The organism is Undibacterium pigrum (genome assembly GCF_003201815.1).
In the GTDB taxonomy this organism is placed as follows: Bacteria; Pseudomonadota; Gammaproteobacteria; order Burkholderiales; family Burkholderiaceae_D; genus Undibacterium; species Undibacterium pigrum.
In genome coordinates this window covers 1-57,671 of record NZ_QJKB01000014.1, presented here as the reverse complement: position 1 = coordinate 57,671, position 57,671 = coordinate 1, and the positions used below count along the sequence as shown (strand labels likewise).

The window sequence follows — 57,671 nt, the reverse complement described above, 5'->3', positions numbered from 1 at the left end:
GTCCCATTCGACCGGCTTGCTGGAATTTCTGTCATCGCGCCACTGCCAGTCAGCATCATCAATGTATAAGGAACGAGCCAGTTCCAGTGCATCTGTTGTCATGCAACGCACCGGGATACTGGATGCCTCACTGGCTCCCATGCGCACGATAGCCGCCATTCTCTCTGGAGTACGCCATTGCGCGGGCATGTAATCCAGCGCCTCTACATCGGCAGCTATGGCGGCGTCTATCATGGCATCGTCAATCAGCTCTGGTGGTACGGCGTCCAGCTCATATTTGCTTTCCACCACTGCTTCCAGCCATTGCTGGTAAGAGCGCAGTTCCGGGCTTACATTGTCTAGTTCGTCATCTTCTTCATCTTCAGTGCCCGCGTTATCTTCAGTCTGCAGCTCATCGTCTTCCAGATTATCAAGCAAGGCAGCACGCCTATTTCTGGCTACCTCCAGCGCATCCATGCTGGGACCGCAAACCAGGTAGATATTGCTCCAGGCATCGCCATCACCAGAGTCTGAGTCTGCATACATGCCCAGCCAGAGCTGGCTGGCTTCTGGCAATACTGCGCCAGAGTCAGTTAGTTCGCCAAGAGGCTTTTTGAGTGGCAATGCCCAGGCACGCGTGATGCTGCTATTGCGGTAATCGCGATTGGCAAATTCAGGGTCGCAATCGACAGACCCGAATTTTTCTGTCAATGCTTTTTCTATCTGTAACTCTGCTTCCCTGATACGTTCGAGCTGGGCTTGCCACATGAAGTCGTAGAAACCATTGTGCTCTTCACTGATGTAGACGCGTGAGAGGCGATGGCGTACTGTTAGCTGGCGTTCATCTTGTCTCAGCTCATCTTGTTCCTCTTCATCATCCTCATCGTAGTCATCCTCTTCATCAGCATTGTCGTCCGCTTCTTCGCTATCCTCTTGATCAAGCTTGATGATAAATTCATGCAGCAATGCTTCGGTTCTTGCCAGCATGTCTTCGGCAAAGGGGATGATGGCATCCACAGAACTCAAGTCATCCATGGTATCTGCGACTGTCCGGGTAAAGAACAGGCCAGGTGCCTGCGCCTGCTCTTGTCCGTCACTAAGCTCCAGTTGCCATAGGATTTTTCCATTTACATCCAGCAGGCTTACTGCTGCTTCCTCTGGTTTTCCATAACAAACGCGATAGGCAATCTTGCCATCCTTGCCTATGTAGGCTATCCCTGCATCGTCAGTGAGGAAGGCAGAATATGGCGTGTTATCCAAAGCACCAATGACCCAGCCATCACTATTCGTTACAGGTTCAAGCACCTGCGCTGGCAGGCTGGCAAAAGTGCCATCGGCAGACAAGATGCCCCAGCCGCTACTTGCGCGTACTACGGCATAGCCAAACTGGTTAAAATGATCACCCCAGCTCAAGGCAGGTGTTTCCAGGCGCTTGCCATCCTTGCGCAGATAGCTGCTGCCGTCGTATTCATTTGCGACGATGCCGCTTGCCATATATTTGGCCAGGTGACGGCCACCGTCTACGACGACTTCGCCTTTTTCATTCAGGTAGCCATTGCCGTCATACCATGAGTCTTCGCGGGAAAAATAGGCCAGGCCTTCTTCATTAAATTCTTTGATGCGCGAATACACTGGCTTTAATATCCACTCGCCCTGGGTGTTGATGAGGCCATACAGACGGTCATCTTCTGTAGCGGGTGCCACGCCATTATCGCTAAAGCTAAAGTTCTCGCGAAAACGCGGCGCGATGGCCCAGGAACAATCACGCTGTATATAACCGATCAACTTCCTGTCCTTGCTATCGATGGCGGCTGCCAGACCACAGGCACTGAAATTGGAGACATGGAAGAATGTCTTGTCTGACACCCTTGCGCCGCTGGTATCAATCACTGCCCAGCGATGCTTGCCCAGCTTGACAGCGGCCAGGCCGTGTCGAAAAGCAGTGACATCCTCATACTGCGGTGCGATGAAAACTTGCCCCTGCAAATTCAGGTACCCCCATTTGCCTTGCTGGCAAAACCTGGCCAGGCCATCGTCAGAAAACGCCCGGGCCTCATCCAGTTCAGGCGCAACTACCCATTCGCAAAGCGCATTGATATATCCCCATTTGCCATGTTGATGGCGGGCGACACTGATCCAGCCGCCCTGCCCGTCAGGCATAAAACCGGCAATACTTGTTATTTCAGGGTAGGCAGATACGGCTTGCTGATTATCTATTACAAGCAGCGCATTGTCGGCTGTGGCTGTCCCCAGCGGGATGGAGAATAAGAGAGGTGGATTAGCTTGCATGAGGGTGTTTTCATTCCAAATCATTAACACCCGGCAGCATAAACTTTATTCAAAGAAAAACCAGCCCATACCAAAGCATGTGGCAAGTACAGATTTCATCCTTCAGAGGGAAATCTGTACAGTGTTCATTTTGATTTTTTACAAATGTTACGATGAATTTACATACTCTCAAGCCTGCGAAAAAGCAGCTTTAAATCTTGATGCGCATGGAGTCACCACTCAAAAAGAACAAGGAAATACCATCTTCATTTTGATTGACGCGCACAACGGATTGCTCCAGGCTTGCAGCATACAGCTTGCTGCCATCGGGGCGGAAGATGCCAAACCACATGCGCTGGTTAGTGTTGCGCGAATTAGCTGCCAGAAGCAGATAATCACGGCCACCTATCTGTACTTCACTGGCCTGCAACTCGCCCATGTAAAATGCCGACGGTATGCGCTCCAGCATGATGCGCAGGCCATCATGATAGACCTGGATCAGCACACCATTGTCTATACCAGATCGCACGAAATTGAATTCAAACGAACCCATCCTGGTAGGTGTATTGCGGCGCACGTGGACGTGGTCAGCAAAACCGGCAAAATAATTGCCGCGGTCGCTGCGGGTCTTCTTCAATGCTGGCTGGGTGATTTCTGTTTGCACATGTTTCTCCTTAAATTCGGGGTAATAAGCATTCACTCAAATTCATACTCAGGCATGTCCAGAAAATGTCCTGGCCTGCCATTCAATACAGTTCACTACAGATCACTGCAGTGCTGGCCTGATCAATAGTCGCCTGCCAGATCCCGAGGTATCCACCATGGAGATACCATCGGCATGTTCGGTAAATTGCCAGTGACCATGTGGCAGGCCCAGTCGATAAACCGGGCTGCCATCGGCGGCGAATATCGCCAGCCACATGGGCCGGTGTAAAAAACCATTGGCCAGGGTCAGTACATAGGTTTCATCACCTACCTTGAGCCTGGCGGCTTCCAGGCGGCGGTAACTTTGCTGGCCGGTAAAAGCAGGCGCTATGGATTCGCGCACCAAAAACTGGCCATTGCGGCTGATCTGTACTTCATCGACAGAGCTGGCGGCCATCATGCCGCTTTCTGGCTGGACACTCCTGAACAGGTACTGTGGTGGTTTGCGATAACTGATCACAAAGTCTTGCAAGCGTGCAGGCACGCTGCCATCCACTTGTATATGGTGGCTGAACTGCGCCAGATGCTGATTGGCATCCGGCAAGCGCCAGACGTATTGCTGCCGCACCACCGTCACTTCAACCTGGTTACTGCGATATTCAGTTAAAGTCACTTCTGCGTCATTCAGGCTGGCTTGCGAAGGCTGCACAGGCATGGTGCTGTTACACGCAGTCAAACCCAGGGCAAAACCGAGGGCCAAACACATGAGCAGGCCAATATGCAGGACATGCTTGCAATATGCGCTAAGTGATGTGAGCAGACTGACCATGGATGTTTCAATTGCAATAGTAAATATGAGCCTGAAGTATCGCGACTGAGCAGTTTGCCTACAATGAAATTTAAGAAAGTATTAAAATGCTGTACTTCAGGTGCAGATAACTGCCATCTGGCAAATCTTAAGGCATGGCAAAACGATAAAAATGCCTTTTGACAAGCTGGCATGCACCAGCAAATTTCTGAGCAGGGCTGGCGAGCGACATGCTAAGCTTCGTCCCGACTAAAACTTCATCATTCTTGCGTTTTATGGATTTATTACTGGCCGTCAAAATCATCATCATGGGTATCGTCGAAGGTTTGACGGAATTTTTGCCCATCTCTTCCACTGGTCACCTGATACTCACAGGCAGTTTGCTGAATTTCACTGGCGAAAAAATGAAGGTCTTTGAGATCGTCATCCAGGCCGGTGCAATTTTTGCTGTGTGCTGGGAATACCGCGCCAAGATCGCCAGCGTCGTGAGCGGCCTGGGCAGCGATCCCAAGGCCCGCAAGTTTGCGCTGAACCTGATCGTCGCTTTCTTGCCAGCAGCCGTACTGGGCTTGCTGTTTTCCAAAAAGATCAAGGCTGTGCTGTTTGCCCCGGTGCCGGTGGCCCTGGCCTTTATCATAGGCGGTATCATCATTTTGTTTGTTGAACGCAAGCATGCAGGAGCTGACAGCCACGACAGCAGCCATGCCCGCGTACAGACTGTCGATGACATGAGCCTGCTGGATGCACTGAAGATAGGCCTGGCCCAGGCTTTTGCCCTGATCCCTGGCACCAGCCGTTCTGGCGCAACGATTATTGGTGGCATGCTGTTTGGCCTGTCGCGCAAGGCAGCGACTGAATTCTCATTCTTCCTGGCGATACCGACCTTGCTGGGTGCCACCGTGTATTCTCTGTACAAGGCACGTGAAGATTTGTCGATGGCTGACTTGCCCATGTTCAGCCTGGGCACGGTTGCGGCCTTTATCTCGGCTTTCTTTTGCGTGCGCTGGTTGCTGCGCTATATCAGCTCACATAATTTCAATGTGTTTGCCTGGTACCGTATTGCCTTCGGCGTCATGATCCTGATTACTGCCTACACTGGCGTGATTACCTGGGCAGACTGAAGGTGATGACGGAGGTGACTACGGCAGTGACAGCGGGCTATACCGATACCGGGACCAGCAGCAATACAGTAGACCAGGCCCTGCATTTATTGCAGACTATCTTCGGCTACCCGGCTTTCCGTTCCCAGCAGGGGCAAATCGTTGAGCATGTCGTCAATGGCGGCGATGCCCTGGTGCTGATGCCAACTGGCGGTGGTAAGTCCCTGTGCTACCAGATACCGGCCCTGCTGCGCAATGGCGTAGGTATCGTCGTATCACCACTGATCGCCCTCATGCAAGATCAGGTCGATGCCCTGGCCGAGGTGGGTGTGCGTGCTGCCTTCCTGAATTCTACCCAGAGCTTTGATGAAATCCTGGCAGTGGAAAAGAAGATGCGCGAGGGCGATATCGATCTGGTGTATATCGCACCAGAACGCCTGCTGACCCAGCGCTGCCTAGAGCTGCTGCAAGTCGTCAACATTGCCTTGTTTGCGATAGATGAGGCGCATTGCGTCTCGCAATGGGGCCATGATTTCCGTCCTGAATACATCAAGCTGTCGGCCCTGCATGAGCGTTTTCCTAACGTACCGCGCATTGCCCTGACAGCCACGGCTGACCAGCAAACCCGAGATGAAATCATCCACAGGCTACAGCTGGAAAACGCGATGCAGTTCGTGTCGTCTTTTGACCGCCCGAATATCCGCTACCAGATCGTCGAAAAGGCCAATGGCCGCAAGCAATTGCTGGACTTCATTACTGCCCAGCACAGTGGCGATGCGGGCATCGTGTATTGCCTGTCGCGTAAAAAAGTAGAAGAAACAGCCGAGTTCCTGAATGAAAACGGCATCACTTCCCTGCCCTACCATGCAGGTATGGACCTGGCAGACCGCAGCCGTAACCAGGCGCGCTTCCTGCGTGAAGATGGCATCGTCATGTGCGCCACCATCGCCTTTGGTATGGGCATAGACAAACCCGATGTACGCTTTGTCGCCCATCTGGATTTACCAAAAAGCATAGAAGGCTATTACCAGGAAACTGGCCGTGCAGGCCGCGATGGTGCCAGCGCGAATGCCTGGATGGCTTATGGCTTGCAGGATGTGGTGCAACAGCGCCGCATGATCGATGAGTCAGAAGCCAATGAGACTTACAAGCGGGTGCAAAGCGTCAAGCTCGACGCCATGCTCACGCTATGCGAAACCCTGAATTGCCGCCGCGTCCACATCCTCGATTATTTTGGCCAGAAGGCTGAACCCTGCGGCAATTGCGATACCTGCATGAGCCCACCGGTTTCTTTTGACGGCAGTGTAGCGGCACAAAAGATACTGTCCACAGTCTATCGTGTCGACCAGCGTTTTGCGGCTGGCCACGTCATTGATATCTTGCGTGGCATAGATACTGAACGTGTACAGCAATGGCGGCATGACAAACTGTCTACCTATGGCATAGGTTCAGACAAAAGCGAAGCCGAATGGCGCGCCCTGTTGCGCCAGTTGATCGCCCTCGGCCTGGTCGCTGTCGATTATGAAAACTATAGTTCACTGAAACTGACTGAAGCCTCCCGTGCAGTATTGCGTGGCGAAATCAAGGTACAACTACGCCAGTACAAAAAAGCCGAAAAAGCCGTCAAGCACAAACGTCAGTCAGCAAAAGACTTTGCTGAATCCGATCTCGACAACAAAGCCCAGAGCGTTTTCGACAAGCTGCGCTGGTGGCGTGTCGAAACGGCGCGCACCCACAATGTGCCAGCCTACGTCATCTTCCCCGACGCCACTCTGCGCGAAATCGCCCGCCAGCAGCCTGCTACGCTGACATCTTTACGCGCCATCTCTGGCGTGGGTGACAAGAAACTGGAAAGCTATGGCAAGGAAATTATCAGTCTGATTGAGGAATTGCAGGCTTAAAAGCTGGTTTTGCTCCTGCCCCCTGCTTCTGAATTTCAGTCAAATTGAGGCTGATTGTCTTTACAGGCAGCCCCTCTCGTGCCTGTCCGCCATTTATTTCCTGAATCCTGGCTGTTTGTTGTGGCTGGATTTTATTTTGATGGGTTTTATTTTGATGAGTCTTATTTTGGTTACTCAACCAAATATTCATTGCATTTGAATGAAACATCATCTACATTCTCATTATTGGTTATTCAACCAATAAAATCCCATCAATTCTATAGAGGCACTCCGCAGCTATCATGAATTCTCAAATCGTACTCACAAAAGACGAGCTTGCCGCTACACCGTCAGCCAGCAACATAGTTGGCAATCGTGGCCGGACTATCACGCTGCTGGTGTTTCTTACCTTGCTCAATATCCTGAACTTTGCGGACCGCTTCCTGATACAGGGCTTTGCGGTCGACATGATCCGTGACCTGCATTTGAGTAATCTGGAATTCACTTTGCTGACAGGCTTTGTCTTCACCACCTTTTACACAGTCATGGGCTTGTTTATGGGTGCGCTGGCCGACAGAGTCCACAGGCCGCGCCTGATCGCTTTCGGTATTTTTAGCTGGAGTGCGCTGACCGCAGCCACTGGTTTTGCCAATAATTTCATGCAACTGGGGCTGGTACGCATGTTCACCGGCGTGGGTGAGGCGGTCCTGACGCCTGCTGCATTGGGCATACTGGGGGACAGGTTCAAGCAGCATCAGCGGGCCTTCGCTGCAGGCTTTTACTATCTGGGTGCACCTATAGGCATAGGTGCGGCTTTCATCATCGCTGGCACCTTGGGGACGGTGGTAGGCTGGCGTAACTGTTTTTTCATTTTGGGTGCAATCGGCGTGGTATTGACTGGTTTTCTGTTTTTGCTGCGCGAGCCACGTAATGAACAACAAATACAGCACGCTGCCAGCAAACGCCCTGTTACGGCAGTGTTTGCAGAAATTCGTCTGGCCTTGCGGGCATCGCCCGCCTTATGCCTGCTCATACTCGGTGGTGTGCTGGTGATTTTTGCCCAGGGTGCATTTGTGCTGGACCAGGTATGGCTGGTGCAGGAAAAACATCTTGGTCGCCAGCATGCACAGCAACTGGCAGGCATCATGTTCATCGCCGGAGGTGTGCTGGGTTCATTGTTGGGTGGTTATCTGGCTGATCTGCTGCAGGCTCATCGCGCGGGAGGTCGCTTATGGTTTCTGGCGCTGATTTATTTGCTGGGTGTACCAGTGGGCTATATCTACCGCCTGCTGGATACCACGGGCATGGCATTTTACATCTGCATGTTCATAGGCAGGATGATGATTACCATAGGCTATGGTCCCCTATTCGCCTGTCTGCAAGACCTGGTGCCAGTACAGTTAAGCTCGACCATGACAGCCTTCATGATCTTGTGCATGACCCTGTTTGGTACTTCGCTGGGCAACCTTGCCGTAGGTGTATTGGCAGATGTGTTCAGGACCGCTGGCTACGACACACCCATCACGCTGGCCGTGATGGTGGGCATGGCCCCGTGGTTACTGGCGATACCCTGTTTTGTGATGGCGGCACGGATGATGGAAACAAGTGTGGCCAAGAGCTTTGCTGGTGACGTCGCCGTTTGAGTGGCTAATTGAGCTCAGCCAGTATGGCATCAATCTTCATCTTGGCGTCACGAATGACAGCCAGTTTGGCCTGCGTCTCACTGGCAGCCTTGAACGAGCCGCTGAATTGCTGGGCGATTTCCAGGCCTTCAGCACCATACTTTTGTACTTCACCACTGGCTGACCAGTGTCCATCAGGTCTTGGGAAGGCAATTACAAAAATGTCATAATTCTTGTAATGCATGGTCGGCGTTCGCTCTATTGTTTTTGCTTGCAGTCTGCTATTCATACAACCTCCTGATCAGGCATGTCTGCACATAGCAAAAATGAAGGGGGATTATGTCTTGTGCAAGTGCCTGGCGATGAAGACCGGTGAAGGATTTCACCAGTCTGTAATGATGTGATTGGGTGACGATGTTTTGTCTGGTTTATGTCTGATACGCAAACTTTACCCAGTATTTTAGTACTCAATTAGTACTCAATTAGTACTCAAAAACCGCCAGCACTCTGACACCCCTGTGTGCTGCACCGCGCAGGCGTAATGCAGCTTTGTCGCTTAAACGGTATTCCAGCCAGATACGGTCGTTACCGGTAGGGGAATAACGAAAACCGAATTTCGACAGGGTATCGGCTTTTTCCTGTTTACCAGGTACTGCGGCTGCCTGGTTGTAGTACTCTTTTGTCACACGTGCATACATGCCCTGACCATTTGAATTTTGAGAGTTTCCGGCCCGGCCAGCGAGCAGGGGGTCGGCTGGTGCTGGCGCAGGTACGGCTGCAGGTGCACTATCGGCTTGTGCATTTTCAGCTACCGTCGTACTGAGATGCGTCACCGACTCTTTTGGCGTACTCAAGGTCTGTTCTGTTTTATCTTCACCGGCCAGTTGCCTGACTTCATAGGCACAGGCATATTGTGTGAACATGAGCAGGCCGCAAATGATCAAGCCTAATTGATGGAAGTGATGCGCGTTCATGATTATCTCTTCAAGAAAAATGAAGTCATCAAGACCATGGCCAGTATTCCATACAAAATGAATTGTGGCGTATTCATGATCATCCCCTTATTTTGCCGCTGGTGAACCAACTATTAATTTTCAACCAGGTTCAAATGCCCTGGCAACTTGGAATATGAACGGCCTTGCGGCAACTCTATCCTGATATGTGCATATTCCCATTCCACTTCATTCGCTTCTGCTGCAGCCTTGGCGGTACGCAATGCAACCAGAAACCATTGTTGTGCCGGTGCTTTATTGATGCCTATGACTATCATGATCTTACCCATGCAAAGATTGATTTATAAATTTGTATTTTTATTTATTCTTTTATTTCATCTTCTCGTACTGTCTGACACTGCCTGACACTGCTATATTCAAACTCTATCCCAGTGCCTTTTCCAGGGCCACCTTGTTCATGCCTGAGCGCCCCTTGATATTCTTCTTCCTTGCCTCCTGATACAGCTGCGCATAAGTACGGCCCGCTGCACCGCTATGCGACCTCAGCCCGCCCCGCCTCCCTGCAGGCATGTCCTGCAGGGAGGTTTTGCTTGCTGTCTTGCTTTCACCGTGCTGTGCTCTTTCTTTGTTAACGGTACGGGCAGCAATTTCTGCAGCCAGATCGGGCTTACGGCCACTTTTTACCAAGCCATCCTTGATATGCTTGAATTGGCGCTCGCGTTTTACGCTCCAATGTGCTTGTGGCATCGTCAACTCCTTGTTTATCTTCTTGTTAAACATGGCTTTGTTCGTCCTGCATCCATGACTGCATAGTAGTCGCCCGCCGTAAAGAACAAAATCGGACGATGACGATAGTTGCGTAAGACTACGCTGACGAGCTTGCTGTAGTGCAGCCCATCAATGTTTGCATGCTGGCATCAGGTAAAATGGCTCTCACGGGCGCGTTTCTTATTTACAGGCCCGTTTACCCATAAATCCGGAGCAAAGCATGTCCCGTACTGAACGCCTGTTACAACTGATGCAAATCCTGCGCAGGCATCGTTTTCCTGTCAGCGGAGCGGCATTGTCGCAAGAACTGGGGATCAGTCTGCGCAGCCTGTACCGGGATATCGCCACCCTGCAAGGCCAGGGTGCAAAAATTGCTGGCGAAGCTGGCATAGGCTATGTCTTGCAGCCCGGTTTTACCCTGCCACCTTTGATGTTCAGTGAAGAAGAGATCGCCGCAATAGCCCTGGGATCACGCTGGGTGGCAGAACAGGCAGATCACAAGCTGGCCATGGCAGCCCGCGATGCACTGGCAAAAATCGCCGCCGTTTTGCCCGCAGAAGCGCGACTGGAACTGGAAGGCAGCGGTTTGCTGATAGGCCCCGGCAACAGTAATGCTAGCAATGGCAACAGCGCCAGTGATGAACAATTGCGCCAGATACGCCAGGCCATACGCAAGCAGAATAAACTGGTGCTGGAATATCAGGATGAAACCGGTGCAGCCAGCCTGCGCACCATCTGGCCTTGCGCCCTGGGCTTCTTTGACAAGCTGCGCGTCATCGTCGCCTGGTGTGAATTACGCAAGGACTTCCGCCATTTCCGTACTGACCGCATACAAAGTCTTGAGGTGACAGATGCGACATATCCCGGGTCAAGGCAGGCTTTATTGAAGGAATGGCGTGTACAGCAGGGGATCAGGGCTGAGGCTTAGATTGCTGGCTTTCTATTCCAGGTCTGCAATCCTTGATGGAAGTACCATTTTCCTGACGACATACCCATGCAAAGCCAGCATTTTTAAAACTTGCACACTACTCAGCTTCAGCATCCCTTGTATTTCCGTTTGCTGCAAATTGCCTTGAGCCGGTTTTTTGCTTCCTGGTCACCTTGTCCTGCTGCTGCGGAATACCAGACACTCGCTTCATCCAGATTCACGGCATGTTTAGCCAGGCCAAATTCATACACATTAGCAAGCAAACGTCGCCCGGTCATGTCACCACGATTTGCACTTAGCTCAAACCAGTAGACAGCTTTTTCTTCATTTTTTTCCAGGCCACCGCTACCGTCCATATGCATCAATCCCATTTTGGCGGCAGCATAAGGATGCCCTTTTTCTGCAGCTTGCTTGATCAATCTGATGGCCTCGCTCATGTCTTGCCCAACGCCCAGGCCATTCTCGTACATGTAGGCCATCCTGACTTCAGCATGTCCCTGATCTTTGTCCGCAGCTTTCCTGTACCACTGCAAGGCCTGGGCCGGGTCTTTTTCTCCAGAGGCACCAAACAAAAAGTATTCGCCCATCTCTATCTGTGCCTGCACGCTTCCCAGGTTGGCTGCCTTTAAGCGCCAGAAATGTGCCAATTGCTCATCCTTATTGACCTTATAACCCGCAGAAAATATCTCCGTTAGCAACTCAGCTGCTTCTACGCTTCCTGCTGCACCAGCATTTGCGAGGTAGCGAATCGCAAGATCGACATTTTCCTGGGTTTTATGACGACCATAAAACAGGTCCTTGCCAACTTCCAGCAATTCTTCAGGTTTTCTCCCAGAATTACGTAATTCAGTGCTGGCATAATTTTCTTGCTTGGCTCTGGTTTCTTGTCTATCACTTTCCTGCATTAAAGCGACAAAAATCAGTGTCAGCACCAGCACAATCAACAAAACTACTGTTTCAAGTTTCCGGATAAAAAACACTGGTTTTTCAGGCAAAGGCTCGTAAGACGGCTGTTCATTTTCAAGCGACTGCTCATAAACCCTATACCATTCAATGACATTTGCCTTGCTCGTTACCAGCCAGATCCAGTGGGGATAAGCTTGCTCCAGATGTCGCAAGCTTCCAAAGTGCGCTAGAAAAAACTCTTTGCCCGGATACCCCCATCGACGGGCCTTGATCAGCAATGCTTTTTTTGATGCATACTGCTGTTGGTCCAGTTTATTGAATTCGGCAAGTTCGGATAGAGCCAGTTCAAGTTTATCACCAGCCTCTCCAAGCGCCATTAAACGCCGGATGTCATGTTGCCAGTTGAAGTAATTAACAGCAGCGTCAAACAAATCACCATTACCTGGTTGCCATCCTTCCAGCAGATAACATGCTACTTGCTGTTCAAAAAAGTGTCTTGCCTGCATGCCAGACAGACGCTTGTCTTCCAGGGCATTAAGCAAACTTAATTCTGCAATATCATCGTCACCGGGATTTTTTCGCAAGGTATCGAGCATGACAGTAAAAACAGCTTGTGCAAGTTGCCCGGGTGATTCATGTCCTGCGATTGGTGCCAGGTCTGGCTCAATTCTGTCGCTTGCAAATCGCGATAAGTCTCCCGACTCATCATTGCGTGCTGCTAACGTGTCAGCATCCATGGCTTGATGTTGGGCGCCATCAGCATACTCATTTTTCAGGGAAGGAGATGGTTCCTCAGCTAGCTGCGCAGAAAAAGTTTCAACAGATGTGACGGTGCCTTGTCGTTGAGGCTGAATGGCTTTATTTTCGAGCCAAACCATCGCCTCTTCATATGCATCACGCAGGGACTGAAAGCCTTCAAGATCGCTTTCCTGATTGATAAGTTTCAATTGGCGTGCATAGACACGCTTGACTGCACGCTCATCTGCATCAGCTGGCAAATCATATCGAACAAAAAAATCTGGCAACTCACCCATGAAAATTCATTTTTCCTTGGTCACGACAGAAATCGTACTGACGCTTGCAGGCGCTGGCTTGCATTCTGCAAAATCCTGTTTCTTGCACAAGCGCATCAAACTTTTTTCAGCATCCTTGTCACCATGGTCACGCGCCTTGCCATACCATTTCGCAGCTTCAGCCAGATTGATCTTATAGCTTCCCAATCCCTGTTCATGAACCAGGCCAAAATAACGTTCACCGACACGGTCGCCGTGTTTGGCGCTTAATGAAAACCAGTTGGCTGATTTGACTGCATCCCGCGCAAAGCCATATTCTCCGCGCAAATGAAACTGCCCCATCAGGGATTCGGAATGGGCAAAGCCTTTTTCGGCTGAAGCATGGACGAGACGCGCTGCAACTGCCTTGTCTGCCTTTATTCCGTAACCTCGGTCTATCATATAGGCCAGCTTGAACTGCCCCCTTGCATCCCCCTGGTCTGCGGCTTTCTTGTAATGTTGCAGGGCTTCCTTGTAATTGGGCTTGCCGTCCAGGCCATCCATCAGGAGATCACCGACGATGACGCTGGCTTGCGTATGACCGAGTTCAGCAGCCCTCAGGAACCAGGCATACTGTCTTTGCTTGTCTGCAGGCACAAATTTTCCATCACGGTACACCCAGCCCAGACGGTAAGCAGCTTCACTGCTATCATCCCCTGCCGCACTTTCCAGAGCGCGCACAGCCTGCTTTAAATTTTCTTTCATGTTCCAGTTCATGGACAGCAATCTCTCTGCCTTCATGACCCTCTGTTGCGGCGTCAAACTGCGGTCAGTTTTTTCCAGGACAAACGACATCCCGTCGGTAGGCTTGAGCGTCCCTGGATCATAGCTTGGTGTTGACCTGTCCTTGTTGGAAAACATGCCCATCAGCACAACAAAGGCAATAACTATCCAATAGCCAGGATGCGCATTGCTTTCTTCTTTTTGCGGAAATGCCCGCTGATCACCAATGGGATTGCGGGTCTGGATTTCTTCTGCATCTGCAGACCACTGGGCGAGATTTTCCTTGCTGGTTACCAGCAGCAACCAGGAAAGATAGGTATCCTGCATATGTCTCAGCAAACCCAGGTTCGTTTTCAGGTATTGCTGACTGGGAGATTTTTCTTTTCTGATTTTTTTAATCAAAACCCAAAGTTTTTCGCGGGCTTTTTTATCTTTGCGATAAAACTCTGCAGCGTCACCCAGGGCACGATCAATAACGTGGCCAGGTCTGCCCAATTGCAACAGGCGCAGACGATCTTTTTCCCAGCCAAAACTTTGTACCGCCACATCAAACAACTCGCCATTTCCTGGCTGCCAGCCCTGCAACAGGTATTCTGCCAGCAGGCCTTCAAAGAGCAGGCGTGTTTCCATATGAAACAGGCGCGTATCGTCGAGCAAGGCTGCCAGGTTTTTCCCGGCGAAATCCTCATCATCACCAACTTCACTATGCAGACGCATTGCATCCAGCATTTCATCGAAGATTTTCTTTGCAACTTGCGCCGGATTGATCGCTGTTTCTGTGCTTCGAACGACTGCTTCTTGCTGTGTAGTGGCACTTGAAGCAGGATCCTCTCCTTGCACAGGCATGGCCGCATCAACTTCGTCCTGCAGAAAAATCTCATCTGCCACTGCCACGTCCGGTGGTGCCTGAGTTTTTTCAGTTTCTGTGGCTGGCTCAGCTACGCCATCATCATGCTCTTCCTGCGGCATTTCCTCTATCTGGAATTGCCACTGAAACTGTTCCCTGTACTTCAACCAGTTAAGCGCGGCCTCATAGGCATCCCGCAAATCCTGAAAGCCCTGGAGATCATTTTCCTGATCTATCTGCTTCAGTTTCCGTGCATAAGCACGTTTGACATCACGCTCATCAGCGTCTGCACTTAACTGATTTTCAATGAAAAATAGGGGTAGATTACGCATGGAAATATAGTGTAGGTGTAGCAAGTGTCTGATCTGTAGGGTTCGTACCGGTAGTGCTGCTTGTATTGCCCGTGCGAGTTGTGCTGGTTTTATTCTTTATCGCTCCGGCGGCAGACATTGCGCCACCAGAGCCAAATTAAACCGGAGGAACTTATGTATCGCTACAATCCGGATAAGTACCCGACTGGCACAGACTTTTCAATTTCTTGCGGGCTTCTGCATCGCCTTGTCTTGCTGCCCGACCATACCAGTTTGCTGCAGCATTGAGGTCTTTGTTGTAACCACCCAGACCTTTTTCATGGATGAGCCCATACATGCGCTGGCCCAGTACATCATTCTGGCGGGCGCTTAACATGAACCAGTAGGCCGCCTTTTCAGTGCTGACCTGGGTGCCATACAAACCACTCATGCGTATCATGCCCAGCTCGCTTTGTGCCAGGGGCTGCCCTTTTTCTGCGGCAGAGGCAATCAGCTCCAGTGCGCGTTGCTTGTCTTTTTTCACACCTGTGCCGTCTGCATACAGATGGGCCAGCTTGATCTGTGCCAGGCTTTGCCCGGATGCGGCTGCCTTGCTGTACCAGCGTATTGCAGCACCCAGGTCCTTGTTGACGCCGCGCCCTTCAAAATAATAATCAGCCACCAGGACGGCTGCTTCCAGATGTCCCTGTTCCGCTGCCTTGATATACCAATTGAGTGCCTTGGTTTCGTCTGGCCCGGACTGCCTGCCTTCGCGATAAAACCAGCCCAGTTGATAGGAAGCTTTGGCATAACCTTCTTCTGACAATTGCACCAGTTCATACAGCGGCTTTTGCAGCTTTTCTTCTTTATTACTGACACGGCTCAATTCACGGATGGCAGCATCAAACCTGGCTGCAGTCGTTTTTGGCACAGGCTGCTGGACTACTGCCTCGGGTGGTATCACTGTTTTGGCATCATGCACGATCAATTGCACGATAACCAGGACAACTACACATAAAAAGGCTGGCAGATAGTAGCGGCCAAAAGGCCAGTGCCTGGCGCGCAAGGCGGTGAAGAAGCCTGTTTTTCCAGCAGTTCCGTCATCCTCACCAGGTACAGAAAATGTACCGCCACTGCCTGGCTCCACCTTGTTGCGTGCCTCAATTTCAGCGGCTTCTTTGAGTGCCTTTGCCCGGGCTATCTCTTGTAGCGCATCGTATTGCGCTTTCCAGATGAGGAAATTATCCTTGCTGGTCACCATCCATATCCAGACCGGATACAACTCGTCGAGCACCAGCAGTTTTTTAAAATTGGCTTCCAGGTAGCTATTGCCCGGATTTTTTTCCTGCCTTAGTTTTTTCAGCAGCTCCCATTGTGCTTTATGCACCCTGGCTGGTCTTTCGAGGAAAGCCTGCATCTCCTTGCAGGCACGTTCCAGCACATGGCCAGGACGGCCCAGGCTCAACAGGCGGCGTCTGTCCCTGGCCCAGTTAAAGATGTCAAAGGCTGCATTGAACAGCTCACCGTTACCATGTCGCCAGCCTCTGGAAAGGTGAGCCGCCACCAGGGTTTCAAAGGCGTAACGCGCATCACTGCTACCCAGGCGCGGGTCGTTCATGGCTAGTTGCAAATGTTTTTCTGCATAGCCTTCTTCGTCAGCACACTTGCGCATTGCCATGAGCATTTCGGCAAACACACGCTCTGCCTTGCTGGCAGCCAGCTGGCCGTCATTGTCCGGCAAGGTCTGCGTTGCGGCCTCTGACGCGCTTGCTGACGCTGTCGCATCTGGCGCTGATGCTGACTTCCCTGCATCTATATCTGGAGCCTGCTTTGGTGGTGCCAGCGGGCGCACTGGCTCTGGCCAGCGTATGGCCTCAAAGGCAGCCATATCTTCTGCAGCTGCTTGCCCTGCCGATGGCATTGCCGACTCAGCAACTACCTCTTGTTGCGGGGCCGGGGTCTTGTCTTCGCTACTTGCTTCAGCAGCCTGCTGTGCTGCTGCGTAAGCCTGGCTCAGCCTGCCGCTGTCTCTATACCTGATCCATTCTTGCGCTTCTTCATAGGCTTCACGCAAAGCCTGAAAGCCAGGAAGATCTATTTCCTGGTCTATCTTTTTCAGTTGTTTTGCATAAGCGCGCTTGACGGAGCGTTCATCAGCATCGGGAGGTAGACCGTACTGTTGAAAAAACGGCGGAATATATACCATGATTCAATTCACAAACATCTGCTGCCCGCTTTAATTCGGCTGCGGGTCAAAATCCGAATGCAGGTGGCTATCGCTCTCTATGGAATTGAGCATGTCGGAAAACTTGTTTTTGGCCGGATTGATCAGGCGCGGGTTTTGCGTTTCCAGCACACCTTCAAACTCGGCTATCTGCACACTCAGCCAGGAGCGCACTTCACCACGCACCTGCTGGTAAATACGGTCAGCCCTGGCAAGCAGGGTACGCATTTCCAGCGTGTCGCGCGGATGCATCTTGATTTTTTCCAGCTCGGCAAAACGCTGCCTGATCTCTTCTTCGCTGAGCATGCCAGGGTTGCCTTCAATGATAAGCACATGGCTTTCAGTGCTATTGTTGACATTGGCTCTTACCTCAAGCAGGCCATTGACATCATAGGTAAAGCGCACATCGACAGCCTTCTCTTCGTTGCCGTCCGGCTGCAGGGGAACATCAAGCTGGCCAAGCAGGATATTGTCCTTGACCAGGCGTGACTCACCCTGAAAAACGCGTAACTGCACGCTGGTCTGGCGCGCATCCACAGCACGATAATGGCCAACGCGGCTGACCGGCACTGCCGTATTGCGCTCAATGACAGGCGAGAAATGGCCATCAGAAGACTTGCCGTCGGCCAGGCGCATACATACTTCAACACCCAGGGAGTAAGGCGCCACGTCGGTCATGACCACTTCTTCCAGGGCGGCATCCTTCATCTTCAGGCCAGCCTGCACGGCAGCGCCGAGAGCCACGACTTCATCCGGATTGATTTCACTGGTAGGGAAACGGCCAAACATCAGCGTCACCAGACGCTTGATGACGGGCATGCGGGTGGCACCGCCCGCCAGCACGATGCTGTCGAGTTCGTTGGCGCGGATATTGGTATCACGCAGGGCACGCTCCACCGGTTCGCGCATACGCTTGAGCAAGGGGGCGCAGAGTTTGTCCAGGGCTTCTTCGTCAATGTCCATGCTGAGGTCATTGCCATCGAGCTGGATTTGTACTTTGGCTTGCTGGCCCGCGGACAAGTTGCGCTTGGCCGTCTCAGCCGAGGCACCCAGCCTTTGCATGAACATGGGATTATTGCGCAGGCTGGTGGCAAGCTTGTTACGCTGGAAGAACAGGTCAACGATGGCGCTGGTCACATCTTCACCACCGAGATAATTGTCACCGGCAGAAGCGCGAACTTCCATCACGCCTTCAAACAATTCAAGGATGGAAACGTCAAAAGTACCACCACCCAGATCAAACACCAGGAAGCGGCTTTCACTATTTAACTGGTGCATGCCATAAGCCAGCGCCGCCGCGCTGGGTTCATTGAGCAAGCGCTCGACTTTGAGACCGGCGAGCAGGCCCGCAGTACGCGTGGCCTTGCGCTGGGCATCAGAAAAATAAGCGGGTACCGTGATCACGGCTTCAGTGACTGCTTCCCCCAGAAAAGCTTCGGCATCGGCCTTCAATGATTTTAAAACCAGCGCTGACAGTTCTTCAGCGCGGAAATCTTTTTGCCCGAGTCTGACTTTCTTGTCGCTGCCCATATAGCGCTTGAATACCGCTGCTGTACGTTCAGGATGGGTCTGCAGGCGTTCTTTGGCAGCCTTGCCGACCAGAACACTGCCGTCTTCATCAATACTGACGCAGGACGGGGTAAGCATATCCCCCAGGCCATTTGGCACCAGCTGGGACTTGCCATCCTTCCAGACTGCAACCAGACTATTTGTTGTTCCCAAATCAATACCGATGATCATGCTGACACTACTCCCACGCTTATTCCAAGCTCAAAACAAATAAAATGTCATAACATAAACCAAAACAGGTGTTTTTTGCGCTTTGCAGCAAAAATAATTTGCTTTTGCTGCAAACCTATTGACCTCATACCCTTGAGTGCAGGGTGAAATCATCAGAAATGGCGTGGACAGACAAGGATCGAGACTGAGCTCTACAACTGTATTGCCGTAAAAGCGAATTGCAGCGAGGAATGCATATTTGCCGCCGCCGCTGATTTCGGTTTTATAATTGGCATGAGATAAGCTCAGTCCACACACCGATATTAAGAACAAAAAGATGAAAGCAAAGACGGACACCACAACAGACACAATCAAGTCCGCCAGCAAAGAACAGCGCCGTTTGCAGATGGCTGATATTGCCAGGCTGGCGGGTGTTTCGACCTCAACGGTGTCACGCGCCCTGAGTGGCAGCACGCTGGTCAATGATGAAACCCGTCAACGCATTGCCGAACTGGCACGCTCGCTCAAATATTCCATCAATATCGACGCCCGTAATTTGCGCCTCAAGCAGACACGCACGATTGCCGTGGTAGTGCCCTTTGATTCTGAAACCCGCCAGCATTTGTCTGACCCTTTTTTCCTCGGCATCTTGGGCAGTCTCGCCGATGCATTGACAGACCGTGGTTTTGACATGTTGTTGTCACGCATCGATGCAGAACATCTCGATAATGCCGCGCAGATTTTTGATACTGGCCGGGTGCTGGGTGTGATCCTGATAGGCCAGTGGCGACATCATGACCAGTTGAACCAGTTAGCGGCGCGCCATGTGCCCATCGTGGTATGGGGGGCGCAATTGCCGCAGCAATTGTATGTGACCGTCGGTAGCGATAATGTCACTGGCGGGCAAAAAGCCACTGAGCACCTGCTGCAAAGCGGGCGCAAGCGCATTGCCTTTTTTGGAGACACGCAATTGCCTGAAGTGGCGCAACGCTACGAGGGGTATTGCAAGGCGCTGGCGCAGCATGGCATTGCCCTTGATGAAAAACTGGTCGTGCCTGCTTCATTCATAGAAGAAGGTGGCAAACTGGCAGTGGCAGAACTGTGCAACCGCAAAATCAGCTTCGATGCCCTGTTTGCCTGCAGTGATTTGCTGGCCATGACCAGCATTAACAGCCTGCGCGAGAAAAATTACCGTGTACCGGATGACGTGGCCGTGGTTGGCTATGACGACATAGAACTGGCGCGCTATTTTCACCCGCCCTTGACGACGGTGCGTCAGCCCATGGCACAGGCAGGCCTGGCGCTGGTCGATGCCTTGTTATCCCTGACAGAAGATGGCAATAGCGAGGCAAGATTATTACCTACAGAACTGATGGTCAGGGCGAGCAGTGTTTGACTGCAACGCCAGACACGTCCTGCGGGATAGGACAAGCATGGATTATTTGCATTGCAGACAATCTATGCAACCGATTGCAATATATTTAAAAAATTTGAAGTATTCCTACAGAAAACTCAAAGACCCCTCCTGATTTTCATTGTGCATCGCAGCATTTAGAATGCCCGCCCAGTCTGCCTGTTGCTTGCAAAATACATGCGGTGACTGCCATTTTCTTTCCGCCTAAGAAGATAAAAATACGATAGATTGCTAACCAGATTTCATAGGACGCAATCCTTTGCGTCAGAATCCACCCTCCTCATCTTCGTGCACGCCTGAAATTTACCCAAAAAGAAATATTGCACCACTTTATTGCACCGCATCTTTGCAATCGATTGCAATAAAATCCGGTTTACCAGATAATTATCTTCACCTGCACTACAAAAGATCTTCAACAGCGTTTGCCTTGGCAAACCAGGGATCGCAAAAAAAAGCGCCATAGAGTACGACTGCTGATTGCAATGCCAACAGCCTGAACGTCCAAAGAGCGCGGCGAAAATTGTTGGAGGTCTTTTGTGACTGACACGGCATCACCGCTACCGGCGTGATGCCTGTGCTCAGGCAACAAGGTAAGAGACATGCATGCACAGACCTGTTCTGTGCGGCTTTATAAAAATGATGACAGCGGAGACAGCAATGAAATCATCACACATCAAAATGACGCGCATGGCCAGCGTCATTTCCCTGGCCTTACTGCACATGAACGGTGCATGGGCACAAGACAACACAGCAGCACAGGATAAAGATAAAAACTCACTGAACCTGAATTCAGTCATCGTGACGGGTACGCCCACAGGCACTTCCAAGATGAAAGCCAGCGTATCCATCAGTACTATCGATGCTGACCAGATCGCCCAGTCCGCGCCGACCAATGCGGCAGAAATCTTGCGCTCCATCCCTGGTGTGCGGGCAGAATCCTCAGGTGGTGAAGGCAATGCCAACCTGACTGTGCGCGGCGTACCTATTTCTGCCGGTGGTGCGCGTTATGTACAGTTCCAGGAAGATGGCTTGCCGCTGCTGCAATTTGGTGACATCGCCTTCGTCACACCTGACATGTATTTGCGCGCCGATGGCAGCCTGTCACATCTGGAAGTAGTACGCGGTGGTACGGCATCAACCATGGCCACCAATTCACCAGGCGGCATCATCAACTTCATCAGCAAGACTGGCAAGGAAAAAGGCGGCAGCATAGGCATCACCAAAGGTGTGGATTTTAGCCAGACCCGCTTTGATTTTGACTATGGCGCTGCCCTGTCTGACAAGACCCGCGCCTTTATCGCAGGTTATTACCGTAGTGGCGACAGTTCACGCCCTGCTGGCATGACAGCAGAAGAAGGCGGCCAACTGCGTGCCAATATCACGCATGAACTGGATAATGGCTACCTGCGCCTGAGTTTCAAGCATCTGGATGACAAGACACCGATGAATATGCCAGTGCCAGTCAGGACGGTGAATGGAAATATCTCTGAACTGCCCGGCATAGACCCGCGCACCGCCAGTTTTTATTCCCCCTACTGGACACGCGATATTGTTCTCGATAAAAACAATAACAAGATCGCGACGAATGTGAACGATGGCCTGCATGTCGTCAACAATGCCTTTGGTGCAGAAGCATCCCTGAAACTGGGTGGTGGCTGGACCCTGGATGAAAAATTCCGCAAATCGAATAACACAGGCCGCTTTATTTCCATCTTCCCGGCGGATGCAGGCGTGACCGGGGCAGCAGCGACAAACATGACTTATGCTACCGGCCCCAATGCAGGCAAGGCATATACAGGCGCAGCATTTACGGCAACCGTGTTCAATACTTCAATTGATGACCTGGGCAGTACCGTCAATGACATGAAATTGTCCAAAGTATTTGAGACATCCGGTGGCAAATTCGCCACCACGGTGGGCTGGTATTCATCCCTGCAAAACCTGGGCGTGACCTGGAACTTCAACCAATACCTGATGCAAGCCAGCGGTGACCAGCCTGCGTTGCTGAATTCGAACGGCACGATTGCAGGCACACCCGGTTTGCTGGCACAAGGTACAGATGTATTTGGCGGCTGCTGCAACCGCAATATCGATGCGCAATACAAGACCAATGCGATGTATGCCAATCTTGGCTGGGAAAGCGGCAACTGGAACCTTGATGGCAGTCTGCGCTATGACAAGCAAGATGCCAGTGGCACCTCCAACCAGGCAGTTAATCAAAGCTATCGTGCAGCCAATACCAAATTCATCAACTACGGCGTGAACCATACGTCTTACTCTTTCGGTGCCAATTATCGTGTCACCAAAGATGTCGCCGTATTTGCCCGCGTCAGCGAAGGCATCGCCTTCAATGCAGACCGTATCATGTTTGGCAATCCTCTCGATGGCAGCACACCGATCAGTACCAATATCGTCAAGCAGACCGAGGCGGGTGTGAAATGGAAAGCAGGCAGCTTCAGCAGCTTTGTGACCCTGTTCCAGGCCAAGACAGAGGAATCGAATTTTGAAGCAACGACACAAAAATTCACAGCAAATAACTACGATGCCAAGGGCGTGGAAATCGAAGCCAGCTATCGCTACGACGCCTTCCGCGTTACTGGCGGCCTGACCTACATCAATGCCAGCATCACGGCAGCAAATGACAAGTCAGTGGTCGGTAAAACCCCACGCCGCCAGGCCAGCTACACCTACCAGATCGCCCCCACCTATACCATGGGTGAAGCCGTCTTCGGTGCCAGCCTGATAGGCACGGGCAAGTCTTACGGTGACGACGCCAACACCCTGATCCTGCCCGCCTTCCACGTCCTGAACGCCTTCGTCAACTACAACATCAACGACAAAGTCCAGGTCTCACTGAGCGTCAACAACCTGACGAACAACATAGGCTACACCGAAGTAGAAGGCGACGGACACGCAGCAAGATCCATCAATGGCAGAAGCATCAAGGCAGCATTGAAATACAGTTTTTAACAGTCACGCTGGAGCGCAGCGAACATCCGCCTCCCAGTGCGTAGGAAGCGTGGAGGGGGCGTAGCGAGCGGCGTTAGTTTGACGATTTTTTGACACGTGAAGCGCAGTCGTACTTGAGTACGATGAGCATCGCAGGCCCAAAATCACGCCGCGCAGTAGCCCCATCCACGCTTCCGGAACCAGTCCCTGGTAGCACTTTAGGCTCCTCTACACCCCCAACATGTGGGGGAGCCATTTTTAATGACCCGTTTTTCTAAGGCACTACCTGCACCATGTCTGCCGCAACGAACACAGCACCTTTCCTCACAGCCCTGCTCAGCAAGCTGGCACCGGGCACGCACGCGCGCATAGGGGCCAGGCTGGCAAAGCACCTTCCCGATTTATACCAAACACTGCAGACACTGTACGGCAATCAATTCAGCAATGAACAAGCGTATGCCACATGGCTGACAGAACTCTTGCAAGTCGCAGGCGAAGCCGTCGCAGCACGCCCCCTGCCCCTGCAAGTTCTGGATGATGCCAGAAGCACCGACAAAAACTGGTTCACCAAAGAAAACATGCTTGGCTATTGCTGCTATGCCGACCGCTTTGCCGGTGACTTGCGCGGCGTGCAAAAGCGTATCCCGCATTTGCAGGAACTGGGCGTAACTTACCTGCACCTGTTGCCCTTTTTAAAAGCCCGCACTGGCGAAAATGATGGCGGTTTTGCCGTAGCCGATTTTGATGCGATAGAACCGCGTCTTGGCAATATGGCAGACCTGGAAGAACTCAGCACTGCCCTGCGTGCAGCGGGTATCAGCCTGTGTTCTGACTTTATCCTCAACCACGTGGCAGATGATCACCCCTGGGCTGTTGCGGCAAAACAAGGTGACCCGCACTACCGCGATTATTTTTATCACTATCCTGATCGCACAATTCCAGATAATTTTGAACAGCATCTTGGCCAGGTTTTCCCGCAAGTTGCCCCTGGCAATTTCAGCTTTGTTCCTGAATTGCAGGCATGGGTATGGACCACCTTCTACCCTTATCAATGGGATCTGAATTACAGCAATCCAAAGGTCTTTGCCGACATGGCTGCAGCCTTGTTGCGCCTCGCTAACCGTGGGGTAGAAGCTTTTCGTCTCGATTCCACCGCCTTCTTGTGGAAGCGCGCTGGCACAAAATCCATGAACCAGCCAGAGGCCCACCAGATTTTGCAAGCCTTGCGCAGTCTGGTAGAAATTGCTGCTCCTGGTGTTTTACTGAAGGCGGAAGCCATTGTTGAAACGGCAGAATTACCCGCCTACCTTGGCAACAACGACGGAGCAAATTCAAAGCAGGAATGCCACCTCGCCTATCACAGCAGCCTGATGGCAGCCTCATGGGTTGCCCTGGCAGAACAGGACACCAGCCTGATGCGCCATGTATTTGCAGGCACTCCAGCGCAGCCAGAGCAAAGCAGTTGGCTGACTTATGTGCGCTGCCATGACGACATAGGCTGGAATGTGCTGCGGCCAGAAGCAGGCCTGAAGACAGAAGATGTACAGCAAAGGCTGGCCAGGGTATCCCGCTTCTATAGTGGCGAGGGCAGCTATGCGCGCGGCGCCAGTTTCCAGGCCAATGACCCGGCAGCAGTGCATGGCACGGTAGGCATGGCGGCGGCGTTAACCGGTTTTTCCAGCGCACACACAGCAACAGAAAAACATCTGGCCAGGCAACGTCTGCTACTCTTGTATGGCCTGAGTTTTTGTTTTGGCGGCATGCCGCTGATCTATATGGGCGATGAGCTGGCGCAGATAAATGATGAAGCATACAGGCAGGTACCCGCACAGGCAGCAGACAGCCGCTGGTTGCACAGGCCAGTCTGGGATGATGAACTCTATGCCCAGCGCCATTCTGGTTCGCATGATGCGGGGACGGTATTCAATGCGCTTTGTCACTTGTTGCCGCAGCGTAGGCAATTGCCGCAACTTGCTGCGCAGGAAGCACGACAACTGTTGAAAGCAAACAATCCTGCCGTGCTGGCTTTTTTGCGCGGTAGCGTGGATGATCCTTTGCTGTTTTTAGGGAATTTTTCAGAGCACAGTATCAGCCTGGATATGGTGGAACTGCTGGCGGACCATGATATTCCTGGGCGAGGCTGGGTTGATCAGTTGAGCAAGCTTGATGTTGATCTTACTGTGACATTACAAGCATATTCTCAATTGTGGTTGGTAAGGAAACAGGGAAATATGACTCAAGACTAACTTCCGCCCTTTCAAGGGGAAGGAGAAAACTGGATATTGCTCAAATACTCGCATTTCGCAATTTTCACAATTCAAGCCCGCTAACAGAAAAGAAACCCATGTCACTGCAAAGCAAACCCATCATCATCTTTGGCGAAACCCTGATTGATGATTTCCCGGACCAGCCTGTCGTTGGCGGCGCGCCTTTCAACGTGGCGCGCAGCCTGGGTTATTTTGATTGTGCGCCGCTGATGATTTCGCGCGTGGGCAATGATGCGACTGCGCAATTGATACGCGCCGACATGCAGCGTTTCAAACTCCCGGCAACTGCTTTGCAGACTGACCAGCACTATCCTACGGGGCGCGTCAAGGTGACTCAGGACGATAGTGCAGACATGGCCAGGCACAAGTTCGAGATTTTGCCTGATCAGGCATATGACCATATTGATGGACAGACTGCCGTAACAGCCATGCTGCAGGCCAGCCCTGAGCATGACCAGGGCATCTTTTACTTTGGCACGCTGGCGCAGAGAAACCCTGTCTCGCGTGAGGCTTTGTATGGCTTGCTGGCACAAACCCGGGCACTCAAATACCTGGATTTGAACTTGCGTGCCATGCAATACAGTCTGGCTACCATAGAACAATCATTACAGTTTGCCGACATACTCAAGGTCAATGAAGAAGAATTGCAGATACTGGCAGAAATTTATCTGGACAAGCCAAAGGCAGAAAACGAAGCGGCACTGGATGATAGAGATATCCAGACCCATGCAACAGCATTGATAGCACTATTCAAGCTGCAAGCCATTATCACCACACTGGGTGAACGCGGTTATGCCTATCTGGATGAGGCTGGGCAGTACCTGCGCAGTGCAAGCGAAGCTGTCAAAGTTGAAGTCGTTGATACCGTAGGCGGCGGTGATGCCTTCTCTGCCATCTTCATACTTGGCATGCAGCGCGGATGGCCTTTGCACCTCAGCCTGCAGCGTGCCCATCTGTTTGCGGCAGGCATTTGCAGTGTACGCGGTGCGGTTGCCAGCGATGCTGACTTTTATGAACAATGGCAACAATGCTGGAATGCAGAAACCCTGCCAGCCATTGCAAGCAGCGGGGCAAACCCATGAATGCAGCCACAACCAACTCACAGCCAGTGACCGGCAAACCCCGCCTGTCATTCTGGCAAATCATCAACATGAACTTTGGCTTTTTTGGCATACAGTTCAGTTTTGGTTTACAGCAAAGCAGCATGAGCCCCATCTATGCCTACCTGGGTGCTGATGAAGCCAGCCTGCCCTATTTGTGGCTGGCCGGACCGGTGACAGGCCTGCTGGTGCAACCGCTGATTGGTGCCATGAGTGACCGCACCATCAGCCGCTGGGGCAGACGTACGCCTTATTTCCTGATTGGTGCAGTGCTGTGCAGCCTGGGTTTATTAATCATGCCGTTCAGCTCTACACTGTGGATGGCTGCTGGTTTGTTGTGGATACTGGATGCTGCCAACAATGTCACCATGGAACCTTACCGTGCCTTTGTCAGCGATAAACTCGATGCCAGCCAGCATTCGGTCGGCTTCCTCACGCAAAGCGCTTTCACCGGCCTGGGGCAAACCCTGGCCTACCTGACGCCATCGATACTGGTAGTGGCAGGCATGAACAGCAATAGCGTCAACAGCCATCACATTCCCTACATCGTCATCGCGGCTTTTATCATAGGCGCAGTATTTTCGATTGCCTCCATCTTGTGGACCTTGAAGACTACCCCGGAAATACCATTGACAACAGAGCAGTTGGCACAGATCAAGCAACAAGCCACAGGCTGGCGTGCCACCCTGGCCGAGATAGGTCTGGCCATAAAAGAAATGCCACCCACCATGCGCCAGTTGGCACTGGTCAAACTATTCCAGTGGTATGCCATGTTTTGCTACTGGCAATACATCATGCTGTCGCTGGGACGCAGCATATTTGGCACCAGTGACCCAAGCTCTGCCGGTTTCCGCGAAGCGGGATTATTGAATGGGCAGATAGGTGCTTTCTACAACTTCATCGCCTTCATTGCCGCCTTTGCGCTGGTGCCTTTCACCCGTCGCTTTGGCCCAAAAATCAGCCATGCCACTTGCCTGACACTGGCGGGCTTGTGCATGATGAGCATACCGGCCATACATACGCCAGCGCTATTATTCATCCCCATGCTGGGTGTGGGCCTGGCCTGGGCCAGTATCATGGGCAATCCTTATATCATGCTGGCTGGCAGCATACCGGCTGAGCGCACGGGGGTGTATATGGGCATATTCAATATGTTCATCGTCATCCCCATGATCATACAAATCTTCACCCTGCCGCTGTATTACCAGGCCTGGCTGGGTGGCAATCCTGAAAACGTGATCAGGCTGGCGGGTGGCTTGCTGATTTGTGCGGCAATGGCGGTGGGTATCGTCAAATTACCAAAGAAACCGCCACCCGCCATCAAAACTTAAACCAGGCCAGGATTACCAGTCACTCCAATCAAACGTGGTGTATTCAGTTTGCGTGGTGTGATTTTTTTATGGGTACGCAGCCATTGCCCGACTACATCCCAGACTGGCTCACCTTTGGCACCTTCTGCCACCGGGGCCCAGCCAGCCACTTTATAGACTTTGCCATCTGCCAGTGGCTGACCATTCAGCCGCATATCCTGTATGCGCTTACCCATGGCTGCTGCCGGTTCTATGGCATAAGTCAGGCCACCAACGCGCACCATGTCGCCGCCTTGCTGATAGTAAGGGTCTGGATTGAACAGGTTATCGGCCACGTCTTCCAGCACGGTCTTGATGGCGGCGCCTGTCATTTCTGTGACGGTGGTATAGGAGTAGGTGGTGGCGGTCTGGTCCATCACATGTTCCATGGTGATGGCGCTATTGGGCAGCAGGGAAGTACCCCAGCGGAAGCCGGGTGAGAAGGCGATTTCGGCTCCTTTTACTTCCAGCAGCGCGTCGACAATCAACTGATCAAAGCTGCCATTGAAATTGCCACGACGGTACAGCGTGCCCTCTGTCATCGCCAGTTTTTCCGACAATTTGGCGGTGTAAGGTGCACGGATTTTTTGTATCAGCGCCTGCATGTCGGCATCTGCAGGCAGGAAGTTGGCAAACACTGGCAGCAGCTTGTACTGGAAGCCCTGTATGCGCCCTTCCTTCACATCGAAATCCAGCACACCAAGGAACTTGCTATTGCTGCCCGCATTGGTCACCAGGGTCTTGCCACCACCGTTTTCAACGATGACGGGCGCAGGCATACCGTCATGAGTATGCCCGCCCATGATGGCATCAATACCACGCACGCGCGATGCCATCTTGAGATCAACATCCATGCCGTTGTGCGACAGGACGACAACCACTTTCGCCCCCTTGGCACGCGCCGCATCGACGGTCTTTTGCATATTTTCTTCCTGTATGCCAAAGCTCCATTCCGGCACCAGATAGCGTGGGTTGGCGATGGGGGTATACGGGAAGGCCTGACCAATGATGGCGACAGCTACACCATTCATTTCTTTCATGGTAAAGGCTTCAAACACGGGATCACCAAAATCGGTAGTCTGGATATTTTGCGCGACAAAATCGACCTTGCCCTTGAAGTCATTCTCGACGATATGCTTGACGCGCTTGTCACCCAGGGTCATTTCCCAGTGCGCTGTCATGACATTCACACCCATCTGCAAACAAGCATCAACCATGTCCTGCCCCTTGGTCCACAGTGCTGTCGCAGACCCCTGCCAGGTATCACCGCCATCAAGCAGGAGCGCACCAGGACGGTTACCGCGTATGCGTTTGACCAGCGTCGTCAGATGCGCAAAGCCACCGACCTTGCCATAAGTCGCTGCCGCCTGTTCAAAGTTCAGGCAGCTAAAAGCATGGGCTTCTGGCGTATTGGGCTTGATACCGAATTGCTTCAACAAATGTTCACCCACCAGATGCGGGCTCTTGCCAAACGCCGCGCCTATGCCGAGATTGACACTGGGCTCGCGAAAATACAGCGGTAGCAACTGTGCATGACAATCAGTGAAATGCATGAGATGGACATTGCCAAAGCGTGGCAGGTCATAGAGCTTGTCTGCAGCAGGATTCGCCATAGCCGCCTGCGCATCTATCTGCATGCCACCAGCAGCAGCGATAGCCATTACTTGTAAAAAATCACGACGATTCAGACCCATGATGATTTGCTTTCTGTTTTTGATTGTGTAGCGGCCGTAGGTTTTGAAGTTGGTGTTGGGTCGCTGTTGGTTTTGACGTTGCTGTTGGTTTTGATTTTGACGTTAATCCGCTTGGGACGAAGCCGTTTGTGTGATGCAGAAAATGGAAAAAGAAGTGTCCGTTGTTTGAGCGTAGCGAGTTTCGGACACTTCCCATTTTTTGCTTCACACAAACGGGCACTCCCGCAGGGAGCGAGTCTGCGGTCGCCTTTCTTTGATTCCTTTCTTTGGCGAAGCAAAGAAAGGAATTCGGCCGCCGGGCCGAGACCCGGCCTGGTTACACGAAGGGCAATCCATTTCAAACGACACGGTATGCAACGAACGCCACTGGGCTCCTGCCTTCGCAGGAGCGACGTAATTAAGCTTACATTAACAAGGAGAGATTCTGGCTCCGACGATAGCCGTAACAAAACAATAAAGCCAAGCCCCTACTTATTCACCGGCGATTCCCCATCCAGCAACAAAGCCATCACATCCTTCAACTGCGCCTCAGTCAACACCCCGTTATGCCCAAACCTTGGCATTTTGGAACAGGCGTTATAGGCTTGCGCGTTATACAGTTTGCCCCAGGTATATTTCAAAATCTCAGGACTGGTGCCGCGCAGCTTGCCGTATTGGTAGAGCGAAGGACCGATATTGCCGAAAGAGATTTCTGTCTTGCTCATCTGGTGGCAGGCATAGCAATTGCCGCCATTGACTGAACCGACAGCATCAGAAGATTGCATGCCACGGCCATTCTGGGCAATTTTTTCACCGTTTTTCCAGTCGCCCATATACTGCGCATCGGCTGGATATTTCACCGTGGCGAGTTGTGACTGTTCGAGTTTTTTTGCTTGTTTGGCTGTCAAGCCCTGCGGGTTGGCGCTGCATTGCGCCTGGGCTTCGTCCTGCTGCACCATGCGCTCCATGGTGGCCGGGCCTTTGGCCTTGAAGTCGGCTTTCATCATGTCCAGTGCGGCTTTGGCATAGTCTGGCTCAGCAGCAGAGACTACAGCCGTGCTACAGATCGCTGCCAGCAAGATACTGATATGGCGTGTGCGTAAATTTCTCATGTGCGTCCCCTCAGCGTTTCAATGCAGGTGCATTCATGACCGCGCCGTCGGCAGATTTTGCCAGGAACATGGTCAGTGCAGTGATGGTGTCTGATGCATAATCAGGCACGGGGAAACGTTGCTGGCGGAAGCAGTCATTAAGCCTGTGCTGCATGGTCCTGACTTCACCTTGTGAGACGCGATAAGCAGGCCAGGTAGAATATGCAGCCTGGGCATTGGCCTTGTTGTTCAGGTTAGGCAAGTCTTGCAGGCGTATGCGCTGCCCTTCGGCGGAGTGGCAGGAGGCGCAGGCAAAGTCATGCGAACCGGCGCGATAATAAAATATCTTTTTGCCGATTTCATAGGCCTGTTTTTCTGCCGGATGCTTGGTGCTGATGGCCAGCTTTACGCCACGTGATTCTGCCGTCAGAAAAGATACCAGGGCTTCGATATCAGAAGGGTTGCCTGCAGAACCGAAAGGTGTCTTTGCAGCTTGCTCACGCGTCAAGCCTTGCAGGCTCATGCGGCAGTACATGAGGCGCTGCTCCAGGTCCATGACCTTGTTCACGTCTTTGAAATAGCGCGGCAGTTCTGCATAGGCACCTTTGGTCACGCCCGGGCCTTTACCCAGATCACATTGTTCCAGCGAAGCCTGATTTGGCCCCTGCTTTTTTTGCCAGAGTTCCTGGCCGCGCATTTCCCATAATTCTGCCGGATTACCATCGGCCAGCATTTCGCGGTATTTGGCGATTTCATCGGTCGCCGATGGTGTTGCTGTCTGGGCCTGGGCAGATGGCAATACCGCAGATGCCAGCAATGCGCACAAGGGCAGGCAGGCCAGTGATTTGAAAGCAAGACGTGACATGGGTTTTCCTTATCAGGCTATGGCTGCTTCATCGCTACGCTGGTCACCTTTGCTGTCTGTCCAGGTCACCGACACTTTATCTCCCTTGACACCGCCCTTGAATTTGAAGGACAGGAAAGGATCTTTAGATACAGAAGGACCAAACTGCGCATCCAGCACCAGTTTGTCTTTCCATTTTGCCTGCAAGTTCTTGATGAAATGTGCAGGCACAACCTTGCCCTCCAGGTCTTTGCGCTGACCTGTTTCCATATCGTGACGCATCAATACTTTTACCTCAACGACGTCGCCTGCCACCGTCGCCCGAATACGCATAGGATCGCCCATGATGTCTTCCTTTTTTGCTAATTTTAAATAGATACCAGATTACTTGATTAAGACCAAAAAGCTCACCACAGAGGCACGGAGACACAGAGAAAAGCATGAGGAAAAAGATATAAATTTCAACTTAATAATCAGGAACTTGCATGCTATTAGCACTTCATTCAGCTTGAAATTAAGTATTACGTTCTTGAGAGGCAAAGTGTTGGGCTGGTGAATCGTAGCCTAGCGAGGCTCGGCCCAACCTACACTCCACGACATTAACTCCAAGTCTCTCTTGAACTTCTCTGTGTCCCCTCTGTGTCTCTGTGCCTCTGTGTTGAGAGGTCTTTAAAAATTAACCGCCGCAACCGCCTAATGTAACCTTGATCTCTTTCGAAGCCACCAGCCATTTGCCATCGGCTTTCACCAGCGCATGCACGTTCGAAGTTTCGCCTACCTTGACGCGGGTGCTGACTGAGGCTTCTGTGCCTTCGGGGATATTGAAAGCCGCTGACATGGCATTCGGGTTTTTTTCTATCAGGATGGCGATGTAATCTGTATTGGCGGCTTTGCTGCTGACACTGACGGGGACGACTGCGCCGTTTTCTGCAATGTCTGGCGCGCTGATGACGATGTCGGCGCTGACTGCCGGGCTGCCTGCGCCCAGCGCGGCAAATACATCTGGCAAACTCTTGGCTTCAAAAGCCTTGGCTTGCCATTCAGCAGCAAATACATCAGATGGTTTGAGCAAACCGGCAGCAAAGGCCAGGCCAAATACCGTGGATATGCGCAAAAAATCACGGCGTTGCTGACCGTCATCATGCTTCTTGATTGCCTGCTTCATTACTGTCTCCTGAAATGGTGCATTAATCTGATGCTGCTTTGCAGCTTTAGCGGTGCTGTAACTTTGCTGGTATGGCTATTTCTGTATTTACATCGTTTGATAAGCTTAACGCGAAATCGTTCTATCGTTATGACAATTCTGAAAAATTCCTTGCCCTTTCATCAGCGTCACTCATTTCACTGACGCATGATCCAGTCCAGCATGGTCTTGACTTCGCTATCCTTGACATGGCCTTGCGGTGGCATGGGGATAGCACCCCAGGCACCACTGCCACCCAGCTTGATTTTTTTGCTGAGACTGGCTTCGGCATTGGCGTCGCCCTTGTATTTTTCAGCGATCTGGGCAAAGCCCGGGCCTACCACTTTATCCTTGATGCCGTGACAGGCGGTGCAGGCGTATTGCTTGGCCAGCTTCAAACCTTCATCAGCGGCGGGCTGTCTGACCTTGACTACGGTGGCCTTGTTCAAGTCCACCCCACGCACGGCACCCACCATGCGGTTTTGTTCAGCCGGGTTGCCATTGGCGCTGCGGGCAAAGCCTGGCAGTTCTGAGGTGATCTGGACTTCTTTCAGGCAGTCTTTCATGCAGGCGGCATTCTTTACGTCTGGCTTGCCTTTGGTTTGCCACAGGCCATGTTTTTCTGTCATGCCCAGGCGATTGGGCATGCGCTTTTGTACTTCGGCGATGTTATCGTCCGACATGACAAAATCATCGGCAACGATGCCGCCCATATTCAATATGTAGGCCGTGACGGCATACACTTCATCCGTGGTCAGGGTCTTGGGTGCGTTCCAGGGCATGGCGCGGTTGATGTAGTCCCACAGGGTAGAGACTGTCGCTACTTTCATGAGGGTGGTACGCTGTGGCTGGCTATTGCCTGACAATGCAGCCACGCGGCCATTCTTGATGTCGTCCTTGGTGGTGCCGCCCACGATGGGGGTAAATACCTCATTCGACTCACCAAAAGTGCCATGGCATGAGGCGCATTTGCCGTCCCAGATTTGCTGACCCTGGTCTACACTGCCACGCCCTTTTGGCAAACCCCTGAAGTCTGGGCGCACATCGATATCCCATGCTGCCACTTCCTTAGGCGTGGCAGCGCGACCTATGCCTGGATGATTATCGGCACTGGCGGCCAGGCTGGTAGTGACCAGCACCAGCGCGCCGAAAGTTTTCGTCAGCATTTTCATACTAGGCAACCTGGACATTGCTGACCTCGCCGTCTTCATTGATGCTCCAGGACTGGATGGCATTATTGTGATAAATCGAGCGGGTGCCACGCACTTCGCGCAGTTGATTGATTTTGGGCTGTACATAGCCAGTGTCATCCATGGCGCGCGATTGCAAGATCGCTGGCCCGCCATCCCAGTTCCAGTCTATGTTGAAGCGGGTCAGGCATTTGCCCAGGACCGGGCCTTCCAGCCTGGCTGTGCGCCAGTTGCGACCACCGTCGGCAGAAACATCGACACGCTTGACCTTGCCACGGCCCGACCATGCCAGGCCGGTGATATTGTGAAAACCTTTTTCCAGCAACATTTGCCCGCCTGAGGGTGTGGTGATGACGGACTTGCATTCCTGCACCGAGGTATATTGTCTGTGCAAGCCATCTGGCTGCAGATCGATGTAATGAATGGCTTCATCCTTGGCTGCCCAGGGCTGGTCACCGACTTCGATACGGCGCAACCATTTGACCCAGGACACGCCCTGCACTCCCGGCACGACCAGGCGCAGGGGGTAGCCATTTTCTGGCCGCAGCATTTCGCCGTTCATGCCATAAGCAACGATGACATCATCCATGGCGCGGGCAATGTCTATCGTGCGTGTCATGGCAGAACCGTCGCCGCCTTCAGCCAGCACAAATTTGGCTTTCTTGCGGTCTATGCCGCAATCGTCAAGCAAGACGGACAGGGGTACACCAGTGAATTCGCAACAGCTCAGCATGCCATGAGTGTATTGCACCGTCGGTACGGCAACGTTGCCCCATTCAGTCGCGCTATTGGCGCCGCATTCTATGAAATGCATGCGCGATACCGACGGCAAGCGCATGAGGTCATCCATGGTATAGACCTTGGCTTCGCGCACCAGGCCATTGATCATGAAGCGGTGTTGTTGCGGGTCTATGTCTATCCAGCCCTGATGGTGACGCTCAAAATGCAGGCCACTGGGAGTGATGATGCCAAAGAAGCCCTGCAAGGGCGCAAATGAGACAGAAGCCTGGGGCACGCGCGTCAGACCAGGGGACTGGCGGCGTTGCAGATTGGCTTCAAATTTTGAAGGCTGGCCATAGCCCTGCATGACAACCGGGTTACCCAGGGTCTTGGCATGATCCTGCACATTCAGTATCAGCGGATCGCCATCGCCTTCTGGCGCAGTGCCCGGCCTGGCCATTGCCACACCTGATACCAATGCGGCGCTTGCGGCAGCAAAGCTCTTGCGGAGGAAACCTCGCCGCTCATCATTCAAGCCTTGCTCGGTAATCGCCTGGCGCAAGGGCGCATCCAGAAAATTCTCGGGAGCGCGACGCAAAAGACCGGACTTTTTAATCTGCATAGACATGAGACTGAAACTTTCCAATGAGATACTAGGTTCTTCCTGTGCCAGCGTGCTATTACCGCCTGAAGCTGCAGTTTATGCCCTGAACACAATTTTACTGATCTGTCTTTGATCAGGCGCAAATAATACTATTTGCGCATATAATCAAATAAGGAAACAGAAAAAGCAAATACTTTCTTTTGTGCAATGCAAAAAAAACTGCTGCAACAATCTCTTCATGATAGATTCTGGCATTTATGCAAACATGCTATTTCATCAAGATGCATCATAAGAATATTCTCTTCAGATCACCAATGTCGATTGCGATCTTCATCCTGATACTGTCAGGCTGGATAGTCTCTGCCCTGTATTTTGGGAAGCCATTGTTTGCTTCACAAAGATCATTGTCCCTGCCGCAACTGGGTGCAGCAACTGGTGAACTGTTCGTCACCCATGAATGGTGGCGCCTGCTGGTCTCGCAATTCTTGCATGTGCATTTCCTGCACATGTTGTTCAATGCCATGTGCATACTGATACTGGCCAGCTCGCTGGAAAATGCGCGGGGCAGTCTGCTACTTTTGTCCGTCTATCTACCTGGTGGTCTCGCGGGCCAGGCTGCCAGCGTCTGGGCCTACCCTGCCCTGGTGACTGATGGCGCATCGCAAGCCCTGATGGCTTTATGCGCGGCGACCTTTATCTTGCTGCCACGTAGCAAGCTGACATGGTTTGCTGGCATGATCGTCGCCATACAGGTGGCGCTGGACGTGCATGCCATTGCGGGGATCAAGGCCGGGCATTTATATGGTTTTGTTGCGGGCTTACTCATCAGTCTCGCCATCATCCTAATATCTGGAAAGAAAGCGCCTCAGGTCGGATAAGTCCCTCATGAAAACCCTCCTCACTATTGAGATTGTCATGTCCGCACTACAAACCAAACCTGCCCAGCATAAAATCTATGAAAGTAGATAGCTTGGGTGTAGGTTGCCTGTCGCGCGGGTAGAGTAAATGCATGGGCCGCGGTGCGGGTACATAGTCTTCCATCAGTGGCACCAGCCTGCCAGCGGCAACCTCGCTGGCAAGCAGCAATTCAGATTGCATGACGATGCCAAAGCCAGCCACGGCAGCACTCTTCAAGGCCTGACCGTTATTTGAACGCAAACGGCTGACCGGAATTTCTGTAGCCTCCTCAGTTTCTTTTGTCAGGCGCCAGCGCACATGCCTGTTCCAGTGTAAAAAATCCAGGCATTCGTGTGCAGTCAAATCTGCCGGTGTGCGGGGTATTCCCCTGCGCTTCAGGTAAGCAGGGGCAGCGCAGATCATCATGCTATAGGGCCGCAACGGGCGGGCAACCAGGGTAGAGTCTTCCAGCTGGCCTATGCGTATGGCGGCATCGAAACCATCTTCGACCACATCGACCAGCCTGTCGTTCATATGCAGGTCGGCGCGCATTTCAGGGTAAGTTGCCAGATAATCGACCATGGCCGGGGCCAGCATTTCACTGCCAAAGGTCACCGGTGAAGTGATCTTCAGCACGCCTCGGGCACCGCCTCGCATTCTGGCAGCACCGGATTCTGCCTCACTGATCTGGCTCAGGATGGCCTTGCATTGCTCGGCATATTGCACACCCAGCTCAGTAAGGCTTTGCCGCCGCGTAGTGCGTGTCAGCAGGCGTGCGCCCAGCAGTTTTTCAAGAAACTGTATGTGCTTGCCTACCATGACAGGCGATATCTCGCACTGTGCTGCAGCAGCAGTAAAACTGCCCGCATCCACCACGGCGACAAACACCTCCATGCTGCGTAATTTATCCATGCACCTACCTCCATTACTAACCAATACTTAGCAATATATGTATTTTCTGGATATTTATCTATATTGGAAATTGGATGATACTTAATTCCAGGGCATATGTATGCCCTTAAAATAACCTAACAAAGCCACAGGACTTACGCAAAATTGTCCCAGCAAGGCTCTCGCTTTGGGGAACCTCCCGTAAAGGGAGGTTCGTTACGTCGGCAGACAATATATTGTCTGAAACCCCGACTGCACCGTAGCGACGAAGACAGTACTTTAGTACCGAATTTGCTACATGCTGGAGCTACAACGCAGCTGGGGCGGTTTTGCGTAAGTCCAACCGGAGGGAAAATGAAACTTATCATCATCGGTGCCAACGGCACAGTAGGCAGCGCCATCAGCAATGAACTGGGTGCACGCCATGAGCTTATCCGCGTCGGCAAAGCCAGCGGTGATATCCAGCTTGATATCAGCGACAGCGCGCAAATACGCGCCCTGTTTGCACGCACTGGCAAGGTCGACGGAGTAGTCGTTGCCGCAGGCAGTGTGCACTTTGCCCCACTCAATGAAATAGAAGAGCAGCATTTTCATATCGGCCTCAATAGCAAACTCATGGGGCAAGTCAATGTCGCGCAAATTGCCCAGGCCTATCTGCATGATGGTGGCTCGATTACCCTGACCAGCGGCATAGTTGGCGAGGTGCCGATACGCTCAGGTGTCAGCGCCGCCATGGTCAACGGTGCGCTGGAAGGTTTTGTGCGTGGCGCAGCAATCGAGCTGCCACGCGGCTTGCGTATCAATGTCGTCAGCCCTGGCTTGCTGGAAGCATCGGTTGCGGCTCTGGGCAGTTTTTTCCCTGGATTTGAAGCTGTTTCCGCCAAGCGCGTGGGTCTGGCCTATGCAAAGAGTGTGGAAGGTGCACAGACCGGGCAGGTCTATACCGTGCGTTGATGCGCAAGCAAATAATTATCAAAAAATTACACAAAGTACGCGCAAGCAGTTAGCATGACAAACCAGCATGGGATACGTGCTAATTGAGTGCATGCTAACTGAGGAGTACCCACCGTGAGCAACGAAGCCTTTGACGCACCTGTCTTTATTGAAGATGGCCCCTATATTGACCTGCTGCCCAGGGAATATCCATTTTTATACAATGACCATGGTCATGGCAGGCAATTGCGCAAGGTATTCGGCACTGAGATCAGCATAGCCAAAGACAATCCTGACCTGGACAGGGGTGTCAAATACAAGGGCATCAGTCACCAGCCCAAGACCATCCCCAACGATGGCCACCCTTATCAGATTACCGAGTTTGATTTCAAGTCAGATGAAGTTCATTACGAGGCCATCGCAGCGACCAGGGAAAGCGTACAAGCCTTTGGCATGACTTTGCTGAAAAGCGGTGAGTGCCTGCGCTTTGAATATGAGGGCATGATCATGGCCCAGTACACCTATGGTAAATGGGCGGGCCACCAGTCGCCCTACATAGGCCAGCGCAGGCGGCGCGAGTTACTGACACACAATCCCACTGACCTGGAATTCCATGACTTCCCCCATGTGTTTTTCTCTCAGGACGACCGCCCCCTGGTCATCAGCGTGGCACGCTGGCGACCCTATGTGCAGGAAATATCGCTGGCTGATTTGTGGATCGCACCTGGCGACGCCATCGTCGTGCCGCCCAAGACCAGGCCTGCTGCGCCCTCAAAGGAATTGCCTGAACATCTTGCCAGACGCATCATCATCGACCTGCATGGCAACCGCAATTCTGCCCTGGCTTGCTGGGGTAGCGACAAGCCCGCACTGACCACCACCACCGTCCTGGGCAATTCGCAAACCATGCAAACCCGTGCCCCCAATTACCATGAAGAATTAAGGCCAAGCACGCATCCCGCTCTGCGGCTTTGATGGAAGGCTAATACCGCAAGCCTGAGATGATTTACTGCCACCACAGTTTCGCCTCCAATTTACAATTGTTAGCAATACCTGAAGACTTTGCTCTGACAGGCAAAGTCTTCAACATCATTGCCCAGCAAACCCATATGCCAGAGGGCAATAACTGACTACTTCAGAAAAACAGGCTGGCGCTGACAAAAAAATGTGGGGCAAGCGCACGTCAGCGCAATGCCTCGCAAGCAGTCTTATCGTTTCGACTATTGCGCAAGATGCTTTCTGACACTAGGCTAAAGAAAAGATGGTCCGGGAGTGCGCAGATGAAGCTCATTGCACTTGTATTCTTGATACTGGGATTGCACAGTATCCCTGCCCTTGCCGCAGAGTTCAATTCGGGCTGCGGCAGCATACAGCTGGCTTACTATGAACTGGGCGCCCTGTATTACCATCATGCCGATGGTAGTTATGCAGGCATAGACAAGGACGTAGTCGAAGAAGTATCGAAGCGCAGTGGTTGCAAATTTGAGACTGTGCTGGAATCGCGGGTACGCATCTGGGCGCAATTGAAGAACAACACCCTGGACATGTCAGTCTCTGGCATACCTACACCTGAGCGGGAGAAGTTTGCTGAATTCATCCCCTACTTTTCTACCAGAAATTATGTCTTGCTACATCGCGACATGCCAGCGCACGGCCTGAGCATGGCAGGTTTTCTGGCAGACGCCAATTTAAAAGTCGGTATCATCAAGAGCTTTAAACATGGCCCTCAATTTGACGAATGGGTAGACAAATTATGGGGACAAAAACGGGTACATGAGGCATCCGACTTTGACAGCCTCTTACGCCTGTTCCTGGCAAAACGCGTAGACGCGATCATGGTCCTGCCCACGGTATGGGAACCCCTGCTAAAAAAAGAAGACATCAACAAGCAAATCCAGCTGCTGGACTGGGCACCGCAAGACAGCATCGTACATGGACTCATCATTTCCAGAGAACGCATCAGCAAAACCCGCCGTGACCTGATGAAGAAAGCCATCTACAGCATGGCCGACGATGGCACGCTGGAGCAAATTTTTTCCCGGCATGTAGGCAACAAGCTGGCGCGTGAGATGCGCTATGAAGGGCCGAGATACTGAAGCTTAATCATCCAGGCCTTTACCATCGAGTATCTGCGGAATCGCTTTTTCTACCCTTGACTCCCTGGTTTTGGATTGTTTAGCCGAGGAAAAATGCAGCAGATAAGCTCGTTGCCGCCCAGGTGTCAGGGCATCAAAAGCTTTTTTCAGTTTAGGCATGCTGTCCAGTTTGGCCTGGAATTCTTCAGGCATGTTGAATTCTGTAGTCTTTTTAAACTCCACTTTCAAACCCGCTTTTTCGACTGCAATCGCTTCCTTGACATAGGCTTTGATGGTGGTTCTCAGCTTGCTGATTTCACTCACGCTGGTGAAACGCAACTGCCGCGTGGCCTGGGTATTTTCTGTCTGCTGGATCATGACACCCTTACTGTCTTTCAACAAAGAGCCTTTGAAGAACAAGAGTGCGGCGTATTCTTTAAATACATGGATGAGGACGACATTCTTATCCTCATGGGTATAGCATGGATTACCCCATTTCAGCTCTTCAGTCAGCGGGCATTCAAGAACGATGCTGCGCAACAGCTCGATTTCTTCTTTCCATGTTTTGGCTTTGCTGACATAGGCATCGACTTTGGGATTCATATTTTTATTCTCCACAAAATAAAATGTGCTGCATTGCTTATAAATACATGCTAGTGCAAATGCGTTTATTAACTAGCACTGGTGCTGGAAATACTTTATTGGATCAACGATAAAGAGTGATGAAACACACCTTCCAGCCAATCAAAACCTTAGCCTTCCAGTCCTTAAAAACATCAAGGTGAATGTTCAAGCATCTACAAGCTTACCCGTACGAACATCAAAATACATGCGCATGCCATCTGCTCTTTCCAGTCCAAATTTCCCCTGTTCATTAATACCTGTGGTATTACCCCAATAATAATGCGACGCGGATTCTTGCAAGATGCTTTTGTCTGGAACAATGTCTTTCAAAGTCAACTTGCGCAGTAGCTTGCCATGCTTCCAAAAGGTCAACATGATCATATCTTCCCGATAGTCCCTGGGAATCAGATTCAAGCCCTCATAAACGGTTACACAATATTCCCCATCGTTACTGATGAAAGCAAGACGAAACCAGCCAGTGACTTTCCATAACAGCTTTTTATTTTTATCCATCGCTTGAGTACCAAGCTGTGGATCAGATCTCAACAGGTATTGCTTGTTTTCGCTAACGAATGTAGTTCTTTTAGGGGCTTGCAGGGGAGCATCGGCAAAGGCGTCATTCAATAGCAAAGAAGTTAAAAAGAGACTGCATGCACAGAAAGACGCACAAGCAAAAATTTTGTTTAGCATCAATCACCCACCCTATACTTTTTTAATATTCAGTGCCAGATATTCCAACAAAGGTGCGACATGAATCAACATCAATGGAAATGTTTGCGTCTTATCGTGCAGCAAGGGCTTGATGAATTCCAGGTCGTCATACAGACTACCTATGTTGGGTGCTTGAGCATCCTCCAGTATTTTATACAGGGAGTCATCTGGCATGGCCCAGTAGTAGTCTTCAGTCAATTCCACTTCTTTCAATTGCAAATCATCTTCCACATGCGACAGTATGGAATTAATGATGCTGCGCAATTCTGCGATATTAATGCTGTGCTTTACTTTGACTGTCATGCTGTTTCCGAAATAGTCCTGATCAATCGCTTACCACTTCGGCATAATCCTCTCACCCGGCAAAACTTCATAAGGATGCGCCCAACCCGGCAAGGCGCGCAGGCGCTCCAGCCAGTTAGCGATGTGAGGGTAGCGGCTCTCTATCTTATAGCCACTTTCTTCTTCAGGATAAAACAGATAGGCACTCAGGGAAAAATCGGCAATTGTCGGTGCATCACCCACCATGTATTCACGGTCTGCCAGATGCTTGTTGACGATATTAAAGGCATTGTCGATACGGCCCAGCAGCCAGGCTTGCACAGCCGGATCAGGTGCCGCAGGGCCAAAGGATTTATTGAAGCGGTAGCTGGCGAAATAACTGGTGAACTTGTGGTTGTCAAACAAGAGCCAGCGCAAGACTTCCAGTTTTTCATCTTCATTCTTGCCACCAAAAGCCCCGTGCTTGTTGGCCAGGTAGCTAAGGATGACGCCTGACTGCGTCAGCACGCGTTCACCATCTTCGAGTATGGGCACCTCTCCCATTTGATTGGCTTGTTCACGCCAATCATCGTTACGTGTCATGCCCTGGAACATATCAACAAAGGCATTCTCAAAAGGCTGGTTCAAGGCGCGCAGCAAGAAAGCGACCTTGAAGGAATTACCGGACTGGCAGAGGCTATGCAGTTTGTACATGATGCGTGTCCTTAAACGGGGAGAAGAAGATACGTCAAGAGAACAGGCATCTTACCAAGATTTAGCCATTGTGCATAATCACTACCCTTACCCTCCCATGGCCTTTAAAAACACTTCAGTTTGCGTATCCGCCGGATAAAATAATTCCACGCATAGCTCGTGCAGGGTGATGTCACGCGGGCTACCAAAGGTGGTCAGGGTGGTGAAGAGTGACAGCTCTTGCCCGTACAACTCCATCACGCACGGTATTAGCAGGGATGGTTCTGTGGTTTGCGTGAGCGGCGTTTGCTGCTTGAGTGCGATCACATTGGGATAGGCATGCACTTCTTCTACCAGCGCGACGATGTCTTCATCGCGGCCGCTGAGCATCAGCCTTTGCAAGACCTGTAAAAGATAGCTGCCCCATTCAGAGAAATTTTTGGTGTAGGCCGCAAAACCTTGTGGATGCAGGCTGGCCCTGAAGATATTGATCTCTGGCGTCAATAATTCTGGTGGCAGCAAACCCATGAGTTTCTCAGCCGCGCGGTTATGTAAAACCACATTCCAGTGTCTGTCCAGTGCCACACCGGGATAGGGGTCGTGGGTGTCCAGCAGCCGCTGCACTGCCGCTTTGGCCTGGGCCATGCGTGCCGTATCCAGCCCCTGCTCACTATATCGTGGTGCATAACCCGCTGCCAGCAACCAGGTATTGCGGGCGCGCAAAGGCACATCAAGCTGGCTGGCGATGTTCATCAGCAATTCGGCACTGGGTTTGGAGCGGCCGGTTTCTACAAAGCTCAGGTGGCGTGGCGAGATGTCGATATCCAGTGCCAGTTCCATCTGGCTTAATTTGCGCTGGGTGCGCCATTCACGTATCAATGTACCGACTGAGGTGTCGGCTGCGGCCTTGTCTGTAACAGAGATGAGATGACTCAATTGCGACTCCCGAAAATGTCTGGATGTTGAAGCTGGATTATCACTGCATTGCTGTATCACGGCCATTACCTGCCAGGTAATCGACTTGCTGCAAATGTAGAGCGAAACTGCAATCCCCTCAACTGTTTTTGGAGATACATCATGTCAACTGCATCTGATACATCTGCTGCCGTCAAACTGCATGCCCCTGCCCTGTCCCTGAGAACCATCCTGGCACTCGATGCCCTGACCGGCCTTGCCATGGGCTTATTGCTGGTCGCTGCTGCTGGCCTGTTGTCTGGCTTGCTGGGCTTGCCCAGGGATTTTTTATTCATGGCGGGTGCCAGCCTGTTTCCCGTCGCAGCACTGGTAGGCTTTACCAGCCGTGCTGGCAGTGACAAAAAGCCGCCTGCCTTTCTGGTATGGGTCGTCATACTGGGCAATCTGGGCTGGGTCATCGCCAGTATATTGACGATGGAAGTCTGGTTTGAACCCACCGTATTGGGCTTTGTTTTTGTCAGTGTGCAGGCGGTGGTAGTGCTGGCCTTTTCTGTGCTGGAATATCGTGGCTTGCGTGGTTGAGTGAGCGCGCAAATTAGTCGGGAGGGCAAGCCGGGCTTGCCTTTTCTTGCGTCAAGCAAAATTATCGCAATTGCAATACACTGAGGCACTGGTGTATTCCTTTTACGTTTTGCCCTTAAGCCCGACATGAAATTAGCCGCTCTCAAAAAACTCTGTGCCAGTTATGCTGGTGCCCGTGAAAGATTACACGATGCGCCCAGCAATATACTGGTGTACAGCGTCGGCGAAAAAACCTTTGCCTACTTCAAGACCAGCGAACCTGAACGCTGGCGCTTTAGCATACGGGTAATGCCTGGGCGTTTTCTTGAGCTGACTGATACGCAGGGTGTTAAACCGGCGCGGTATATGGGGCGGTTTCATTGGGTGACCATAGTCTCCGTCGAGCAATTTCCTGAGGAATATTTGCGGGAATTGCTGGAGTATTCTTATCAGAAGGCTTTGTCTGGATTGACCAAGAAGAAGCGGGAGGAGGTTTTGATGGGTGGGGGTGATTGAGTTTTCAGATTTTCTGATATCAGCAGAACTAGGATTTTTAGTTTCTAATTATCACCTATCATCTGACAATTCGTATCCGTATTATCCGTATCTGTATTAACGTCATTCCACCGGGCTGGCGCTCCAGTGGCGTTCGTCACATGCTGTTAGCTATATTAATTTCAGATTCGTCGTGCTTTGCGCATTTGTTTTTGAAATACGTTTACACGTCATTTACGATTGCAGGTCGGGGGTAGCCCGACAGCTACAATCTTTTCTTGTCTCGCCAAGAAAAGAATGCAAAAGAAGGCGACCCAGGCGTAGCCGCCCCCTGAAGGGGGTGCCCGTTTGTGCATTACAAAAAATGGGAAGGCCCGAAACTCGCCTGCGGCTCAGACAGCGGTCCTTCTTTTTCCATTTTCTGTAATGCACAAACGGCGTCTACACATGGGAACTGCAGAAAGTCAAAAGCAACGTCAACGCGGCCAGTAATCATATTACAAACTCAAGTCATGCATGACTGTAGCTGGTATCTCAAGCAGTTTCCAGGTCCCTGTCTGCAACCTTACTCACCGGCATAATCACACAACGCAAAAACAGCTTTGCGGCATCTTCATGCACCAGCAAATCCTGCAAGTCTGCGGGTATCTGTTCAACAAAGGCAAAGCCTGATCTGGTGTGCATGCCTGCTTCGCGTTCTGTCCACAGTAGCTGGATGCGACAATCTCCCAGGGTCACATCATGCTGGGCTTCGTCTGGCAGGAAGCTGAGCTGATACTGGCCTGCTGGCATTTCTGCTTCCAGCTCAGTCAGCACTTGCATGCCGCCTGTGCTGAGGTTGACCAGCAGGGCTGGCAAGGCGTCTGCGTGTTCGGGGGAATTGAATACCCAGACTGGGCGTATCTCGTGAGTGCCGAGAGGGACCAGGAAGAATTGCACGCGCTGGTGGCGACGGTTTTCAGACGGGTTCATGGAATCTATGCTCAAGTCAGGTGGAAGGAATTTCTCGTCTTTTTACAACAGACAGAAATTTATTCCAGATTTATGTCATGAACATGACTGGAATATCCATCCCCCCAACGTGATTACGCAGCCTTTGCCTCAAAGATCATGGACTGGTGTGCCGCCACCCCGGCCATCGCACCATCAGCGACTGCCATGGCTACATTACCTGCCATGCGTGCAGCGTCGCCGCACGCAAATACACCGGGCACGCTGGTGGCCTTGATCTCGTTGGTGCGGATGACGGTTCCCATGGGGCCTTCTGTCATTTCGCAACCCAGTTGTTCAGCAAAGGGGCTATTGATGCGCACCGTACTCAGGGTGAACAAACCATCCATTTCCAGCTGCCTGCCGTCTTGCAATCCTACCGTGGCGACACCGCTGATCCTGCGTACAGAAGCGGCTTCTATACGGACGCCGCGCTGGTGCAAAGCTGCCAATTGCTCTGCATCTGGCTCATAGCAATTATTGGTAAACAAAGTGACCTGGCCCCAGTCTGGCAGCATCATGGCGTGGTGATGGGATAGCGGCCCGGAAGCCAGTACGCCTATGCGGCCATTGTCGATTTCATAGCCATGGCAATACGGGCAGTGGAAAATGCTGCGACCCCAGCGCTCTGCCAGGCCTTCTATCGCAGGCAATTGATCACTTACGCCGGTTGCCAGTATCAGCCTGCGTGCATGGTAGCTAGCCTGTCCCTCAACAGCAACAGCAAAACCTTCACCCTGCGGCAAGGCTGATATGGCCTGCCCTTCCACCCAACTGACGGTTTTGTAGGCCATCAACTGTGCCTTGCCTTCGCTGGCGATGGCACTGGCTTTTTTCCCATCCTGCCCAAGAAAACCATGTGAATATTCGACAAAACGGTTACGGCGCTGGCCGCCATCTATGACCAGCACCTGCCTTCTGGCACGTGCCAGTTGCATAGCAGCGGAGAGCCCTGCATAACTGCCGCCGATGATGATGGCATCAAGCATCATGCCCCTGGTAATTGTGCTCATGCTTACTCTCCTTCTTCTTGCTGTGTGCATTAAATTTGTGGCTGAATTCTTTTGCCAGATCACCCAGCGTCACATCACCCAGACGGGCGATAAGCAAGGCTTCGGCCTCATCAAAGGCAGTAGCGAGGGCTTCATTGACGACTTGCTCGACCAGGCATTCCGGGTTGTCATTGCGGTTGCCCATGGCAAAGACAGTGGGTGCGCCGAGTGCATCATAGATGTCGCGCAAAGTCACAGTTTGCAAATCGCAAGAGATCACCCAGCCACCACCATGGCCTTTGTCTGAACTGACATAGCCACGGCTGCGCAAGCCAGCCAGCACGCGCCTGACCAGTACAGGATTAGTCGTAAGGTATTGCGCCAGCTCTTCAGAAGTCATGGCCCGCTGCCCATGCGCCATATGCAAAAGCACATGGAGGATGGAGGAAAGTTTGCTATCTCGTCTCATGTAACTAATGATAGTACATAATCAGAAAATTTGCAGGAATTTAAAAAATAAAAAAAACAGGGATAGTCTTTTGGACTATCCCTGCTCTACACTATTTTTGTTTAGCGCCCGCAAGCGCGAGGTATTACGCTTATTTATCGACTTCCCTGGTCAACATTTCCCATGAAGGTTGGGAAGTGCCATCCGTCGTTGCTGTTACCTTGCCAGCAGCAAACTTCAGGTAAGTTGACGCAGCCTTGCTGAATTCGATGGACTTCATCTTGCATATGGCTTTTTTGGTGGCGGCATCAGAGCAATAAGAAGCAGTATTGTCCTTGATGGTAGAGGCGAAATACTTGATCTTGAACATGTCGTCCGTTGTTTGAAAACTGTCGACCTTAACGTCAAATTTAACGTCACAACCACACGATGTTTTCAGACTGGCAGTCGCAGCCTTGATAGCCGGATCTACTTCATTCGTCATGAAGTCACGTTCAGCCTTGCCTGCAAACGCAGTCAAAGGCAAGAGCAATAAAATAGCGGCGAGTCTGGAAATTTTCATAGGTGTGTCCTGATATTGAGAAAGACTGTTGAAGAGCTTTGCATTCTAAATTTCAAGGAGAGCACGTGCTGAATTGTTTGTAACAAATTCCATGAAAATAATTTTCTCAACAGCAGGCATAAGCGCAGTTTGTCACCAGTGCTTACACTTTTGATAAAAGCTATTTCTTTCCCAATTAGCTGGCAACATCGCTGTTACCTCATTATTTCTGCCGCTGCCGCCACCATAGCAAGCACCAGCGCCCCAGCACCACCAGACTGAGTCCAAACAAACTACTCCAGCAAATAATCGCCAGCACACCACCTATTTGCGGTGTGCGACCCAGGATGACCCAAAAGAATAAGGAAAAACCTGCGCCGGCTGAAGCAAGTATCGTCACGATGGCTTGAGGTTTTTCTTTCAAGGCCAGCAAACCTACAGGTAAAAAGAAAACCGTAAAAACTGCCAGCAGCATCATGATGCTTCCTGTCATTTCTTCTTTGCGCAGGTCGTCGAAAGCACTCTGCACGATGTCATAGGCATACAGGGATTCATCCTTGCTTGTTAGCGGTGTATTTTCTGCCGCCTTGCTGGCAGCAACTTCCTTGTTGCTGGATGCTTTATCAGACTTGAAAGAGCATGTGGATAGTGGCAGGAAAAAACACAGCAACAAGAGGAAGGAGGCAATTTTCCGTATCAGGGACGAGGGCATGGCAGAGACTTTCAGCTAAAAGGAACCATCCTTACGAACGGCATTGGAGCACTTGCCTGACAGATTCCTGCTTGCACCAGGGATCAAGATTGTTGTGTAGTGAAGCCTGGAGCAAGCAAACGCATCAGCATGATGCCTCAGTCATCTGCAACAATTGAATCAAGATGTAATCATGATCCGGTCAGATATGATCACGGCCTGATCATGGGCGAATATAGGCATACCCCTGTTGCTGCCGCTTGATGAGTTGCGATACGCCTGCCTCTACATACTCAAGATTATCGAGCATGTCTGCCTTGGTGATTTTTTGTGCACGCATGGTGTTTTCACAGATCACGACATGGGCACCCAGCTTGATGACTTCATCAATGCGGCTGGCTGCAGGCGATTCGAACTTGAACATGTCTATGCCCGGTCCATAGGCGACGATTTCGACCTCGATATTGTCCTTGCCCATGTCCTTGATGACGTTTCTGACATTGTTCAGGGCCAGGTCCCATTTCTTGCTGTCGCCATCGCTGACCTGGAAAACCACCCTGGATTTTTGCACCGTCTGTGCTTTGGTTTGCTGTTGCGCCATGACACTGGCGGGCGCCAGGCTACCAAGCAGCAGGGTCATCATCAATGCGCGGCTAAGCTGTCTCATGTTCACTCCTGTTATTTTTGCCATTCTGATGCGGCAAAGATACCAGATTTATGCGATGGCTATCATGAAATTTACGTGTCTGCTTATGGCACAAAAGATAAAAAAATCTGACGGAGATTGTTAAAAATGATTGCCTGAAGGTACTTAACTGGATTACAGTTGACCATTCCGTCAACATGGACTTTTACACAAAAGTCCATGTTTAGCATGTGTACGACCAGGGTCAACAGTTTCCAGGATGATGAATATGAAAAAAATTCTCTCGATTTCTGCATGTGTCCTGACAGCTGCGCTGACACAAGTTCATGCCCAGGCGCAGAACAATTACAGCCTGTATGTCAGTGAAGGCACTTCTGGCGGCCTTGATGCTGCCCAGGTAATAGAAAAATATACCGGTCTGTCTGAAGTAATGGGCAAGGCACTGGGCAAGAAGGTGACTGTGGTAGTGGCGCGCGAATTTTCCCAGCTGGAAGAAGGCATGAAGGCTGGCAAGATGGACTTTGTCATCGCCCGCCCCAGCGACTACCCTGCACGTGGTGTAAGGGACTACAAATATCAGTTAGTGTCTACTTCCAAACCAGATGGTCAGTGCCTGCTCATCGTTCCCAAGGCATCGCCGCTGAACAGCATCAACGATGTCAAGGGTAAGCGTATCGCCCTGCCTGAAAAAATTTCCTATATGTCGAAGTTTTGTTCAGCCGAGCTGACGCACAAAGGCTTTAATCTGGCGACAGAAAAAATTCAGTATGCCAAAGAGCAAGGTGCAGTCCTGTTTTACCTGGATAACCAACTGGCAGATGTGGGTGGCATTGCCTCTTATTCTGGTGTCGCCAAGAATCTGGAGAAAACCGGGCACAGGGTCATACACAGCAGCCAGCTCCAGCCTTATCAGCCTTTGATTGCGCATGCAAAAATCACCCCGGCACAGATACAGTCCTTGAAAAAAGAATTGGCGCTATTGACTGAGAATGAAGCTGGCAAGCAGGTACTCAAGCAACTGGGCATCAAGGAATTTGATACGGCCAGTAATGACCAGCGCCTGCGCGACTTGCTGAAGTGGCTGGGGTAAATAATTTTTGCGGGAAAAGATGTTTCAAGCCATGTCACTACCTTGAGTGAGATGGATTGAAACACCGGTGCAGTCCATATTAATCCAAAGGAGTGGCGACCTTCTCTTCGCGGGCAGTTTCAGCGGCAGGCGCAATAACAGTCGTAATAGCAGTCGTAACGACAGGCGCTGCCAATGGCATTGCTGACCTGACTTGCTGCTGCCGCGGCTCAGCTCTTTCCACCACGATATTCCAGCGTTTGAGGTAGTTGGTGACCGAGCGTATATGCATCTGCACGCCCAGGTGTTTATTGATGAGTTCAGCCACAGCCGGGCGGTTCCACTCATGAAAGTCCAGTTGCAATTGACGCGGGTTCTTCTCCTTTATCATTTCCTGCAACTGCGTTTCCTGTTCGCTGGTCAGGGCGCGGCCCTCACCTGAGCGACGTCCTCGCTTATGCGGCAATATGGCATCTGCACCCTGATTAAGATAGCGCGTAATAATCAGACATACTGCAGTATAGCTAAGACCCAGTTCGCGGGCGATCTGGACCTTTTTGGCACCGCGCTCATGCGCGCGTACCACCTGGCGGCGTCGCTCATACTGCTCCATGGCACTCAGGCTTCTGGCATCTTCTTTACTACTGATAGGCTGTGAACACATTTGCATGACCATACTCATTATGACGTCCTTAGGTTGATGAATTCAACTCTGCTAAGTCTGAGAATATAGGCCATTTAAGGCTGCTCGTGCCCTATACTAAAGTATAATCCTGGCAAGAAAATTTCAATCAGGGCACTGTTTTTCGTCAACTTCCATCGCCCCAGGCTAGCCCCGACATCCCGCAAAAATCGCAGGCTTGCCGGTACGGCCTGCTTATGCAAAGCAGGCAGTTCTGGTGGCATCAGCATGCTCACCAGCAAGATAAAACTGCTCAAAACAATCAAGATACGCATTTTGCGCCCCTCTGCTTTATACCGCCCGGCCCGCCGGGAAAATTATCCCTGTCTGCTTAAGCTTGCGCCAGCGCCAGCAGATGGCAAGTACTGTCGCCACGGTGATGGCCGAGCAAGTCTGCCATGCAGGCACATCTCCTGTCAGCGTACAAACGACAATGACTACCAGGCCAAGTGCCAGCGGCAAACCTATCGCTGCCAGCAATGAAGTCTGGTATATCGACTTCATACGGGCATAGTTATTCAGGCTCAACACACTCACGGGCAACAGGCAGAAACTGGTGATCCAGATCAGCCCAGTCAAGCGTACTGAGGTTTCCAGCAGATAAGCAGCGCTGCCGAAAATAAAGGTAGTCACCAACCACAATCCAAGTAACTGCCGCAACATGGATTGCAGGAGCAACTTGCCCTGCTCATGCGCATTAGGTAGCCCTGCCGTCAACATCAGCAAGCCCTGCTCTGCCTTGCGCTGATAGACTGATGAGCGCACGATGGAGCTGTAAATGGGCGGCAGCAAGAGCAGGGACACCAGCCCAATAAAGTAAGCCAGGGCTATATTTTTTTCGTCAAACCTGCTGCTTTGATTACCAAAAATTGCAAAGAAAGCGAACACCAGACCAGCCATGAATATCACGGACAAGAAGCTGGTCAGCCAGAATACTTGCGGCCCCATGGCAAACAACATCAAGTTGTTGGCTTTTGCCGGTTTTTTGCTGACTTTTTTCATGTTCAGGTGTAACAGCAAGCTATAAGGATTAATGAAATCGAGGGTGTAGTGCTTACTCGCAATTTCTTCGCCGTTCATTTGTTTTTGCATCATGGCGAAATTTTCTTTGCGCCTGTAATGCTGGTCTCCATCGGATTTGAATACCCAGGACAGCACCAATGCTGTCAACGCCAGGCCAAGAACCATGAACAATGCTGGCTGATTCCAGACTACTGCGGAAAGAAAACCACTCTTACCATCAAAACGTATAGGCATCACACTAATCAGCACGATTAATGTGAAGACCCATTGTGTGCGTATGGTTGCGGTATAAATGAGAAGGACTACCACGCCCAAAAGCCAGCTGACAAAGAAATCACCGTGATTTACCTTGAAGTAGAACAGTGCAATGCCTGTTGGTATCAACAAGACAGGGATGGCCACCGCGACCTGCAGTGTGCGCTTGAGTCCAGGTACCAGCATCGCATTTGCCGGACTATATTGCAGAGCAATACTGGGAATCAGCAAGAAAAACCAGAAGAACAACAACAGGCACAGCACGATGCCCACGCCAGCGAGCAAAGCCAGTGACATTGCGGTCCAGTCAACGCTTAGCCTGTTGGCCAGGAAAACGACAACAGCAGGTGCGAACATTGTCAGCCCAAGCAGGACATACATGGTCTTTGATATGCCGGCATTGATGCGCGCATACACAGGCTGCATCCATACTGAAATAATGGCTTTCATGTTTTCTCTCTCAACGCAGGTATTGTTTTGAATAAATGATGTGTTCAGTCCGTGGTGTTCACTGCGTCATTTCTATGAACAAGTCTTCCAGGCTCAGCTTGTCAAAGCGCACATCGCGTCGCACCTGCAATGCCTGCAGTTGTTCGTGGCTGAACTGAGCCAGCATCCTGGCTTCTGCAGCATCACCGTCTTTCGCAGTTGCTGACTGGCGTAGTATTTTTGTCGGCTGTAACTCTTGCAATACCGTAGGTGCTGCGAAGACGCGTACAGTGTTGTCCATCATGTCGTCCAGTGATTGCTGGTGCACGATCTGCCCGCCATTGAGGAAGGCGACGTCCATCGCCACCCTTTCAAGGTCAGACAGGATATGGGTAGAGAACACGATAGTCGTCTGCTTTTCGATGACGCGGTCTATGAGTTCGCGCAAGAATTCACGGCGGCCTGCCGGGTCAAGGCTGGATACTGGCTCATCGAGGATAAGCAGCTCAGGATCATGGGCCAGTGCGCGTATGATGGACAGGCGCTGCTTTTGCCCGACTGAGAGTTTGTTGATGACCTTGTCATAAGGTAGCTCCCAGGCTTGCATCAAGGACTGAACCTTGCTCGCGTTCCAGCGTGGGTACAGTAGCTGGAAGTAAGCCAGCATCTGCCTTGCCGTCAGCCATTCAAACAGGTCACTACGCTGCGGCACATAGGCTATCCTGGCCCTGGTTTCGGCACTAAGTTGCCCTGCCGCTTCGCCATACAGGCTGGACTTGCCACCATCAATATCACGCAAACCCAGCAGGCACTCTATCAATGTCGATTTGCCTGCGCCATTGCGCCCCAGCAGGCCGACGATACTGCCTGGTGTAATTTGCCAGTCGAGATTTTTCAGGACGCTTTGCCCGCTAAAAGATTTACTCAATCCTTGTATCTGTACCGGGGCATTTAACTGAGCTTGCATGTTCATTTTCCTTTGAGAATACTGGTCAATAGTGTGATGACGGATTTGGCATCGAGCTCCAGCTGGCTGGCTTCGAGGGCGATGCGTTCCAGGCTGGGGCGCAGCAGTTCCAGCCGTGATTCAATATCGGAATTGCCGCTGGCCTGTGCCGCGACTTCCATGCCCAGGCCACGACGGCGTACCAGCAATCCTTCTGCTTCGAGCATGCTGTAAGCCTTGGATACCGTCATGGGATTGACGCCAAGCTCGCTGGCAACATCACGTACAGATGGCATGGCATCACCAGCGGTAATTTGCCCGCCCGCTTGCAGGCGTCGCAATTGTTCTATCAACTGGCGATAGATAGGTTCACTACTCCCGGTCGTCACCTGGAATATTTCCGCGCCCAACTGGCGCTGGCTGGCTGGCGCATTCATGATTCATGTTCCATGGTCTGGCCTTTCATCGTGTTTAAGCGAATACCTGGACACGCCCATCATCAGGACGAGTACGTTGGGGTAACTACACATGGGATTAATGACTAATACACCGATACCTTGTGTATTAATATAGTAATACACTGAATTTGCAAATTCAAGCAATTTTCAGAAAAATGCTGGCAGATTTTCTGGATGTGGCAAGCTGGCGCAGAAATTGTGGTAGACGGGAGGTAAAAAAAACGCCAGCTAAGCTGGCGTCTTGAGTAGTGCGATATTGCGATACTACGGACAGGAATCAGAACTGATACCCGTCCTCGCGAAATACTTCTTTATGCAATCAGATTACCCGCGCCAATACCACCGATAGTACCCGTCAACTGTACGAAGAAGTCGGTATTATCAAACTGGCTGGTATCTGAACCAGTGTTCTGGAACAGGTAAGTACCTGCTGCGGTACCCGTTTGTATCGTGATCAGGTAAGACTGTCCAGTGTTGTTGAGTACGATAGACAGGCCAGAAGCGATGGTAGTCAGGTAGTTGCCCGTATCGGCATTACCGATGATGTAGGAACCCACACTCACCGCATTGACACCCGTCTTGAAGTAGTCAGTGCCTGTGGAGTTGAAGTTGCCGACGATGTCGACCTGCGTCCTGTTTGACATATTGGCACCGGTTTCTATCAGCGTTTCAGAACCGGAACCTGAGAACTGCAGGTTGATGGTGTCGACTGCCGCACCACCTGTGACGGTGGTGGATGAGGCACTCGAGCCGAGCAGGTTCAGGGTCTGGCCGCCAGTACCGAGGGTAATGGTGTTGTCGCCTGTGCTCTTCGTGTAGTTCAGGGTCACGCCCGCACCATCCGGGTTGGTGACGCTGGCCGTACCTGTACTGCCTGCCACGTTGATGATTTCGATGCTGGCGATCTTGGTGCTAAAGTCCAGGTTCTGGGTAGTGGTGGCGCCGACATTGAGGGTATCCGTACCATTACCACCGTCCACCGTGGTCAGGAAGTTGGCGATCTGGTTGGCCGTAAAATTGAACGTATCCGTACCTGTACCGCCAATGACGCTGACAGCCACGTTGGCTGAAGTGAAGTTGTTGGTGCCGTTGGCGAGGTTGTACTTTTCTACGGCACTAAAGGCTGTGACCGTACCAGCGGTTGTCAGGTTAATGGTCTCGGTTCCTGAAGCATTGACGGTGCCGGTAAATTGCGCCATCTGCGCTGCTGTCATGGTGATGTTGGCATTATTGACGACTGTCAGGTTTTCAAAACCGGTGATCGTGGCATTGCTGATATCCGGTGTCGACGAGAAGAACGCCAGGCTGTCTGTACCAGTATTACCAGCGGTATAAGTGCCGAGGAGGGTCACGCCATTCAGAGCCAGGCTGTTATTGCCACCACCCAGTGCCGCAGTGCTGGAAACCGTGGCGTTGATCGTGATGTTGTCGTTACCTGTGCCGCCCGTGTAGTCAACACCAGCCGTGGCAGAGTTCATGTTGACAGTATTGGTACCACTGGCACTGCCTTTGACTGTCGCTGTGCTTGTCAGGGCATTGGCTGTCCAGGTAAAGCCGCCCAGGGTAATGCCGCTGGCATCAACATTAATCAGCGATGTACTGGTGGCTGGCATGGTCAGGCCTGCATTGCCGCTGACATAGATGTTCTTGACCGAGTTGCCGAGTATGGTAAGCGTGTCATTGAACAGACCTGTCGGTGTGGCCTGGCCGTCGACGGTGGTGATGTTGAAAGTCTCGACGCCGGATGCAGTGATACCGGTGGTGGCGAAGGCGACAGCTGAAGTGCTGGCATCTGTCAGCGTCAGATTGACGATATCATTGACGCCACCGGCAAAGGCGGCGTTGGAAATAGTGAACGCTGTGCCCGTGCCATTGAGCGTGATGTTGCCATTGCTAGGCAAGTTGCTCATTGTCAGTCCGTTTGCGCCAGAGAAAGTAACGTCGCTATAGTTACCCAGGGTTTGCAAGTCTATGGTCTGGTTGGTTACACTGGTGAGGCGCAATTTCTCAAACCCTGTCACATTGCCGGCGAAAGTACCCGAGCCAGAGGCGACAGCAGCATAGGCTGCGGACAGTACGATGGTGTCAGTACCCAGACCGCCACTGACCACGATAGGCAACAAGGCCGTATTGGGGATAAAGGTATCATCACCACTACCACCATTGATGGTGGTGAAGCCAGCTGATGTATTGTAGGTAATGGTATTGGTGCCATTGGCCAGGTTCAATACCTTGAGATTGCTGAGCGTGCCACCGGTTGAGCCATTGTTGATGGTAACCGTGCCTGCCGTGGTCAGCGTCAGCACGTCAGTGTCTGCTGCATTACCGGCGATAGTCGTACCATTGAGGCCAGGGATGGTGGACATGAAGATGTCATTGGCACCAGCGGTACCGTTAAAGGTGCCACCTGGTGTGACGGCAACCGCATTGGCAATACCAAAATCAGTAGCAAAGATGGTCCCTGTTGTACCACCCAGCTTGACGATGAAATCGCCGGTATCGACTGCGCCTACGCTGCCGCCAGTATTCTGGAAGGCATAAATGCCTGCCGCCGTACCGCTATTGACGACAATGGTATAAGCCTGGCCTGTATTTGCCAGGGTCGCGCCCGCTGCAGTTGCTGCTGTGGCGATGGCTGCTGCCAGATTGCTGCTGTCGGCATTGGCAATGCTCAGGTTATTCAACGAAGTCGGGACTACGCCTGTAGCAAACAGGTCAGCGCCTGCTGCCTTGAAGTTATTGACGGTATCAATGGCATTGATGTTAGAGCCCAGGGCAATCGCATCCGCCCCGGTTGCTGTGGCAGACAAATTGATGATATCCGCACCAGAACCACCGGTGATGGTGGTGCGGCCTGTGCCTGTACCCAGAATATTCAGGGTCTGGCCGCCTGAGCCCAGGGTGATGTTGTTGATGTCGTTAGCTGCAGACTTGGTGAAGTTCAGCGTTACGCCAGCACCATTTTCGTTAGTGACTGTCCATGCAGCGTTGGTACCGCCAGTGACATTCACTGTTTCAACGCCTGTCACTTTGGCAGACATGTCCAGGGCAGCAGTGACTGCACTAACATTCAGCGTATCAGCACCCAGGCCACCGTTGATACCGTTAGGAGCAACAGTAGCAGAGATCATGACGCTACTGACGTTGATAGTGTCGCTACCAGTACCACCATTAACAGAGATCAGACCAGCCGCACCTGTAAAAGTATTGCTGCCATTGGCCAATACATAGTTTTCCACATTGGCATTAGCTGTGACCGTACCCGCCGTCGTGAGGTTGACTGTTTCTGTTCCACCGGCAGTGAAGGTAGTAAAGCCTGCAAACTGTGCAGCTGTCATGGTGACAGACGCGTTATTGTTGATATTGACAGTTTCAAAACCACTGACATTGGCCGCGCTGATATTGCTGCCATTGAACAGGTACAAGGTATCCGATGTGCCCGAGCCAGACACAAAGGTGCCGGTATAGGTTTTGCCTTCCATGACCAGGGTATTGGTGCCTGTACCCAGATTGACATTGCCAGCCAGCATGGAGTTGCCGCTATTCGCCAGATCAACATAATCATTGCCTGAACCGCCATTGACGGTGGTAATGCCAGAATTTGCAACCGAGAAGAAGACGACATTGGCAGCGGCACTGTCCATCGTCAGTGTCTTGATATTGGTGATGGTATTACCACTACCAATATTCACCGTACCGCCACCAGAGATGGTGATAGTGTCAGTGTCACCATTGTTGCCATTGACGGTTGTACCGACCAGGGCAGCGGCATTGCCGGTGAAATTTTCATTGAGGCCAGCTGTGCCATTGAAGGTGCCGCCTGCAGTCAGCGCAGTACCATTGGCAGCCTGGCCACCGCCATTCGATGGGCTGGTGCCTATGGTGCCAGCAATCGCGACACCGCTGCCAGATACCGTCACCGCACCGGAAGTCGTCGTATTATTCACGCCACCACCCGTCGCATTGGAAGAAGATGTCACGTCATACACCAGCGTACCACCAGTGATGGAGATAAACGACAAGTCGATATTGTTCGCACCCGCTACGTCATCAACGATAGTCAGTTGATGCGGACCAACGCCAGAGAAGGTCAATACCGGACCAGACAGGTTCAAGGCAGCACGTGCAGCTATCAGGGCTGCGTATTGGCTGGCTGTAATCACGACTGCTGAATTGGACGTGATGTTTTCAATGTTGGACAGTTGTGCACCAGCCAGGTTGATCGCACCGTAAGTAACCAGTGTATCGTTACCTGCACCCAGGTTGATCGTGTCTGTGACAACGCGAGCAACTGCATTGGCTGTGGACTGTGCATTCAGGTTCACACCGTTTTCTGTCGTGTTGTAAGT

At 51.6% G+C, this 57,671-nt stretch carries 53 protein-coding genes (1 of these 53 running past the window's edge); 16 read left to right on the top strand and 37 right to left on the bottom strand.

Annotation, left to right across the window (positions count from 1 at the left end):
* The 3 genes from DFR42_RS25380 to DFR42_RS25370 all read right to left on the bottom strand — a co-directional run.
* Positions 1–2,268: the 5' portion of a WG repeat-containing protein gene (locus DFR42_RS25380; protein WP_170133677.1), read on the bottom strand. Its footprint begins 1,647 nt before the window's first position; the window shows 2,268 of its 3,915 coding nt (coding positions 1–2,268); its start codon is at positions 2,266–2,268; its stop codon lies off the left edge, out of view.
* A 190-nt stretch (positions 2,269–2,458) separates the two neighbouring features.
* Positions 2,459–2,911: a hypothetical protein gene (locus tag DFR42_RS25375; protein WP_146218970.1), complete on the bottom strand. Its 453-nt coding sequence runs from the start codon at positions 2,909–2,911 to the stop codon at positions 2,459–2,461.
* Between the two features lie 102 nt (positions 2,912–3,013).
* The gene (locus DFR42_RS25370) at positions 3,014–3,658 is read right to left on the bottom strand and encodes a hypothetical protein (protein WP_146218969.1); all 645 of its coding nucleotides are present in this window, start codon (positions 3,656–3,658) and stop codon (positions 3,014–3,016) included.
* 317 nt (positions 3,659–3,975) lie between these two features.
* Between DFR42_RS25370 and DFR42_RS25365 the strand changes: the two genes are divergently transcribed.
* Positions 3,976–4,821 carry an undecaprenyl-diphosphate phosphatase gene (locus DFR42_RS25365; RefSeq protein WP_110257861.1) on the top strand — a complete coding sequence of 282 codons (846 nt, stop codon included), beginning with the start codon at positions 3,976–3,978 and terminating at the stop codon, positions 4,819–4,821.
* A gap of 5 nt (positions 4,822–4,826) precedes the next feature.
* Positions 4,827–6,701: a DNA helicase RecQ gene (gene recQ, locus DFR42_RS25360; protein ID WP_110257860.1), complete on the top strand. Its 1,875-nt coding sequence runs from the start codon at positions 4,827–4,829 to the stop codon at positions 6,699–6,701.
* Here the strand turns inward: recQ and DFR42_RS25355 are convergent.
* Positions 6,673–6,909 carry a hypothetical protein gene (locus tag DFR42_RS25355; RefSeq protein ID WP_211324420.1) on the bottom strand — a complete coding sequence of 79 codons (237 nt, stop codon included), beginning with the start codon at positions 6,907–6,909 and terminating at the stop codon, positions 6,673–6,675. The two genes, recQ and DFR42_RS25355, sit on opposite strands and share 29 nt — an antisense overlap.
* Before the next feature lie 73 nt (positions 6,910–6,982).
* On the opposite strand from DFR42_RS25355, the gene DFR42_RS25350 reads away from it, so the two are divergent.
* On the top strand, positions 6,983–8,323 hold the full coding sequence (locus DFR42_RS25350; protein ID WP_110257858.1) for an MFS transporter: 1,341 nt from the start codon (positions 6,983–6,985) through the stop codon (positions 8,321–8,323).
* A 4-nt stretch (positions 8,324–8,327) separates the two neighbouring features.
* Here DFR42_RS25350 and DFR42_RS25345 read toward each other — a convergent pair whose 3' ends face one another.
* The 4 genes from DFR42_RS25345 to DFR42_RS25330 all read right to left on the bottom strand — a co-directional run bounded on the left by DFR42_RS25345 (position 8,328) and on the right by DFR42_RS25330 (position 10,002).
* A complete protein-coding gene (locus DFR42_RS25345; protein WP_110257857.1) occupies positions 8,328–8,591 on the bottom strand; it encodes a hypothetical protein in 264 nt (87 codons plus the stop codon).
* A 193-nt stretch (positions 8,592–8,784) separates the two neighbouring features.
* The gene (locus DFR42_RS25340; protein ID WP_110257856.1) at positions 8,785–9,276 is read right to left on the bottom strand and encodes a hypothetical protein; all 492 of its coding nucleotides are present in this window, start codon (positions 9,274–9,276) and stop codon (positions 8,785–8,787) included.
* Positions 9,277–9,389: 113 nt separating this feature from the next.
* Entirely contained in the window at positions 9,390–9,584 is a 195-nt protein-coding gene (locus DFR42_RS25335) for a hypothetical protein (RefSeq protein WP_110257855.1), read from the bottom strand.
* A gap of 94 nt (positions 9,585–9,678) precedes the next feature.
* Complete coding sequence (locus tag DFR42_RS25330) at positions 9,679–10,002, bottom strand: plasmid stabilization protein (RefSeq protein ID WP_110257854.1); 324 nt, start codon at positions 10,000–10,002, stop codon at positions 9,679–9,681.
* Between the two features lie 241 nt (positions 10,003–10,243).
* Here DFR42_RS25330 and DFR42_RS25325 point away from each other — a divergent pair, with 241 nt between their 5' ends.
* Entirely contained in the window at positions 10,244–10,951 is a 708-nt protein-coding gene (locus DFR42_RS25325) for a helix-turn-helix transcriptional regulator (RefSeq protein ID WP_110257853.1), read from the top strand.
* Between the two features lie 107 nt (positions 10,952–11,058).
* Here DFR42_RS25325 and DFR42_RS25320 read toward each other — a convergent pair whose 3' ends face one another.
* From DFR42_RS25320 to DFR42_RS25305, 4 genes are all read right to left on the bottom strand, one after another.
* Entirely contained in the window at positions 11,059–12,891 is a 1,833-nt protein-coding gene (locus DFR42_RS25320) for a tetratricopeptide repeat protein (RefSeq protein ID WP_110257852.1), read from the bottom strand.
* 6 nt (positions 12,892–12,897) lie between these two features.
* The gene (locus tag DFR42_RS25315; protein ID WP_110257851.1) at positions 12,898–14,811 is read right to left on the bottom strand and encodes a tetratricopeptide repeat protein; all 1,914 of its coding nucleotides are present in this window, start codon (positions 14,809–14,811) and stop codon (positions 12,898–12,900) included.
* A 151-nt stretch (positions 14,812–14,962) separates the two neighbouring features.
* On the bottom strand, positions 14,963–16,975 hold the full coding sequence (locus DFR42_RS25310) for a tetratricopeptide repeat protein (protein ID WP_110257850.1): 2,013 nt from the start codon (positions 16,973–16,975) through the stop codon (positions 14,963–14,965).
* Positions 16,976–17,005: 30 nt separating this feature from the next.
* Positions 17,006–18,733, bottom strand: a complete 1,728-nt coding sequence (locus DFR42_RS25305) for a molecular chaperone HscC (RefSeq protein ID WP_110257849.1) — start codon at positions 18,731–18,733, stop codon at positions 17,006–17,008.
* A gap of 316 nt (positions 18,734–19,049) precedes the next feature.
* Here DFR42_RS25305 and DFR42_RS25295 point away from each other — a divergent pair, with 316 nt between their 5' ends.
* The 5 genes from DFR42_RS25295 to DFR42_RS25270 all read left to right on the top strand — a co-directional run bounded on the left by DFR42_RS25295 (position 19,050) and on the right by DFR42_RS25270 (position 27,773).
* Positions 19,050–20,108, top strand: coding sequence for a LacI family DNA-binding transcriptional regulator (locus DFR42_RS25295; protein ID WP_245937089.1), 1,059 nt, complete (start codon positions 19,050–19,052; stop codon positions 20,106–20,108).
* A 675-nt stretch (positions 20,109–20,783) separates the two neighbouring features.
* Complete coding sequence (locus tag DFR42_RS25285) at positions 20,784–23,096, top strand: TonB-dependent receptor (RefSeq protein WP_110257845.1); 2,313 nt, start codon at positions 20,784–20,786, stop codon at positions 23,094–23,096.
* A 272-nt stretch (positions 23,097–23,368) separates the two neighbouring features.
* Positions 23,369–25,321, top strand: coding sequence for an alpha-amylase family glycosyl hydrolase (locus DFR42_RS25280; RefSeq protein ID WP_110257844.1), 1,953 nt, complete (start codon positions 23,369–23,371; stop codon positions 25,319–25,321).
* A 98-nt stretch (positions 25,322–25,419) separates the two neighbouring features.
* Entirely contained in the window at positions 25,420–26,424 is a 1,005-nt protein-coding gene (locus tag DFR42_RS25275) for a PfkB family carbohydrate kinase (protein WP_110257843.1), read from the top strand.
* Complete coding sequence (locus tag DFR42_RS25270) at positions 26,421–27,773, top strand: MFS transporter (RefSeq protein ID WP_110257842.1); 1,353 nt, start codon at positions 26,421–26,423, stop codon at positions 27,771–27,773. Before DFR42_RS25275 ends, DFR42_RS25270 begins: the two co-directional genes overlap by 4 nt.
* Here DFR42_RS25270 and soxB read toward each other — a convergent pair.
* From soxB to soxC, 7 genes are all read right to left on the bottom strand, one after another.
* Positions 27,770–29,479 (bottom strand): thiosulfohydrolase SoxB, encoded by a 1,710-nt coding sequence (gene soxB / locus DFR42_RS25265; RefSeq protein ID WP_110257884.1) that lies wholly within the window; start codon positions 29,477–29,479, stop codon positions 27,770–27,772. The genes DFR42_RS25270 and soxB overlap by 4 nt on opposite strands.
* A gap of 473 nt (positions 29,480–29,952) precedes the next feature.
* A complete protein-coding gene (soxX, locus tag DFR42_RS25260) occupies positions 29,953–30,576 on the bottom strand; it encodes a sulfur oxidation c-type cytochrome SoxX (RefSeq protein ID WP_110257841.1) in 624 nt (207 codons plus the stop codon).
* Between the two features lie 10 nt (positions 30,577–30,586).
* Positions 30,587–31,420: a sulfur oxidation c-type cytochrome SoxA gene (soxA, locus tag DFR42_RS25255; protein ID WP_110257840.1), complete on the bottom strand. Its 834-nt coding sequence runs from the start codon at positions 31,418–31,420 to the stop codon at positions 30,587–30,589.
* A gap of 12 nt (positions 31,421–31,432) precedes the next feature.
* The gene (gene soxZ, locus DFR42_RS25250) at positions 31,433–31,744 is read right to left on the bottom strand and encodes a thiosulfate oxidation carrier complex protein SoxZ (RefSeq protein WP_110257839.1); all 312 of its coding nucleotides are present in this window, start codon (positions 31,742–31,744) and stop codon (positions 31,433–31,435) included.
* A 331-nt stretch (positions 31,745–32,075) separates the two neighbouring features.
* Positions 32,076–32,564: a thiosulfate oxidation carrier protein SoxY gene (soxY, locus tag DFR42_RS25245; RefSeq protein ID WP_110257838.1), complete on the bottom strand. Its 489-nt coding sequence runs from the start codon at positions 32,562–32,564 to the stop codon at positions 32,076–32,078.
* 176 nt (positions 32,565–32,740) lie between these two features.
* The gene (locus DFR42_RS25240; protein ID WP_245937087.1) at positions 32,741–33,772 is read right to left on the bottom strand and encodes a c-type cytochrome; all 1,032 of its coding nucleotides are present in this window, start codon (positions 33,770–33,772) and stop codon (positions 32,741–32,743) included.
* Positions 33,756–35,120 carry a sulfite dehydrogenase gene (soxC, locus tag DFR42_RS25235; protein WP_110257836.1) on the bottom strand — a complete coding sequence of 455 codons (1,365 nt, stop codon included), beginning with the start codon at positions 35,118–35,120 and terminating at the stop codon, positions 33,756–33,758. Before soxC ends, DFR42_RS25240 begins: the two co-directional genes overlap by 17 nt.
* Positions 35,121–35,410: 290 nt before the next feature.
* Between soxC and DFR42_RS25230 the strand changes: the two genes are divergently transcribed.
* Positions 35,411–35,974, top strand: a complete 564-nt coding sequence (locus DFR42_RS25230; protein ID WP_170133676.1) for a rhomboid family intramembrane serine protease — start codon at positions 35,411–35,413, stop codon at positions 35,972–35,974.
* 46 nt (positions 35,975–36,020) lie between these two features.
* Here the strand turns inward: DFR42_RS25230 and DFR42_RS25225 are convergent, their stop codons facing one another.
* Positions 36,021–36,905 carry a LysR family transcriptional regulator gene (locus DFR42_RS25225; protein WP_110257834.1) on the bottom strand — a complete coding sequence of 295 codons (885 nt, stop codon included), beginning with the start codon at positions 36,903–36,905 and terminating at the stop codon, positions 36,021–36,023.
* Between the two features lie 144 nt (positions 36,906–37,049).
* On the opposite strand from DFR42_RS25225, the gene DFR42_RS25220 reads away from it, so the two are divergent.
* The 3 genes from DFR42_RS25220 (at position 37,050) to DFR42_RS25210 (ending at position 39,913) form a co-directional block, all read left to right on the top strand.
* The gene (locus DFR42_RS25220) at positions 37,050–37,838 is read left to right on the top strand and encodes a short chain dehydrogenase (protein ID WP_342766869.1); all 789 of its coding nucleotides are present in this window, start codon (positions 37,050–37,052) and stop codon (positions 37,836–37,838) included.
* Positions 37,839–37,952: 114 nt separating this feature from the next.
* A complete protein-coding gene (locus DFR42_RS25215; protein WP_110257833.1) occupies positions 37,953–38,792 on the top strand; it encodes a hypothetical protein in 840 nt (279 codons plus the stop codon).
* Between the two features lie 305 nt (positions 38,793–39,097).
* Positions 39,098–39,913, top strand: coding sequence for a substrate-binding periplasmic protein (locus DFR42_RS25210; protein ID WP_170133675.1), 816 nt, complete (start codon positions 39,098–39,100; stop codon positions 39,911–39,913).
* Between the two features lie 3 nt (positions 39,914–39,916).
* Here the strand turns inward: DFR42_RS25210 and DFR42_RS25205 are convergent, their stop codons facing one another.
* The 5 genes from DFR42_RS25205 to DFR42_RS25185 all read right to left on the bottom strand — a co-directional run bounded on the left by DFR42_RS25205 (position 39,917) and on the right by DFR42_RS25185 (position 43,117).
* Positions 39,917–40,495 carry a YdeI/OmpD-associated family protein gene (locus DFR42_RS25205; protein WP_110257831.1) on the bottom strand — a complete coding sequence of 193 codons (579 nt, stop codon included), beginning with the start codon at positions 40,493–40,495 and terminating at the stop codon, positions 39,917–39,919.
* A 186-nt stretch (positions 40,496–40,681) separates the two neighbouring features.
* Entirely contained in the window at positions 40,682–41,206 is a 525-nt protein-coding gene (locus DFR42_RS25200; protein WP_146218968.1) for a hypothetical protein, read from the bottom strand.
* A gap of 12 nt (positions 41,207–41,218) precedes the next feature.
* Positions 41,219–41,530 carry a hypothetical protein gene (locus DFR42_RS25195; protein WP_110257829.1) on the bottom strand — a complete coding sequence of 104 codons (312 nt, stop codon included), beginning with the start codon at positions 41,528–41,530 and terminating at the stop codon, positions 41,219–41,221.
* A gap of 30 nt (positions 41,531–41,560) precedes the next feature.
* Positions 41,561–42,202, bottom strand: a complete 642-nt coding sequence (locus DFR42_RS25190; RefSeq protein WP_110257828.1) for a glutathione S-transferase family protein — start codon at positions 42,200–42,202, stop codon at positions 41,561–41,563.
* An 87-nt stretch (positions 42,203–42,289) separates the two neighbouring features.
* Entirely contained in the window at positions 42,290–43,117 is an 828-nt protein-coding gene (locus DFR42_RS25185) for a helix-turn-helix domain-containing protein (RefSeq protein WP_245937085.1), read from the bottom strand.
* A gap of 141 nt (positions 43,118–43,258) precedes the next feature.
* Here DFR42_RS25185 and DFR42_RS25180 point away from each other — a divergent pair, with 141 nt between their 5' ends.
* Positions 43,259–43,678 (top strand): hypothetical protein, encoded by a 420-nt coding sequence (locus DFR42_RS25180; protein ID WP_110257826.1) that lies wholly within the window; start codon positions 43,259–43,261, stop codon positions 43,676–43,678.
* Positions 43,679–43,804: 126 nt separating this feature from the next.
* Positions 43,805–44,173 carry an MmcQ/YjbR family DNA-binding protein gene (locus DFR42_RS25175; RefSeq protein WP_110257825.1) on the top strand — a complete coding sequence of 123 codons (369 nt, stop codon included), beginning with the start codon at positions 43,805–43,807 and terminating at the stop codon, positions 44,171–44,173.
* Positions 44,174–44,686: 513 nt separating this feature from the next.
* Here DFR42_RS25175 and DFR42_RS25170 read toward each other — a convergent pair.
* The 6 genes from DFR42_RS25170 to DFR42_RS25145 form a co-directional block, all read right to left on the bottom strand.
* Positions 44,687–45,124 carry a PilZ domain-containing protein gene (locus tag DFR42_RS25170; protein ID WP_110257824.1) on the bottom strand — a complete coding sequence of 146 codons (438 nt, stop codon included), beginning with the start codon at positions 45,122–45,124 and terminating at the stop codon, positions 44,687–44,689.
* A 113-nt stretch (positions 45,125–45,237) separates the two neighbouring features.
* Positions 45,238–46,155, bottom strand: coding sequence for an NAD(P)/FAD-dependent oxidoreductase (locus tag DFR42_RS25165; RefSeq protein WP_245937084.1), 918 nt, complete (start codon positions 46,153–46,155; stop codon positions 45,238–45,240).
* A complete protein-coding gene (locus DFR42_RS25160) occupies positions 46,124–46,603 on the bottom strand; it encodes an Rrf2 family transcriptional regulator (protein WP_110257822.1) in 480 nt (159 codons plus the stop codon). Before DFR42_RS25160 ends, DFR42_RS25165 begins: the two co-directional genes overlap by 32 nt.
* Before the next feature lie 130 nt (positions 46,604–46,733).
* A complete protein-coding gene (locus DFR42_RS25155; RefSeq protein WP_110257821.1) occupies positions 46,734–47,144 on the bottom strand; it encodes a hypothetical protein in 411 nt (136 codons plus the stop codon).
* Positions 47,145–47,346: 202 nt separating this feature from the next.
* On the bottom strand, positions 47,347–47,835 hold the full coding sequence (locus DFR42_RS25150; RefSeq protein WP_110257820.1) for a hypothetical protein: 489 nt from the start codon (positions 47,833–47,835) through the stop codon (positions 47,347–47,349).
* A gap of 202 nt (positions 47,836–48,037) precedes the next feature.
* Positions 48,038–48,481, bottom strand: coding sequence for a DsrE family protein (locus DFR42_RS25145; protein ID WP_110257819.1), 444 nt, complete (start codon positions 48,479–48,481; stop codon positions 48,038–48,040).
* Positions 48,482–48,728: 247 nt separating this feature from the next.
* Here DFR42_RS25145 and DFR42_RS25140 point away from each other — a divergent pair, with 247 nt between their 5' ends.
* Positions 48,729–49,550: a phosphate/phosphite/phosphonate ABC transporter substrate-binding protein gene (locus DFR42_RS25140; protein WP_110257818.1), complete on the top strand. Its 822-nt coding sequence runs from the start codon at positions 48,729–48,731 to the stop codon at positions 49,548–49,550.
* Positions 49,551–49,629: 79 nt separating this feature from the next.
* Here DFR42_RS25140 and DFR42_RS25135 read toward each other — a convergent pair whose 3' ends face one another.
* The 6 genes from DFR42_RS25135 to DFR42_RS29355 all read right to left on the bottom strand — a co-directional run.
* Complete coding sequence (locus DFR42_RS25135) at positions 49,630–50,211, bottom strand: helix-turn-helix domain-containing protein (protein ID WP_110257817.1); 582 nt, start codon at positions 50,209–50,211, stop codon at positions 49,630–49,632.
* 56 nt (positions 50,212–50,267) lie between these two features.
* Positions 50,268–50,486 carry a hypothetical protein gene (locus DFR42_RS25130; RefSeq protein ID WP_110257816.1) on the bottom strand — a complete coding sequence of 73 codons (219 nt, stop codon included), beginning with the start codon at positions 50,484–50,486 and terminating at the stop codon, positions 50,268–50,270.
* Between the two features lie 16 nt (positions 50,487–50,502).
* Complete coding sequence (locus DFR42_RS25125) at positions 50,503–51,939, bottom strand: hypothetical protein (RefSeq protein ID WP_110257815.1); 1,437 nt, start codon at positions 51,937–51,939, stop codon at positions 50,503–50,505.
* 58 nt (positions 51,940–51,997) lie between these two features.
* On the bottom strand, positions 51,998–52,885 hold the full coding sequence (locus DFR42_RS25120; protein ID WP_110257814.1) for an ABC transporter ATP-binding protein: 888 nt from the start codon (positions 52,883–52,885) through the stop codon (positions 51,998–52,000).
* 2 nt (positions 52,886–52,887) lie between these two features.
* Positions 52,888–53,301 carry a GntR family transcriptional regulator gene (locus DFR42_RS25115; RefSeq protein ID WP_110257813.1) on the bottom strand — a complete coding sequence of 138 codons (414 nt, stop codon included), beginning with the start codon at positions 53,299–53,301 and terminating at the stop codon, positions 52,888–52,890.
* A gap of 332 nt (positions 53,302–53,633) precedes the next feature.
* A partial coding sequence (locus tag DFR42_RS29355) for a beta strand repeat-containing protein (RefSeq protein WP_170133674.1) occupies positions 53,634–57,671 on the bottom strand: 4,038 nt, incomplete at its 5' end.

Bases quoted from the DNA above. Each gene is read 5' to 3' on its own strand.
- DFR42_RS25315 (WP_110257851.1), bottom strand. From the start codon at position 14,811: ATGCGTAATCTACCCCTATTTTTCATTGAAAATCAGTTAAGTGCAGAC.
- DFR42_RS25205 (WP_110257831.1), bottom strand. From the start codon at position 40,495: ATGAATCCCAAAGTCGATGCCTATGTCAGCAAAGCCAAAACATGGAAA.
- DFR42_RS25230 (WP_170133676.1), top strand. From the start codon at position 35,411: ATGTCGATTGCGATCTTCATCCTGATACTGTCAGGCTGGATAGTCTCT.
- DFR42_RS25340 (WP_110257856.1), bottom strand. From the start codon at position 9,276: ATGAACGCGCATCACTTCCATCAATTAGGCTTGATCATTTGCGGCCTG.
- DFR42_RS25350 (WP_110257858.1), top strand. From the start codon at position 6,983: ATGAATTCTCAAATCGTACTCACAAAAGACGAGCTTGCCGCTACACCG.
- DFR42_RS25345 (WP_110257857.1), bottom strand. From the start codon at position 8,591: ATGAATAGCAGACTGCAAGCAAAAACAATAGAGCGAACGCCGACCATG.
- DFR42_RS25135 (WP_110257817.1), bottom strand. From the start codon at position 50,211: ATGAGTATGGTCATGCAAATGTGTTCACAGCCTATCAGTAGTAAAGAA.
- DFR42_RS25325 (WP_110257853.1), top strand. From the start codon at position 10,244: ATGTCCCGTACTGAACGCCTGTTACAACTGATGCAAATCCTGCGCAGG.
- DFR42_RS25175 (WP_110257825.1), top strand. From the start codon at position 43,805: ATGAAATTAGCCGCTCTCAAAAAACTCTGTGCCAGTTATGCTGGTGCC.
- DFR42_RS25170 (WP_110257824.1), bottom strand. From the start codon at position 45,124: ATGAACCCGTCTGAAAACCGTCGCCACCAGCGCGTGCAATTCTTCCTG.
- DFR42_RS25320 (WP_110257852.1), bottom strand. From the start codon at position 12,891: ATGGGTGAGTTGCCAGATTTTTTTGTTCGATATGATTTGCCAGCTGAT.
- DFR42_RS25355 (WP_211324420.1), bottom strand. From the start codon at position 6,909: ATGTTTCATTCAAATGCAATGAATATTTGGTTGAGTAACCAAAATAAG.
- DFR42_RS25270 (WP_110257842.1), top strand. From the start codon at position 26,421: ATGAATGCAGCCACAACCAACTCACAGCCAGTGACCGGCAAACCCCGC.
- soxX (WP_110257841.1), bottom strand. From the start codon at position 30,576: ATGAGAAATTTACGCACACGCCATATCAGTATCTTGCTGGCAGCGATC.
- soxY (WP_110257838.1), bottom strand. From the start codon at position 32,564: ATGAAGCAGGCAATCAAGAAGCATGATGACGGTCAGCAACGCCGTGAT.
- DFR42_RS25280 (WP_110257844.1), top strand. From the start codon at position 23,369: ATGTCTGCCGCAACGAACACAGCACCTTTCCTCACAGCCCTGCTCAGC.
- DFR42_RS25370 (WP_146218969.1), bottom strand. From the start codon at position 3,658: ATGTGTTTGGCCCTCGGTTTTGCCCTGGGTTTGACTGCGTGTAACAGC.
- DFR42_RS25125 (WP_110257815.1), bottom strand. From the start codon at position 51,939: ATGAAAGCCATTATTTCAGTATGGATGCAGCCTGTGTATGCGCGCATC.
- DFR42_RS25160 (WP_110257822.1), bottom strand. From the start codon at position 46,603: ATGAGACGAGATAGCAAACTTTCCTCCATCCTCCATGTGCTTTTGCAT.
- DFR42_RS25310 (WP_110257850.1), bottom strand. From the start codon at position 16,975: ATGGTATATATTCCGCCGTTTTTTCAACAGTACGGTCTACCTCCCGAT.
- DFR42_RS25225 (WP_110257834.1), bottom strand. From the start codon at position 36,905: ATGGATAAATTACGCAGCATGGAGGTGTTTGTCGCCGTGGTGGATGCG.
- DFR42_RS25210 (WP_170133675.1), top strand. From the start codon at position 39,098: ATGAAGCTCATTGCACTTGTATTCTTGATACTGGGATTGCACAGTATC.
- DFR42_RS25190 (WP_110257828.1), bottom strand. From the start codon at position 42,202: ATGTACAAACTGCATAGCCTCTGCCAGTCCGGTAATTCCTTCAAGGTC.
- DFR42_RS25150 (WP_110257820.1), bottom strand. From the start codon at position 47,835: ATGCCCTCGTCCCTGATACGGAAAATTGCCTCCTTCCTCTTGTTGCTG.
- DFR42_RS25295 (WP_245937089.1), top strand. From the start codon at position 19,050: ATGAAAGCAAAGACGGACACCACAACAGACACAATCAAGTCCGCCAGC.
- soxC (WP_110257836.1), bottom strand. From the start codon at position 35,120: ATGTCTATGCAGATTAAAAAGTCCGGTCTTTTGCGTCGCGCTCCCGAG.
- soxA (WP_110257840.1), bottom strand. From the start codon at position 31,420: ATGTCACGTCTTGCTTTCAAATCACTGGCCTGCCTGCCCTTGTGCGCA.
- DFR42_RS25365 (WP_110257861.1), top strand. From the start codon at position 3,976: ATGGATTTATTACTGGCCGTCAAAATCATCATCATGGGTATCGTCGAA.
- soxZ (WP_110257839.1), bottom strand. From the start codon at position 31,744: ATGGGCGATCCTATGCGTATTCGGGCGACGGTGGCAGGCGACGTCGTT.
- DFR42_RS25200 (WP_146218968.1), bottom strand. From the start codon at position 41,206: ATGCTAAACAAAATTTTTGCTTGTGCGTCTTTCTGTGCATGCAGTCTC.
- DFR42_RS25180 (WP_110257826.1), top strand. From the start codon at position 43,259: ATGTCAACTGCATCTGATACATCTGCTGCCGTCAAACTGCATGCCCCT.
- recQ (WP_110257860.1), top strand. From the start codon at position 4,827: ATGACGGAGGTGACTACGGCAGTGACAGCGGGCTATACCGATACCGGG.
- DFR42_RS25145 (WP_110257819.1), bottom strand. From the start codon at position 48,481: ATGAGACAGCTTAGCCGCGCATTGATGATGACCCTGCTGCTTGGTAGC.
- DFR42_RS25330 (WP_110257854.1), bottom strand. From the start codon at position 10,002: ATGCCACAAGCACATTGGAGCGTAAAACGCGAGCGCCAATTCAAGCAT.
- DFR42_RS25195 (WP_110257829.1), bottom strand. From the start codon at position 41,530: ATGACAGTCAAAGTAAAGCACAGCATTAATATCGCAGAATTGCGCAGC.
- DFR42_RS25335 (WP_110257855.1), bottom strand. From the start codon at position 9,584: ATGGGTAAGATCATGATAGTCATAGGCATCAATAAAGCACCGGCACAA.
- DFR42_RS25115 (WP_110257813.1), bottom strand. From the start codon at position 53,301: ATGAATGCGCCAGCCAGCCAGCGCCAGTTGGGCGCGGAAATATTCCAG.
- DFR42_RS25305 (WP_110257849.1), bottom strand. From the start codon at position 18,733: ATGATCATCGGTATTGATTTGGGAACAACAAATAGTCTGGTTGCAGTC.
- DFR42_RS25240 (WP_245937087.1), bottom strand. From the start codon at position 33,772: ATGTCCAGGTTGCCTAGTATGAAAATGCTGACGAAAACTTTCGGCGCG.
- DFR42_RS25140 (WP_110257818.1), top strand. From the start codon at position 48,729: ATGAAAAAAATTCTCTCGATTTCTGCATGTGTCCTGACAGCTGCGCTG.
- DFR42_RS25275 (WP_110257843.1), top strand. From the start codon at position 25,420: ATGTCACTGCAAAGCAAACCCATCATCATCTTTGGCGAAACCCTGATT.
- DFR42_RS25165 (WP_245937084.1), bottom strand. From the start codon at position 46,155: ATGAGCACAATTACCAGGGGCATGATGCTTGATGCCATCATCATCGGC.
- DFR42_RS25130 (WP_110257816.1), bottom strand. From the start codon at position 50,486: ATGCGTATCTTGATTGTTTTGAGCAGTTTTATCTTGCTGGTGAGCATG.
- DFR42_RS25285 (WP_110257845.1), top strand. From the start codon at position 20,784: ATGAAATCATCACACATCAAAATGACGCGCATGGCCAGCGTCATTTCC.
- DFR42_RS25120 (WP_110257814.1), bottom strand. From the start codon at position 52,885: ATGCAAGCTCAGTTAAATGCCCCGGTACAGATACAAGGATTGAGTAAA.
- DFR42_RS25155 (WP_110257821.1), bottom strand. From the start codon at position 47,144: ATGAAAATTTCCAGACTCGCCGCTATTTTATTGCTCTTGCCTTTGACT.